Raw genomic sequence first — 57,671 nt, forward strand, 5'->3', positions numbered from 1 at the left:
CTTGCCGGGTAGGTTGCTAAGCCTACATTTACTATATGCCCTTATGGGCGCAGCACCTCGTGGTCGCAAATTCCGCCGCCGTTCTGTTTCAACATCCAGACGCAATCCATCTGTGAGGGATAGACGCTCTTGATACCCCGGCTTGCCAGCCCTTTCAGGTTGAGGTCGGGAAAGGTCTGATGGGAGCCGTCGTAGCGCGGGCGCACGAAACAGTTGAACTTGCGGTTATACATCGTCACAAGCCGCTCCTTGAACTGCGGCGACTGCTCTTCGAGCCATTCGGAGAAGCCGTTTCGTATCTCGTCAATCTTGGCGTTGGCGAGTTGTATTCCCTCGCTGTCGCGCATCTTGATGTCGTTGCCATGCTCGTCCTTGCCGATGGACTTCATCATGTCAGGGCAGGTGTTGTGCAGGGCGTGTTTTAGGAGGTGCATACCGTCATAGTTCCGGTAATACCCCTTCACCAGAAACTCGTCCGTGATTTTCATGGTGCGGTAGCCGCACACCACCGAAAACTCGTCCATGCTTGCGGAATAGGCGATTTTCACCTCCGTGTCGAACAGCCGGCTCATGTAGGCGGCATAGACACCCGTCGGAATCCAGCGTTCCCCGAAATTGAAGTCCAGATCCTCGAAGGCGATGCGCTGCGGCTCGGCATCTTTCAGAGCCTCCAACGCCTGCTTCACCTCCGGCATACGCTCATTTTCGGGATTGTCACCCATCCATGCCTCTATGCGTTCCGCTTTCTCATCCATGACAGCAGCATTCAATACTTTCTATTGTCTGATGAGCAGGGACTTTGCGGAAAAGTCTTTCTATGATATTCCCAATGGTTTTTACGACAGCTTTTATGCCTCGCCTATATTGCAGATGGGCGATACGATGGGCGATTGGATGAAAATACTGGGTGATATTTATACAGACCATGCCAATTTGTATCACCCAAATATCCTTTCAGGTTTGTTGCACGCCTTTGCGCTCGATTACTATGACAAATGGAAACGGTGCAATGGTGACCAGCCAGTGAAAGATAACAGAAATCCGGCAGAAGCACTCTGCATGAAATTCTATAATCTCTTATTCGACCATTTCAGAGAACATCGCACTACGGCTTATTATGCAAACCGGCTTTGTATAACACCTAATTATTTGGCAATGGTTACCCGTCAAGTCTGTGGAGAGACTCCCAAACAGGCAATAGACCGTCAAGTAATTTTGGAAATGAAGTATATGCTACGCAACACTACTATGACAGCAGAGCAGATGGCACTCCACTTACATTTTCCCGATACGTCTTATATGTGCCGTTTCTTCCGCAAACAAACGGGAACATCTTTATCTGAGTATAGGAAGAATAGTGTGATGCCGTAATGATTCAGGAAACAAAAATGCACCGGATTAAGGGTGCTTTTGTTTCCTGAACTACATAACTACACTTAAAACTTTCTGGTTACTTTATAAACATGGTCATTCCTTCCGTTGTTCCCATTTGGCATACATCTCTCTCGAAAGCCCAACAATCTCCCGGCTCAACTTCACAAGGTCGATGGTACACTTCTCCAACTTATAGAGTAGAGCCATTGCCTTCTTCTCCGAGAAATGGCAGCGCAATTCTTTCACGACTTGGTTATAGTTCGTGCCAATGGCGCGGAACTGGGCATGGAAGTCGGAGAGCTTGGTGCTGTATTCAAACATCGCCTTGTCCACCTTCATCACCTTGAATTTCTGCCCGAAGAAATGCGCCTTGAGAAAGACGGCTTTCGCATATACCTGTGATTCCTCGTACATCGTGAGGAACTTATTCCATTCCACATCATCGAAACGCACCATCACGCAGTGTGTCTTCGGATTCAACACGGGATTTCTCCCGTACTTACAGTTCTTTTTCATCCTATCTTCTTTTTTCAATTTAATGGTTCATTCACTATCTAATCTCCGATTAAAAAACTTGGAAATTATCCGACTGCGGAGGATAATTCAGCCCACGGCAGTGCAAGGGTTTTCAGTTACCGGAATCAACCGGAGTAACTGAAAATATATCTTGCTGTGTCTTTGAGGACACACAAATCCTCCGTCTGTCGGATTGGGTTGTGAGTGCAATAACTCACTTGGGGTATCGGTCAAACCGATGGAGTGCATCCACCGGCTTGACCGTTTCCACCACAATCCCCTCAAAGCTTGCGCCACTGCTCGATGTCCTCCCTGTAGGTCTCAAGGTGCAGGCGGACGATGTTCTCGACCATCCCCGATGCGCTCATGCCCCTGCCGCCGAAGTAGCGGACTATCCTGTCCAGACTGTCGCGCACCTTGCCGCTGACGAACACGGGCTTACGGTCGGCAATCTTGGGAACATGGAGATAAGTGGTACGGTACTCGTCCAATGACAGCTTGCGCTGCTTGCTGCTGATACGCCTCTGCGGCATTGCCGCTTTTCCGGGCATGTCACTTACAGCTTCTTCAAGCACTTCATTCGCCGCTTCTTCCGCTGTTTCTTCCGTCACGGAGATTCCCGTTTCAGAGATACCGGGAGCATCGGTATGTTCCGGCTCGTCCGGTTCCAAACCGATACGCTTGTAGAAGTCATTCAAGGATGTCCTGTCACGGGATTCCCTGCGCCCCATTCTTTCCACGATTTCCTGAACTTCTTGTTCACTGATGACTGATTCTTTTTTTGTTGCCATAAAAACAAATAGATTAAGTTATTACTATGGTCTTGGTCAGTACCTCGACCGATTGTCGCCAGCGAAATAAGGTGCTTTAATGCAGTCAGTCAAGCGTTTGGATTCGATTCGGCAATTTTGTGTGGCTTTGCTTAATACCTGTCCGGACATCAGTGCAGACTTCACCGTTTTGCTGGAGTGCTTGGATTAAACGGGATGCGATGCGGAAGAGAAATAAGGGCTTATTTCCAATCCCACCGATGGTTTGTTCTGTCTTGTTAAGAATACGGCAATGGTAGTCCGTTCCTACACTTATTACAATATAGACACTAGACACGACAATCGGGTAGGAAAGGTGTATTTAGCCATTACTACTATGGACAACCGCTACATCGTTGTGCCACAAGCTGCCAGTTTTGAAAAAACCATTGTTTTATAAAGGTTTACCCTTTTCTTTGCGACGAGAAGAAACAATAACAAAAATGAAGTATATGGAAATAGTATCAATCGAAAGAAAGACCTTTGAAGCGATGGTCGCCAAGTTCGACCATTTCGTCCGCCGCATGGAAGCCGTCTGCCAGCGGCACGGAGAGAAGAAAATGGCAGAATGGATGGATAATCAGGACGTGTGCCGGATGTTGAACATCAGTCCGCGCACATTGCAGACCCTACGGGATAACGGCACGCTTGCTTACTCGCAGATAAACCACAAGACGTACTACCGTCCCGAAGACGTGCAGCGTGTCGTTTCCGTTGTGGAAGACAGACGAAAAGAAGCGAGATTCAAGGGAAGGACGATATGAACTTGATTCAATGAGCGAAGTAAAATAACAATACCCACTAAATCCAAAATGTATGAATGAACTGATTGACAAGGACAGCGAGTGGATAATCCACTTCATGGACAGCATTGACCGTCTGCTTGACAGCTTTGAGCGTATGACTGCCAACTACCGCCCGACACTGGGCGGCGAGCGTTTCTTCACGGACAAGGAAGTGTCGGCACGGCTGAAAGTGAGCCGTCGGACACTTCAGGACTACCGTAATGAAGGACGGATACCCTACATCCAGTTGGGTGGCAAAATTCTCTACCGTGAATCCGACATCGAAAGGATGCTTGCAGATGGCTACCGCTCCGCCTATCGGCTGACAGGCACATGATTTTCTTGAAGGAGCGCAGTTTGCCGTCTGCCCTGTGACTGCGCAGCAATGGATTTCCGACAAAAAGAAAAAAGGAACGGCTTACGGATGAAGCGTCAAAATCCTGTTCCGTCTGTAAGCCGTTCTTTTCTATCCTCTGATTTTCCGTCAGTCGCTTGTTTCCGTTACCGGATGCCTTTTAAGCGCATGGCAGGCAGTGGCAAGGTTTTCGGGCTGAATACGCTCCACAGGAGGAAGATTCTGCCCGAAACGGCACAGCCGCCCGACCTTGCCGCTGCCATCAAACCATGCGCTACCTTTGCATCCGTGCATCGGGAACGAGTGGCTGGCGGAATGAATCTCAACTATACCATCGGTTGTTACCCTTGCCACAGGAAACAAACAATGTAATCGGTGTTTCTTTCTTGGTGGCGCAGATATTATTTATTACAAACCGTCTGAACAAGATACACTCTTTACTGCATATCCTGAATGCAATGGCGATAATCATTTCAAGGCTGTAAACGTCATAACTGATTCTATTCGCTTGCCTGACATACTTCATCGTATCAAAGTCGTTCAGTTCCTTGTTCTTGTAGATGGAATGAATCGCCTTGCGGACGTGGCAGGAAAATACGCCGAACAAGTCGGCTATCTCTTGTTGCGTCATCCACACGGGTGCGGTCGGCATGGTGACTGCACCCGTTTCACTGATTGTTATTATTCCTCTTTCCATATTCTTGCGTTGTAAAATGTCCGTCAATCCTGCTTTCAAACTGTGAAATGTCATGATCAAGTTTGGTACAGGTCACTTTTGCATAAATTTGGGTTGTCTTGATATCCGTGTGTCCGAGTATCTTGCTCACACTTTCTATCGGCATTCCGTAGTTGAGAGCCATCACAGCGAAGGAGTGGCGGCTCAGATGGAACGAGATTCGCTTGCTGATACCACACTTCTCCGCCACTTTCTTTATACGGCGGTTTACCATGTCGTATGAACTGATGTTGAAAAGATGATTGTCCTTCCTGAACGGCTCATAACGCTTGATTATCCGCAAGGCTTCGTCTATCAGTTTGACTTGGAACGGAACTTTCGTTTTCTGCCGTCTCGACACAACCCATAAGGAACCGTTCATTTCCACGATGTTCTCTATGGTCATGTTCTTGATGTCAATGAACGAAATGCCTGTCATTGCCCCGAACATGAACAGATCCCTCGCCTGGGCATAGTTGGGATTGGCAAGCTCAACGGAAGCGAATGCCCTCAGTTCCTTTTCCGTCAGATATTCCCGTTCCTTGAAATCAGGATCCACACGGTAGAGGGCAAACGGGTTACGTGGTATCTTACCATTGTAATGCGCTGCCGTGACCACGTGTTTAAGGGGAATAGAGTAAATCCACACGGAAGATTGGGCAAGTCCCACCTCATTGCGGAGATACAGGCAATAGTCGCGGATGAAATCCTCGGTCAGCTCGTTCATTGATATATCACTGCGTTTGTAATGTGACCGGATAAATTCCGCAAGATACCGCCTTACCGTCAGGTATTTGCGATAGGTGCGCACCGCACGGTCTTTGCCCACCCGTTTGGCGAACGCCTCGTTCTCCCTGTCGAAAGCCCGTAGCAATGTCTCGTATTCCGTGCCGAATCCCTGATAGGCATTGCGCACCATTTCTGCCGTCACATAAGCCTCACGGTCTGAAAGCCGCTGGTAATGTTTCGTTATCTGTGCCTTGATGTTGTCCAACGCGAAGTTCACCGCCTGTGCCTCCTTGCTCTTGCCTTTGGCACGGTTGCCCTTTGCATCCCAAAGGCTCTTTAAGATAGTCTGCTTACAACTAAACTGTGCGATGGTTCCGTTGATGGTCACACGTCCCATAATGGGGACAACTCCGTTTTTCTCCTTACTTGCGTTCACATAGAACACGGTCTTGAATGTCGCTCTCATACTTACTTTTTGTTTGGTGCAAAATTAAATTATGAGAGTAGCATGACTGTAAATGAAACTTGTGCAGAATATTGAAATACAAACCGTTATAGTTAAATCAGTTTCTGTAGTCAGGTAATGGTTTGGAAACGCAACCTTTGCTGTATTCCTCTCAAACCCCATATCTCTGCCATCTGCCAATCACTACATTACAGTGCAAATATCACTGGCTATCAGACAAATACTCAAATTCGCTCATTCCTGCATTATCGGAGAGGATTTTTCATTAAAATATGTTAGATTGAAACACAAACGCACCTATGGGAAGTTTCTATTCCCGTAGGTGCGCATTAAAAAAAGAGTTTATAAGGTTGTTGTTGCTTATTTCAGTCGATTACCCACTACATCCCAGTCGATAATACTCCAAAGAGCATTTACATGATCGGCACGACGATTCTGATAATCAAGATAGTAGGAGTGTTCCCACACATCGAATCCTAACAATGGAATAAGTCCTGCACGTACAGGGTTACTGCCATTAGCTTCTTTGGTTATATGAAGTTTTCCGTTCTTATCTACTGATAACCAAGCCCAGCCAGAGCCGAATAATCCTACGGCAGCAGCTGTGAACTCTTTTTTGAAGTTATCGAAGTTTCCAAAATCGCGTTTAATAGCTTCTGCTAATTTACCGGTTGGCTCACTATGAGCAGGTTTGGGGGAAAATTGCAGGAAGTATAAAGTATGGTTCAGAACTTGTCCTGCATTATTGAAGATGGCTCCATCCGGTGCAGTGGCTACTATGGTTACTAAATCTTTATTTTCATACTCTGTACCCGGAACCAGGTTATTGAGGTTATTTACGTATGTTTGTAAGTGCTTACCGTAGTGGTAATCTATAGTTTGCTGACTGATTACAGGTTCCAACGCATTGTTTGCATATGGAAGTTTAGGCATTTCGTATGTCATAATTATAAGCATTAAAGATGTTAATAATGTATTCATAATTTGTCTTGAATTATGTTTTTGTTAATATAACGTTTGATATCCAATAAATGTTCTTCCATATCTATAAAACTTTTTGAAGATGTAGAATGACTTGTTGTGGAAGTGCATAATAAACAGTGACTTATGGACTGTTTTCTGAAATGTAATATGCTATCTTAATTATTTTAGTTCGTATACATTGTATGAATCTGAAAAGAATCCCTTAATTTTGCATACATGAATACGAATTATATCGAAGAACTGAATGAAGGACAGCGCGCAGCAGTGCTCTACAACGAGGGTCCGTCGCTGGTTATAGCCGGTGCTGGTTCCGGGAAGACGCGGGTGCTGACCTATAAAATAGCCTATTTGTTAGAGAATGGTTATCAGCCATGGAATATATTGGCTCTAACTTTTACCAATAAAGCTGCCCGTGAAATGAAAGAGCGTATTGCCCGGCAAGTAGGAGACCAGCGGGCACGTCATTTATGGATGGGCACATTCCATTCCATATTTTTGCGTATTTTGCATGTGGAAGCCGTAAATATAGGTTTTACTTCACAGTTTACCATTTATGATACGGCGGACAGTAAGAGTCTGGTGCGCTCTATTATAAAAGAAATGGGCCTAGATGAGAAAGTGTATAAACCGGGGATCGTGCAGACGCGTATATCCAATGCGAAGAATCACTTGGTTTCTCCTGCGGCGTATGCATCCAATAAAGAAGCGTATGAGGGTGACCGTGCAGCTAAGATGCCTGCAATACGCGATATTTATCACCGTTATTGGGATCGTTGTAGGCAGGCGGATGCAATGGATTTTGATGATTTGCTTTTTTATACTTTTATACTGTTCAGGAATCATCCTGAAGTGTTAGCGCGTTATCAGGAACAGTTTCGCTATATTCTGGTAGATGAGTATCAAGATACTAATTATGCTCAGCATAGTATTGTACTACAGTTGGCAAAAGATCATCAGCATGTATGTGTGGTAGGAGATGATGCCCAGAGTATTTACTCTTTCCGGGGAGCTGATATTGATAATATACTATACTTTACTAAAGTGTATCCCAATACAAAAGTCTTCAAACTGGAACAAAATTATCGGTCTACACAAACTATTGTTTGTGCGGCGAATAGTTTGATTGAGAAGAATGAGAGGCAAATACGTAAGGAGGTTTTTTCGGAGAAAGAGAAAGGGGAAGCCATCGGTGTGTTTCAGGCATACAGTGATGTGGAAGAGGGGGATATTGTAGTCAATAAGATTGCGGAACTTCGTCGCTCGGAGCATTATTCCTATTCAGATTTTGCTATACTTTACCGTACCAATGCACAGAGCCGTGTCTTTGAGGAAGCGATGCGTAAACGGGGTATGCCATATCGTATTTACGGTGGATTATCCTTTTATCAACGTAAGGAGATTAAGGATGTGATAGCCTATTTCCGGTTGGTTGTTAATCCGAATGATGAAGAAGCATTTAAACGTATTATTAACTATCCGGCTCGCGGTATTGGTGATACGACAGTGGGTAAGATCATTGCTGCGGCTACTGAGAATGGTGTCAGTCTTTGGACTGTGTTATGCGAACCGTTGACATATGGGCTGAATTTCAATAAGGGTACACATTCCAAATTACAGATTTTCCGCGATTTGATTTCCGGATTTCTGGAAGGCATAGTGGATAAAAATGCTTATGAAATTGGTACGGAAATTATCCGCCAATCCGGTATAATTAATGATGTCTGCCAGGATAATTCTCCGGAGAACCTTAGCCGTAAGGAGAATATTGAGGAATTGGTAAATGGCATGAGTGATTTCTGCGCGATGCGTATGGAAGAAGGAAATCCTAATATATCGTTGACTGATTTTCTTTCGGAAGTCTCACTATTGACTGATCAGGACTCGGATAAAGATGGAGATGACGAGAAAATCACGCTTATGACTGTCCATTCTGCCAAAGGATTGGAATTTAGGAATGTATTTGTGGTGGGAATGGAAGAAAATCTTTTTCCCAGTGGTATGGTAGGGGATTCACCCCGTGCGTTAGAAGAGGAAAGACGTTTGTTTTATGTGGCCATTACCCGTGCAGAAGAACATTGTTTTCTGTCGTATGCCCGTACTCGTTTTCGTTATGGAAAAATGGAATTTGGCAGTCCCAGTCGCTTCTTGAAAGATATAGATATTCGTTTTCTGCGTTTGCCCCAGGAGGCAGGACTTAGTAGTAAGATTGATGATGAGTCCGGATCATTCCGTCGGGAGAATAGCACTGGTTTTTCTCGTTCACCTCATGTACGTGAATCATTTTATAATAAGGAAACTTCTCAGCGTCCTAAGCAGCAGGTAATTGCTCCGAGCGTTCCACGTAATCTGAAGCGGGTGACTTCGTCAACTCCTGCTTCTTCGTCAGCTCCTGCTTCTGCAATGGCAGTACAACCCGGACAATTGATTGAGCACGAACGTTTTGGTCTGGGAGAAGTTGTGAAAGTGGAAGGTGAGGGTGATAATGCTAAAGCTACCATTCGTTTCAAGAATGCGGGTGACAAGCAACTTTTATTGCGTTTTGCCCGTTTTAAAATAATCGGATAAAAAAGAAAATATGATAGATTTTGATCGTTTCCCTTCCCCATGCTATATCATGGATGAAGAATTATTAAGAAAAAACCTCAAGCTGATAAAAAGTGTTGCCGATCGTGCCGGGGTGGAAATTATTCTGGCCTTTAAATCGTTTGCTATGTGGCGCTCATTTCCCATTTTTAGGGAATATATCGAGCATTCTACGGCGAGTTCCGTATACGAAGCGCGATTGGCATTGGAAGAGTTCGGCAGTAAAGCTCATACCTATTCTCCTGCCTATACGGAGGCTGATTTCCCGGAAATCATGCGCTGTAGTAGCCATGTAACTTTTAATTCTTTGTCACAATTTTGCCGTTTCTATCCTGCGGTGGTAAAGGAAGGAAGTGGAATTTCCTGTGGTATTCGTATCAATCCTGAATATTCAGAAGTAGAAACAGAGTTGTATAATCCTTGTGCTCCCGGAACCCGTTTCGGCATAACGGCAGATTTACTGACTGAAACCTTGCCGCAGGGTATTGAAGGGTTTCATTGCCACTGCCACTGTGAGTCTTCTTCTTACGAACTGGAACGTACGCTTAAGCATTTGGAAGAAAAATTCTCTTATTGGTTCCCGCAGATAAAATGGCTGAATCTGGGTGGTGGTCATTTGATGACACGTAAAGATTATGATGTAGAGCATCTTATTCATTTATTGAATGATTTACGTAGCCGCCATCCTCATTTGCATATTATTTTGGAGCCAGGTTCTGCTTTTACCTGGCAAACTGGTGTTTTGACTTCCGAAGTAGTGGATATTGTAGAAAGTCGCGGCATTCGCACAGCTATTCTCAATGTTAGCTTTACTTGTCACATGCCCGACTGTCTTGAAATGCCTTATCAGCCCGCTGTATGTGGTGCTGAAATGGGGAATAATGGTTGCCATGTATATCGTTTGGGAGGGAATTCATGCCTGAGTGGTGATTATATGGGAGATTGGAGTTTCGATCATGAACTGCAGATCGGAGAACGCATAGTCTTCGAAGATATGATTCATTACACTATGGTAAAAACAAATATGTTCAATGGAATCCATCATCCTGCTATTGCTATGTGGACGAAAGATGGGAAGGCTGAAATATTCAGGCAATTTTCTTACGAAGATTATCGGGACAGAATGAGTTGATAATCAAAAACATGTCTTCAGAGTGGAGGAGATGTATAGTTTTCTTCGCGAAAAAAACGGGCGGAATGTTTGCAGGTTTGGAGAAAATATCTACCTTTGCATCCGCAATCGCGGAAATAGCTCAGTTGGTAGAGCATAACCTTGCCAAGGTTAGGGTCGCGAGTTCGAGTCTCGTTTTCCGCTCAAGTACATAGATTGCAATTACCTAATGCCCAGGTGGCGGAATTGGTAGACGCGCACGTTTCAGGTGCGTGTGTCGAGAGGCATGCAGGTTCGAGTCCTGTTCTGGGCACATTAGGTGAGGCAATTGCTCTTTGAGAATATGAAATGTATGGAGAGGTGGCGGAATTGGTAGACGCGCTACTTTGAGGGGGTAGTGACAGTTATGTCGTGGGAGTTCGAGTCTCCTTCTCTTCACACAGTCATCATAGTTGCGGAAATAGCTCAGTTGGTAGAGCATAACCTTGCCAAGGTTAGGGTCGCGAGTTCGAGTCTCGTTTTCCGCTCAATTCTCATAATAATCTAAGAAATTAATAATTAAAGAGCCCTGTAAACAGTAAGTTTACAGGGCTTTTTAATTTTTGTATTTTGTTATTCTTTCTTTTCGAGTGAGAATCCTAACATCATGCCATCGTAGCTGTTTGCCAGGGAGCTGATGGTTTTTAATGTTGCATTGCTACTTTTGCTGGAAAGGAAAGTAATAAGCTTTAATAGTTTATCAGATTCGAACAGCAAATCCATATTGCTTGATGTGCAATTGACTTTGGCATTCATATTTATCAGTTTAACGAACTTCATGACTACATGTTTTTCGGTAGCATCGTATGTATAGGTACCCTTCAAAGTTTTGGCTCCCAATTTGACGTTGAATGTACTGTCGGCCGCAAAGGTAAAGCTCATTTGTCCGGGTTTGAAGCCTACTTTACTTAATTGTTCGTTGAGTTTGGCTTCGGCCGTAGTAGCGGCTACTGCACCACCGGCTTTCATTAACAAATTATCTGATTCAAACTCAATGGCAGAACCAGTATAAGACCATGTTCCTGTCATATCAACGGTATTTTTACCAGTAACGGCACTAACTACCTTTTCTACGTTTTCTTTATTGAATAAATCTTTTAGCGACTGTGCCTGGCTATTGGCAGACACCAGAAGCAAAGTGACAATAAATGCCACTGAAAATCCACTCTTTTTCATATAACTATTACTTTATTTGGCATTCAATTCCTTATTAATACTCTCTATATAATCTAATAACTCTTTTTTGCCCATTCTGTTCTCAGAAGAGGTCATAAAATATGGGGGAAGTTCTTCCCATTGCTCTTTTAGTTTTTTCAGATATTGTTGGATATTGCTGTTCAATCTGCCTCCTTTCAGTTTGTCACCTTTGGTGAAGACGATGGAGAAGGGGATTCCATGTTCGCCCAACCATCCCATGAATTCGATATCGATGACTTGTGGATCGAGACGTGAGTCAATAAGCACAAAGAGGTTCGTCATTTGTTCACGTTCCAGAATATAATCTTCAATGATACGCTGTATCTGTGATTTTCCTTTTTGTCCGCGTCTGGCGTAGCCGTAACCGGGTAGATCAACTATATACCAGCTTTTATTAATAAGGAAGTGGTTAATAAGCATTGTTTTTCCCGGAGTGGCAGAAGTCATGGCAAGTCCTTTACGTCCTGTCAACATATTGATGAGGCTGGATTTTCCAACGTTGGAACGTCCGATAAAGGCATATTCGGGAAGTATTCCTGGGGGGCATTTTTTAACGTCTGTGTTACTAATGACGAACTCGGCGCTTGTAATATCCATTTTTATTGTCAAATTTAGAAAGTTTTTTATTCTTTTTTCGTGTGGAGAATGCTTTTTTGAAACCCTCCCAACGTTTTAAAAATATGATGGCGTTTTAAAACCTTACCTTGTATATTCTTAAAAACGTTATGCCCCTTCCAAGAGCTGTTATGAACAGTGGTACGTAAATATTTACACTCCTTACAGGCAGCTTTTCTTTATTTATGCGTGCAAAGGTAACACTTATTTCAAAATTTCGTGTTCAGAATGCAGAATTCTGATTATCTTTTGAGAAGATAAGCTGTATTTCGGCAGAACTTTTTCATGCTTGCATGAAAGTTCTGCCCCCAATTTGCATTATCTTTGTTGCCAATAGTTGATTTTTAAATATGAATGGACAATTTTCCTCGATATTATTAGAGAAGGCGGTGAGTGAATTTGCCAAGCTGCCCGGAGTTGGACGAAAGACGGCTATGCGCCTGGTATTGCATCTTTTGCGACAGGATACGGCGGTAGTGGAGGCTTTTGGTAACGCCATTGTTACGCTGAAGCACGAAGTGAAATATTGTAAAGTCTGCCACAATATATCGGATACGGAAACTTGCCGTATCTGTGCTAACCCACAGCGGGATGGTTCTACTGTGTGCGTTGTTGAAAATATCCGTGATGTTATGGCAGTGGAAGCTACGCAGCAATTCCGTGGGCTTTACCATGTGTTGGGTGGTGTTATTTCACCGATGGATGGAGTGGGGCCAGGCGATTTACAAATAGAAAGTCTTGTGCAGCGTGTATCTGCAGGTGGAATAAAGGAAGTTATCCTGGCACTTAGTACTACAATGGAGGGTGATACAACCAATTTTTATATTTACCGTAAATTGGAGAAATTGGGTGTGAAGTTGAGTGTCATAGCTCGTGGTATTTCTGTTGGTGACGAACTGGAATATGCAGATGAGGTGACATTGGGACGTAGTATTGTGAATCGAACTCCTTTTTTCGGAACAAATTGAATTATTAGTTATTAAGTTATTAGCACATGGAAAATCAAATAAAACACGTGGCAGCTCGTTTAAAAGTTATATTTGTCAGCTTTTGGTTGCTGCCGGTTCTGTTAATTGTAGTAGGTGAAACAGGTGGGGAATGGGTAGGCACGTATGCTGCTGATGTACGTGCTACTTATTTTGCTGAAACATTGGTTATTTTGCTGGTGGCTATCTGTGTGCCCGTATCCTTAAAATTATTTGCATGGATGCTTACGCGCAAAATCGATAAGGTTAGTTTGCCCGAAGCCTTGCATTTGTATTCTTTCTGGAGTAAAACTCGTATCGTACTTTTAATGTTACCGGTGTTGGCGGGCTTTGCCGTTTATTATCTCATGTTGAGTAATAAAGGAATTCTTTGTGCTTTTATTGCTCTAACGGCTTCCTTGTTTTGTCTACCCGGTGAAGGACGCTTGCGTAAGGAATTGCATATTAATAAAGAGGAGGAAGCATGAAACTTTCCGTTGTCATAGTCAATTATAATGTTAAGTATTACCTGGAGCAGTGTCTTTGTTCCTTATACAGGGCTATTGATAATCTTTCAGTTGAGATCCTGGTAGTGGATAATGCCTCTATGGACGATTCTGAAGCATATATCACTGAGCGCTTTCCGAATATTACCTATATCTATAATAGAGAAAATCTGGGCTTTGCCTGTGCCAATAACCAAGCAATTCGTGAGTCGAAAGGGGAGTATGTGCTACTGCTGAATCCTGACACTGTATTGTCGGAACAGACATTGGAAGAGGTAATACTTTTTATGGATGCTCATCCTGAAGCCGGGGCTGCCGGTGTGAAAATGATAACGCATGACGGACGCTTTTTGAGGGAATCTAAACGTGGATATCCTACTTTGGCGGCAACTTTTGGTAAATTGTCCGGTTTGGGACGATTGTTTCCGCACTCTAAAAGTTTGGGTGGTTATTATTGTACTGCTTTGGATATGGATGGCGTTCATCAGGTGGAAGTGCTGGCGGGTGCATTTATGTTGCTTCGTCGTTCAGCATTAGATAAAACCGGATTACTGGATGAAAATTTCTTCATGTATGGTGAGGATATTGACCTGTCTTGTCGGATAGAAGAAGCAGGATATCAAAATTATTATTTGCCTTATCCGATATTGCATTATAAGGGAGAAAGTACATCGAAGGATACTTATCGGCATGTGCGTGTATTTTGTGAGGCAATGGATATTTTCTTTTGTAAACATGGAGAACGTTATGGTGTTATAGGGCGTTGGCTGGTGCGTGCAGGTATTCATCTACAGATGTGCGTTCGCTTGTTTGTGCTTTTTGTTCAGCGTTTGTTTAGTTTTCCGGTAAAAGAGATGAAAACCTCTTTTCAGAGAGGAGAACGTTTTCCTCGTTTTCTCGTATTTGGTGAAGAAGCAACCATTCATAGCTTGCGCGTACTTTTAAAGCGTAATGGATTAAGTGAAAAGCATCACTTTGTTGTATCCAATGAAATGTCTGCTGTAGATGGCCATGGAAGTCCATTCATTTCACTGAAAGGTTTCACACATGTAGTATATGATTGTCGTGCCTTTTCTTTTTCAACTATTATTCGCTTGTTGTCCCATCATCGCAAAATGGGATTGAGCCTTGGTATTTATAACCCGGAGAGCCGTGTACTGGTGACTCCTGATAAATGTTACATCTGAATGAAGCACACCTATTTTATAAATGACCGTATTCGTCTTCGTGCTATGGAGCCGGAAGACCTGGAACTTATTTGTGAGATGGAAAATGATCCTCAACAGTGGGATATCAGTAACTTTACAGTACCCTATTCGCGCTATGTTATGAAGCAATACATGGAAAACTCACAGTGTGATATGTTTGCTGATAAGCAACTGCGTATGATGATTGTGCGTCTTGAAGACGGTCTAACAATTGGTACGATTGATATAACGGACTTTTCTCCTATGCACGCGCGTGGAGAAGTGGGTATCGTGATCAGGAAAGAGTTTCGTGGAGCAGGCTATGCAAAGGATGCATTAACATTGCTTTGCGAATATGCTTTTGATTTTCTGCGTATGCGACAATTATTTGTTCACATCGCTACAGATAATGAAGCAAGTATGCGCCTGTTTACTTCATGTGGCTTTGTTTCTTGCGGATTATTAAAAGACTGGCTATGTATTGAAGGATATTTCAAGGATGTTGCATTATTGCAGCGTATCCGGCATGATTAATTTAGTGTAGGAATTTGTGGAAAGCGTGACCATATTTCATACTTGCCTCCCAGCTGTCCCAATACATTTTTCCATAACTCTGCACTTCCTTTTTCATCCATAAGGGAGGAGATGCCTGTTGAGCCTATTAACCAGGTGTTTTCTTCTATTTCCTGGCATAATTGATCATGTTCCCAACCGGAATAGCCCAGGAAGAAACGTATCTTTCCGTCGATATCATTACCTTGCAAAATATAACGGCGGATGGCATCGAAGTCTCCATTCAGATAAACTCCTTTTCCTATTTGCAGCGAATCTTCCACGTCTTTCAGAGTGTGAAGATAAAACAATGTGTCAGTGCTTAATGGACCACCTTTGTAGATTGGTATATTGCTTATATCCTTAAATTCTTTCAATACATCATTTAGGCTTAAAGGAAGTGGTTTGTTGAGTACCAACCCCATTGTGCCATCTGTGGAGTGGTCTACCAACAAAATAACGGAACGTCCAAACATCTCATCATAGAGGAAAGGCTCAGATATCAACACTTTTCCACGTGAGGGTACCACATGGTTTGTTTCTATTTTAAATATGTCCGCATTAGTATCCATGCCCCTAATATACATACAAATCCTTGAAAAACAAATATTATTGTTCTTTTTTCACTGATAGATATTACTTATATGTTATATAACAGGTTTTAATTGAAAAAGAAATTGGTTACATTTGCAGATTGTTATTTCTTTATTGCAAATTATGAAACTTACTATCTATAGTTATATCTGTTTTTTATTTTTTAGTTATTTTTTCTTATACAGTAGTTCTTGTTATGCTTTTGTTGCAAACGACGTAGAAAGTCGTTTGATAGTAATCTCGGCGCAAAAAACTCTTACAGGATGTGTTGTAGATGAGGATGGTGTACCCTTGGCGGGTGCTACAGTGTTAGAAATAGGTACTTCAAACGGTATAGTTACTGATGTGGAGGGGAAGTTTGAATTGGCTGTTGCGGACGATGCTATGTTGCGGTTCTCCTTTATGGGATATAAAACGCAGGAGATAAGTGTGGGTGGAAAGACTTTCCTGAATATAACAATGGTAGAGGATGCTGTGGAACTGGATAAAATAGTTGTGACTGCATTGGGTATTGAGAAGAAAGAACACTCTCTTTCTTATGCCATGAGTCAGATAAAGAATGAAGAACTGACGAGGGTTAAAATGCCGAATTTGATAACATCGTTGACAGGTAAAGCTGCGGGTGTGCAAATCAATCAGGTCTCATCAGGTTTGGGGGCTTCTGCGAAGGTAAGTATTCGTGGAATCCGTTCGGTGGCTGGTGAAAATCAACCTCTTTATGTAATTGACGGTGTTCCTATGCTGAATTCAAGTTCGGAACAAGCTTTCAGTGCCATAGGAGGGACAGCTAATGCAGGAAATCGCGATGGTGGTGATGGCATTTCAAATTTAAATTCAGAAGATATTGAAAGTATAAGTATCCTGAAGGGCGCTCCTGCTGCTGCACTCTATGGAAGCCAGGCAGGTAATGGTGTGATTTTGATTACAACCAAGAAAGGTAAATCACAGGGACAGCGTAGTATTTCATTCTCTACCAGTCTTATGTTTGATAAAGCTGTTTCTTTGCCTGAGATGCAAAACCGTTATGGAGTCAGTGAAGTTATAGATAGTTGGGGTGAGCGACAAAATTTGCCAAAAAATGATAATCTGAAAGATTTCTTTTCTACGGGAATGGCTTCTATTACTTCTGTATCCTTGAGTCATGGTAACGAAAAATTGCAAAACTACTTCTCGTATGCCAATACTACCGGTAAAGGAATTATTGATAAAAACCGTTTGTCGAAACATAATCTTACTTTCAGAGAAACTTCTACTTTGTTTAACGATCGTCTGAGGTTAGATGGTAGTGTAAACCTGATGCGGCAAGTTACTAAGAATAAACCGACGGTGGGCGGATTTTATATGAATCCGTTAGTCGGTCTTTATCGCTTTCCTCGTGGAGAGGATCTGACCTATTACAAGGATAATTTCGAAGTATATGATGAGAGTAGAAATTTGAATATACAAAACTGGCATACTTCTTATGATGACTTTGAACAAAATCCTTATTGGATTGTGAATCGTATACAAAGTAAAGAAGTACGCTTGCATGCTATAGTATCCTTATCGGCAAGTTTCAAAGTAAATGATTGGTTGACAGTACAGACTCGTGGTAATGTTGATTGTATTAATGACAAGCTTCGTCAGAAATTCTATGCTTCCACAGCTCCGGCTTTAGCAGGTACGAACGGACGTTACATAGAAATGGACTATCAGGATATCCAGTTTTATGGTGATCTGATGCTTATGATGAAGAAGCAATGGGGTGACTTCTCTGTGAACGGCGCGCTGGGTACGAGTCTCAATGACAAAACCACCAATTCTACTCGTTATGACTCTAAGACTGCTTCATTATATTATGCCAATGTTTTCAATCTGGCAAATATAATAATGAATGGTTCTGCTGCCCTTGATCAGAAGATAGATGCCCGCCGCCAGCTACAATCCTTGTTTGCCACTGCCCAGGTGGGATACAAGGAAAGTGCTTATATTGATTTGAGTGCCCGTAATGACTGGGCATCCACTCTTTCACATACCAAACATGAGAAACGGGGATATCTTTATCCTTCTATCGGAACATCGCTGATCTTGAGTCGCTTGTTTACATTGCCGGAATGGGTGTCATACGCTAAGGTACGTGGAGCTTATAGTATGGTAGGTAATGATATTCCTCCATTCATGACATACCCTCTGTCTCATATAACTGCCGGTGGTGAGTATTTGGCAAATGATGCGGCTCCTTTTAAAGAAATGGAACCGGAAATGAATTATTCATGGGAGACCGGTGCTGAGGCACGTTTCTTGAATAGTCGTATTGGTTTTAATCTTACTTTTTATAAAACGAATACCCGCAATCAATTCTTCAAATTACCTACATTGGCGGGTGATAAGTATGCTTATCGGTATGTGAATGCTGGTAATATTCTGAATCGTGGATGGGAAGTTGCATTGGATGCAACGCCAGTGCTGACGAAAGATTTCATGTGGAGTACCACTCTTAATTTTGCGACAAATAAGAATAAGATTGTTGCTTTGCACGAAGAATTGAAGGAGTTTGTTTACGGGCCTACCAGTTTCTCTTCCAGTTATGCCATGAAGTTGGTGAAAGGTGGTTCTATCGGTGATATTTATGGAAAGGCTTTTGTTCGGGATGCTTCAGGTAATATTGTATATGAGACAGAAGGAAGTAATGCCGGATTACCTAAAATAGAAGGTGACGGGAATACGGTAAAGATAGGTAACTCTAATCCGAAGTTCCAAATGGGATGGAATCATACACTTTCTTATAAAGACATCTCGCTTTATTTCTTGGTAGATTGCCGTTATGGAGGGAAAGTGCTTTCACAAACGCAGGCAGATATGGACTTGTATGGTGTATCGGAAGTTACAGCGCAAGCTCGTGATGAAGGCTATGTAATGCTCGAAGGACATCAGATAGATAATGTAAAGGGATTTTATAAGATAGTTGGTGGACGTGCGGGAACAACGGAATATTATATGTATGATGCTACAAATATCCGGTTGAGAGAACTTTCGTTGTCATATCAGTTACCTGCCTCCTGGATGGAGAAATCTAAGGTTTTAAAGAAAGTACAACTGTCATTTATAGCCCGTAATTTGTTCTTCTTTTATAAGAAGGCTCCTTTTGATCCTGATTTGGTATTGTCTACCGGCAATGACAATCAAGGTATTGATGTGTATGGAATGCCTACGACGCGTAGTTGGGGCTTTTCATTGAAGTGTGAATTTTAATGGATGAGGAGAAAAGTGGAATGAAAAGATATAGTTGGATATTCGGGGGACTGCTATTATTAGCTTCGTGTACAGGTGACTTTAAAGACATTAATACGGATTTGTCCGGAGTAACGGATGAAGATTTGCAGATTGATTACAATGAACATGGTATTCGTTTAGGCATTATCCAGCAAGGTATTTACTTTAATTATGATTATGGAAAAGGTAAGAACTGGCCTTTTCAGTTGACACAGAATCTGAATGCCGATATGTTCAGTGGATATATGCATGATGGTAAACCGCTGAATGGAGGAAGTCATAATTCGGACTATAATTTGCAGGATGGCTGGAATAGTGCTATGTGGGGACATACTTATTCGTATATTTTTCCGCAGATATACCAGTCGGAAAATGCAACTCGTGACAAGCATTCCGGCTTTTTCGGAATAACAAAGATTCTGAAAGTTGAAGTGATGCATCGCGTTACGGATTATTATGGTTCTATTGTGTATACACACTTTGCCGATCCTGATGCAGAATATGCTCCCGATACACAGGAAGCTGTATACAAAGAATTCTTTTGTGAGTTAGATACGGCTGTGACAGTTCTTACCGATTATGTTGAGTCGAATCCGGAAGCTGCTGAGTTCTCCCGTTTTGATATATTGATGGATGGTAAATATACTTCGTGGATTAAGTTTGCCAATTCATTGAGAATGAGACTTGCCATGCGTATTGCATTGGCGGATAAGGAAAAATCACGTTCAGAGTTCCTCAAAGCATTTAATAATGAATATGGAGTGTTGGAAGCGGAAAATGAACTGGTAGCTGTCTCAACTCAAAGTGGATATACCAATCCGCTGGGTGAACTTAATCTGGTGTGGAATGAGACTTATATGAGTGCTCCTATGGAATCTATTATGAACGGTTACGAAGATCCCCGGAAAGCTGTTTATTTTGCTACTTGTCAGGATAAGGCATATACGGGACAATATCGTGGTATCCGGCAGGGGACCTGTTTCTCTCATACCTCTTACCTTGGTTTATCTAAATTGCAAACCACTCAAAAGACAGATGCTATTCTTATGACTGCAGCTGAGGTTTGGTTCTTGCGAGCAGAAGCTGCTTTACGGGACTGGACAAGTGAAAATGCCGGTACCTGTTACGAGAGAGGGGTTACTGCATCTTTGCGTCAACATGGTATATCGCAAACGGCAGATTATTTGAATAGTGATAAATTGGCTGCTGATTTTGTGGATACATATGATACTGAAAATAATATAAAGGCACGTTGTACAGTGTCTCCAAAGTGGATTGAAACAGCTGACCGGGATACAAAATTAGAAAAGATTATGACTCAAAAGTGGTTGGCGATGTTTCCAGAAGGATGTGAAGCTTGGGCGGAACAGCGTAGAACAGGATACCCACGTCTTTTCCCCGTACGCTTCAACCACAGTAAGGACGGTTGCGTCGATACGGAAATCATGATACGCCGGTTAAATTTTCCCGGAGGCTTACAAACGGAGAATCCAGAGCAGTATCGTGCATTAGTCAATGCTTTGGGTGGGGATGATAATGCCGGTACTCGTTTGTGGTGGGATACCGGCACTAACTGGTAAATTTATTTTTTCTATTTACTTATTTCACCGGATGGTTTTCTGCAAAGATTGCCATCCGTTCTTCTAATTGTGCGTATTGATGATCCTGAATGAAAGAAGTACAAGCGCGTAAACCTTCCTGGTGGCTACCTGTTGTAATCAGTGATATGGCACTGACACCATAATACATCAATTCTTTAGCAAGTTCCCCACTGGTCATACCCGGATAGCCAATGGTAAAGTAGAAACCATCGGCAACTGGATTACCCAAATCATTGTCATATACCAAATGGAAACCATGACGAAGGAAAATTTCTTTTAATTTGTGTGCACGTTCACCATATATCTTTACCTCATCAAGGAAGTTGTATTGCCCTTCGTTAGCAGCTTTCAACATGGCAGCAAGTGCGTATTGTGCAGAGTGACTGGTACCTGAAGAAAGAGCATAAAGTACCCGATGAATGAATACTGTACCAAATGTGCCACCTCCGTATCGTTTGGTGAGTCCAGGGTAGGAGCGATGGTACAATTTGTTTGAGATGCAGCTTACCCCGATGCGTTGTCCGGCATAACTGAATGCTTTAGAGCCGGAAATAAGCAATACATAATTGTCTGTATAATGTGCCACTGATGGTTGGTAAGGTGGTTGGAATGGTTTGCTCAAATCCTGGCGGAAGTCCATTGCAAAGTAAGCCAGATCTTCCAGGACAATTACATCATACTTCGTGGCAAGTTCTCCGATAATACGCAGTTCTTCTTCCTTTAAACATATCCAACTGGGATTGTTAGGGTTTGAGTAAACAATAGCAGAAATATTGCCTTTCTCAAGATAACTTTCCAGCTTTTCTTTTAGTTTGTCACCACGGAAGTCATATACATCAAAGGTTTCAAACTTTTGTCCCATGACCACCAACTGTTGTTTTTGCACAGGAAATCCCGGGTCGATAAACAATATCGTATCTTTCTTTTCATCACATTGACTGCAAGTGAGGAATGAGGCGAAAGTGCCTTGCATAGAACCGGTAACTGGTACACACCCTTCGGGCTTTAAATCTACATTAATGAAAGCTTTGATAAAACGTGAAGCTTCTTCTTTCAGGGCAGGTAATCCGTTGATGTCGGGGTAGAGACTGGCAATTCCTCTTTGTAATGCTTCAATTTCAGCTTTTACACCTACTGTCGAAGGAGGCAGACCTGGTACACCCATTTCCATTTTTATGAATTCTATACCTGACTCAACTTCTGCTTTGGCAGCAATTGCTTTTACTTCGCGGATAGTAGCCTTTCCAAAGTCGGCAATTTGAAATGCTTCGATGGTTTCGTCTATCAACTTACGTTCAATAGGAGTATTTCTCATGATTTTTCTCGCTTTTGGTTCATTTTGATTTGTTATTCGATTTTTTTTCGTCAGACAAAGGTAATATAAATATCTTATAATCAAGCTTAGTTTAAAAAAGATGAAAAATATTTCTTCCAAGCTATTGCAGGTTTCAAAGAAATGCCTACCTTTGCAACCGCAATCGAGAGAGATAGCAATTAAAAATGAAATTATGGTGCGTTAGTTCAGTTGGTTAGAATACATGCCTGTCACGCATGGGGTCACGGGTTCGAGTCCCGTACGCACCGCGAAAGCAAATAGCAAATTAAAGCAAAGCTCTGAAATCCTTGAATTTCAGAGCTTTTTCTTTTTCTCCACTTCGGTCAAAAATGGTGGTCTAAGCAATTCTTGTGTATCTCCATACCCTTCAATGGTGTGTGTTGCTGTCTGCTTTTAAACTACTATTCATGTCGGTTACCTTGTTCTGTATATACTTTAGGGGTAAACAATTTACCTTCTGAGTATGTTTTATATATCAAGACAAATCGTTTGTCGAACTTATTCTTATGTTTTTATTGTTTTTTCATCCTAAGAAATAATTAATATGAAACTAAATTTATTTTTCATTTCAGTAGTAGTAGGCTATATGTTTTGGGGAACATTGTCTGCTATGGCCTGTACAGGTATAACTTTAAAAAGTCAGAATGGTACAGCAGTTGTAGCACGGACAATCGAGTGGGGTGGGAGTAATCTGAATAGTCAGTATGTAATTGTTCCGAGAGGTTATTCTGAGCAATCATTTACACCAGATGGACAGAATGGCATGGTGTTCATCGCTCGTTATGGGTATGTAGGATTGGCTGTTGAGCAAAAAGAATTTATTGCAGAAGGAATTAATGAAGCCGGACTCTCGGCTGGTCTGTTTTATTTTCCACATTATGGAGAATATGAAGATTATGATAAAAAAGTGGCAGATAGTAGTATATCTGATTTTCAGCTCGTTTCTTGGATACTTGGAAAGTGTACTACTCTTGAAGAAGTGAAGGAAGCCGTTGCCAATGTACATATTATAAACATCGATTCGCGTGCATCTACTGTACATTGGCGTTTTGCTGACCAGACTGGACATCAACTTGTATTAGAAATAATCGGCAAAGAAACTCACTTTTATGAAAATAATCTGGGAGTTCTTACGAATTCGCCAGGATTTGAATGGCATTTGACTAATCTGAATAATTACGTCAATCTTTATCCCGGAACCGCACAGACACATGGCTTAGGGAATCTTGAATTATCTTCTTTTGGAGCAGGCAGCGGTTTCTTAGGACTTCCTGGCGATGTAACTCCTCCATCACGTTTTGTACGAGCTGCTTTTTATCAGGCTACGGCTCCGCAAAAGTCTACTGTTCTCGAAACTGTTCTACAGTGTTTTCAAATATTGAATAATTTCGATATTCCTATCGGAATAGAATTTTCGGAGGGAAAAGCTCCTGTTGATATTCCAAGTGCTACACAATGGACGTCAGCTACAGATATGAGGAACCGGGTAATCTATTTTCGTACTATGTATGATAGTACGATTAGGAGCATTGATCTGCGTACAATTAATTTTTCTATAGTTTCTTATCATGCTGAACCTATGGATAACGTGAGACAGCAGAAAATAGAAAGGTTGAAGATTCACTAATTAGGGATATTCCTAAAATAATGAAATTTAAGGCAACTAATTCATTGCGAGTTAGTTGCCTTTTTGTATCTTTAAGCATTCCCCCCAAAAAAAACGGTTTGACGGCCAAAACGGGGGTAATCTAAACTAAAAACACATGGTAAAGATACAAAAAAATTCAGAAATCGAACCTCGTTTAGGTTTTACCGAGTTCGATATGCTAAAAAATATCGTCAAAGTTTTACAACGAGTGAATTAGGTCGCCTCCATGCTCTGTTTCCTTTCTCGGAACTGGCCCGAGAAATGCATTTGAAGTCCTCTGCTTTGGGTCGTAAAAGTTATTTTTCTCCTGAGGGTAAAATAGCCTTGATGGTCCTGAAGTCCTATACTAACTTTTCAGATTCACAACTGATTGAACCTTTAAACGGTAATATTCATTACCAGTTATTTTGTGGTGTTCAGATTGATCCGCTTCATCCACTGACCAATCCTAAAATCGTCAGTGCAATTCGTCAGGAACTAGCGGATCGCCTTGATATTGAGTTCCTCCAGGCTATTCTGGCTGACCATTGGAAACCTTATCTTGAGAATCTTCATGTCTGTATGACGGATGCCACCTGTTATGAAAGTCATCTGCAACAACAACTGACCAAGGTTAGGGTTAAGGCACTTGCAGCGGATTCAATCTATGCTAATAATGCCAATCGGAAATTTTGTACTAAATATCATATAAGTACTTCCTTTAAGCGTAAGGGTAGAGCTGCCAAAGATGAGCCACTTCGGAATATCTTACGGTCGGAACTCAGCCGTGAAAGAGCTACCCGCCTAGAAGGAAGCTTTAGAACGCAGAAACAACATTACTCACTGGCCAGAATAAAAGCTAGAAACAGGAAAACGGAAATGCTTTGGATTTTCTTTGGAATACATACGGCCAATGCAGTATGCATGATAGAAAAGGTCGAAAAGAAAAAAAGAACGGCTGCATAATCAGACTAAAATAACAAGAGGAAAACAGGAGAGGTCTTTAACTTCCCCTAAAAAGACATATACATAATGTACCGTTGGGAAGAAAAAATAAGAATATGTAAATAATATTCTATTAAAAAGATAGAAGACTTGAGACTTTACAGAAAAAAATAAGAGAAAAGCTCACGTAAAGTAAAACTGTTCTCTTAATTTATTAGAAAGAGGGACATTTACTGAATATCTCTAATTAATTCCATAACTTTTATTGCAATAAGGCTCTGTTGATTTGTCTGCAGAGCTTTATTGCAATATCATTTTGCTTATTGCAGTGTCATTCCTATATGTTCTTTTTCCAGTGAATAAATAGGTTTTTGTCAACTTTATTTTTTCCTACTAATTGAAGGTTATAGGAATTTAGACCAGCGTAGCGATAATCGCCATAATTAATGTCGCCTAATAAATCTATATTCATTAGTGCCCGAACAATTTTTGATCCGCATTGTTCTATTTTCTCGACGATACATTTTCCTCCTAAGAGGTTCATAAGCAGATAAGCTGAAACTTCATAAGCACACCAGCCACATTCTTCCAGATACAGATGGATACAACTTTCATTGTTTTGCTCTTTTTTGAGCACTTCAGAAACTTCTTTTTTCATGGTTATCTTTTTATTTACTCGATTTTAGAATCCGGGCAAAGCTAACACCCCTTTATTACAAACAAATATTTTAGTGATACGGTTTTGCAGGGTATTTAAACTATTCAAATAATTAACAGTATAAAAGAGACCGTAACAAAGAAACTTTGAAATTGGGCTGTCAGCTACGTAAATAAACACTATTTTTGCATAATGAGATTCTGAGCATGTACGGACATTATACTTGATATATAAAACACAATGGAAACATCTAACTTTAAAGAGGAGTTTGAGAGAATGTTGATGAGTGAAATTATTCCTCTTAAACGTGGAGAAACTAATTCACCGGAAGGAGGTGAGTTGTTCTCTAAACTCCATGATTTGGTGGCGAAAAATGTACCTTCAAAACTATATAGATATCGGAACTGTCAAGAATATAATTTGGATTCATTTAGAGATGATGAAGTATATGCCGGTAATCCTCGTAATTTTAATGATCCGTTTGATTCTTTGGTTTGCTACAAGAAAGAGGAGATATTAAAGAATTATGAGGAAGCGTTGAATAAAAATTGGTTTCTTTATATGTTGAGCAAGATAAACAGCCTGGTTGAGGAAGAGATGAGAAAACAATATCCTGACGATCCGATAATTGATGAAGTTGTGAAAAAAATGCAATGTTTTAATGTTTGGAAAGGAGAAGGGGACGAGGTGGTGAACCAAAGATTGCGTGAGGCTTATTATGAAGGAACTACATATGGCGATAAGGGCATTTATAGTGATAAAATTAATGAATATCTTGAATTTATCGGGGATTTATTAGATCAATCAGTGGAGAGTGTAAAGGAAAGTTGTAAGATTGCATGTTTTACAGAGAGAAAGGATAATATGCTGATGTGGTCACATTATGCTGATAGACATAGCGGATTTGTGTTGGAATATGATATAAAGCAAGTTGTTTTTCCAACAAGTGATACGCAACCTAGTAGTCACCCGGCAATACTTTTTCCGGTAATCTATTCAGATAAAAGACTTGATGCAACTCATATAGGGAAAAGTTTAATGGATGACTTTCTTATAAGCCTTAAAGGAGAAAATAATAGCAGCATTGTTTTGCCTGACATTTTTATTTATTTGAAAGTGTTTTTGAATAAAGCCAAATGCTGGGGATATGAAAATGAATGGCGATTGATTTGTCCGGATTCTTATGAAAATGAATCTGTCAAAGTTATAATGAAGCCTACAGCTATTTATTATGGCAGTAACATATCTTCTGCTGATAAGGCGAAATTGAGTTTATTGGCTAAAGAGAAGAACATTGCTGAATATCAGATGGCAGTAGAATATTATAATTCAGAATATAAGGTAAATGTCTTATAATTATTTGCCTGCCTATTACCGGAGGTTGATTAGAGTAACTGTCTCGATTTTATCTCCAGATATTTATTAATTACATCAATAGAGAGATTTTCGGGCGTGGTCAATAGAGAATAAATGCCATGCTGTTTTAGGGTAGAGACAATTAATCGTTTTTCAAAGGCAAATTTTTCGGCAATGACATGGCGATAGTATCCTTCCGTATCTGAGGCAGGAGTAGCAATATAGGCTTTCAGGTCAGCATCTTCGAAGAATACTACCAGTAGGCGGTGTTGTCGATTCAGTTGTTGCAGGTATGCTAATTGCCTGTTCATGCTTCCCATACTGGAGAAGTTGGTGTATAAAACCAAAAGGCTACGTTTATTGACATGCTTGTTCAGATGTACGTATAAGGAAGAAAAGTCCGTTTCACTGAAAGTAGTTTCCTGATTATAGAGATTTTCAAGCAATGTCTGCATATGTCCGGGACGGCTTGATGCTGGTACGAAGGTATCGAAATGTTCATCAAAGGTTATGAGTCCGGCTTTGTCTTCTTTCCGCATGGCAACGTACGAAAGAACTAATGAGGCATTTATCGCATAGTCAAGTAAGGTCATTCCACGAAAAGCCTGTTGCATAACTCGTCCCTTGTCTATCACACTATAAATTTGCTGGGAACGTTCGTCTTGATACACATTTACCATAAGTTCGTGCTTGCGGGCACTTGCTTTCCAGTTTATAGTGCGATAATCATCGCCTTTTACATATTCCTTTATCTGCTCAAACTCAGTGTGATGTCCTACGCGACGTATACGTTTTATACCCAATTCCGTAAGATTATCACTTATTGCCAGCAATTCATAACGATGTAACATCAGGTAGGATGGATAGACTTTGACATCTTGGGTATCACCACAGGTATAGCGGCGCGAAAGTAATCCCATCCTACCTTGTACAAATATACGAATCCGTCCAAAATTGTAGATTCCCCGATGGGTGGGTCGTAATTGATAGCTGATTGTTTTACCTTCATTTGCCTGGAGCTTTATCTGGAAATTTATATTTCGCTGCTGGAATATAAAAGGTATTTCATCAATGACTTCCACGGATACTGCATATGGATAACTGCTCTCCACCCGAATGTTCACCGTATTTTCATCTCCGTTGGAAAAACGTGATGAACATTGGCGAAATGCCTGTATACCATGGATGCGATAAAGCATGTATCCTTCCGCTAATACAGCCAGGAGCATGATAAAAAGCATCCATTGCCCGAGAACAAAGAGCGGAGCAAAAGTATACCCGCTACCCAGTAACAGGATAATCAGGCTGAGGGCAATATAAAAGCGTCGGTTTAAAATCATTTCGGTACTTCTACCTTATCAATCAGGCGTTGGGTTACTTTCACCGGTGAATATCCTTCCATTTCGGCCTCCGCAGTCAGAATCAGGCGGTGCTGGAGTACGTATGGAGCAACAAATTTTATATCTTCCGGTGTTATGAAATCACGTCCCTGCAATAGAGCGTATGCTTTAGAGGTCTGCAGCATAGCGACAGATGCACGTGGAGAAGCTCCCAGATATACGGCTTTGCTGGTGCGCGTCTGCTGTACAATCATGGCAATGTATTGAAGCAATGTATGATCAATAAATACCTGGTTCATCAGCTTGCGGAGAGATAAGAACTCTTCTTTGGTAATGGTAGAATCGATGTCCTCCAGTTTTACGAATGTGGCATTTGTATGATGGCGTTTCAGGATGTTTATTTCTTCATCCAGAGTTGGGTAGTCCATTGTTATTTTCATCAGGAAACGGTCGAGTTGCGCCTCGGGTAGTTTATAAGTACCTTCTTGCTCTACAGGATTTTGAGTAGCCAGAATTGTATAAAGCTCTCCCATAGGATAAGTCATTCCGTCAATACTGACCTGACGCTCTTCCATTACTTCGAACAGGGCAGCCTGTGTCTTGGCCGGAGCACGATTGATTTCATCCACCAATACGATGTCGGCAAAGATGGGGCCCCGATGGAAATCAAAATCATTGGTTTTCATATTAAATACAGTTGTACCCAGTACATCGCTTGGCATTAGGTCCGGAGTAAACTGAATACGGCTGAAATCCGCATCAATCAGGCGGGCAACCAGACGGGCCAGCAGTGTTTTTGCTACTCCCGGCACACCTTCTATCAAGACATGCCCATTTGCTAAAATGGCAGTCAATACCAAGTCCACCATTTGCTCCTGACCTACGATGACAGATGCAATCTGGTCTTTCAACTCTTGTATCTTCTCGGAAAAGAGAGTCAAATCTACTCGTCTTTCAATATTCTCTTCCATAAATTTCTTCTTTATATATGATCTATTATTTCATTCATCTTATCAATAAAATACTTCATCTGCTCTACAGAAATAGTGCACCCTCCATAAATCACTGGTCTGACGGAACGGATAAGCTCACTGATCTCTTCTGTATTCATGCCGGTCTTTTGGGCTATTCTGCTGAAAGAGTGTTCGTCATTTGCTACTTCCTCTATATTTACCTGAATTTCTCTTCTCAATTCTTCTGCAAAGTAGATATACTTTTTATGCAACAAGTCGGCATGATCTTTCTTTTGAAAATAAAGAGTTCCTATCAGTTCGGTAAATTCCAGCGATTTGTTTTCCGGTTGGTAGATGATAGGAATTACCCGTTGCCTCCTTCGGGCGGTGAATACCATGAAGAGAATAATGGTGAACATCGTCAAATACAAAGCCCATCTCAGCGGTCTTTGAGAAAGGAAATACCGGAAAGGGGACATCTGTATTTGGGCCGTTTGCTTCATGTAACCTTCGGTGCGGACAATGGGTAAATCTCCCATTTGGGATAATAGGCGGAAAATGTAAGTAGCATTTTTTCCATCTAATACTCCATAATTAGTAAAGAGCAGGGGAGTAGAGATCAGGATTATTTCGCCTTTTCCCCATGGATAGGACAAGGCAACCGGGACACTGACAATAGTATCAGTAGATATGGAGTCCATGTCTATTCCAAAATCATATTTTAGATTATCAAGCGAAATGGCCTTTTCTGCCAGTACCTTAGCCGGAAGCGAGTCGGGCACGAGGTAAGAAGAACACAGTTGAGGATAGAAATTAAAGGATTGCCGGGGATATATGGCAGAATCTCCTACCCAGAGGAGAGTGTCTTTCTCCAATGATGCAGCAGCATATTTCTTTAATAATGCTGGGCTAAAGTAGGAATAACTGCTATTAAAATCCAATGTATCTTCTAAATTTCTGTTGAAAGAGTTACTCACCAGCATAATCTTATTTCCCCGTTTTGCTATCTTTAGTATTGCTTCTACATCCACATCTGTCAGAGACAGGTTATTAGTGGCTACTAATATGCCTCTACGAGAGATTGTGTCTTCCTGTTCCAGTTCATAAAAGGTTTTTCGAGATAAAGAATACCCCTTTGGTAACGACGTAGATAGCAAACTGTCGAAAACGGCACATCCGAAAGGTTGTTTATCGTAGTGGCTGAAACTAGGAGCCCATACAAACTTTTTGGGTAATCTACATTCTATCGCGAACATTAAGAGTAAAAAGATGGCAATACAGATGATAAACAAGTGATTTCCTTTCATACAATGCCTCCTTTCTTGACTTCTCCCTGTAAGGATAGCATGGTCTGGAATAATTCTTCCGTTGCTTCAAAGTTTCCATAGCGCACTCGCAAAAAGTGATGGGTTAACCTCTGAAATGCAGGCATCCGTACTTCATAAATATATTGTGTAGGCGTTTTATAGAGTTGCCAGTCAATACGTTTTTCGTCACTGAGTTGCTTCAATGTTTGCAAATATAGCAGTCGGATTGCTTCCCTGTAATCGTGGCGGGAAAGGGAAGAGGCTATTTTTAGGGCAAAATCAACTCCATAAATGGTATCTTCCCCCACACTGTAAGGTAAAGCATTCTTGCGGGAACGTATGAATATTGCCGGATTTTTTTTATAAATGAACCAGCCGATCAGTAACAGCATGAGGACAGCAACACTTATCAGAATCGTTTTTGAATAATCTTCAGCAAACTGACTGCCAAATATACTCTGCAATATTTCTCCGAACCACCTGTTGAGCCATTCGAATATATTCACTTCGGGGGCTATCAACTCACGGTTGTAGTTGTAGTCTGCGTCAGATTGCCACACAGCAAGTTGCGTAGTATCACAAACCAATGTATCAGTCGGAGAAAGAGTCATTTAGATTGATTTAGAGTTTGTCAAAGTTATCAATGTCACTTTCTATCGTTACACTATCCATCTTTTCGGATGCATGCCCGTATTGATAGGCTAATCCCACAAATGTGAAAATCATTGCTAGATAAGCACCGAATGCTTGCACTACTGCCAGTAGATAGAGCATGAAACTATATCCTACTGATACGGTTGCTTCACTTCCTACGTCACTCATAGTGAAGAGTATTTTTACAATTGTAGCTGCATACCAGGGCACCAAGGTGACTCCCTGTAGTATACCGGCTATGATTCCCATGACTAAAGAAATAAGGAAGACACCTCCCCAGGTAGCAAAGCCTAGACGGAAAGTTTTCTTAAATGCTTCCATTATGGAAATATTTTCGAATAAGTAGATAGGTGCCCAGAGGGCAAGTGGCACGGCAAAAACTATTGCAATGAGAGCAAATAAAAACGTGATAGGGAAGAACATGACGCTTAAAGCGCCTAATATAAAACTAACACATACTGTTAATAGTAATCCGAAAAGTACAATGATGAATAATCTTCTGATGTTATGGAACAACAAAGGTGTCAGCATTTTCAAGGTAATACCTTGCAGGCGCTCTTCGCGTTCATTATAGGTCCGGATCATTGCATATATCAGCGAAGCTTGCAATACAGTTCCTATTATGAGAAGAAGTGCAAACAAGCCATAGTATGAGAGGAATGAGATAAGGAGAGCCGTATCGGAAGAAATATCCATGCCCTCCGCTATACTTTCCATCCCTTTCATCATACCATTTAGACTCAGGGCTTGGATGAGACAGAGTGGTAAAAGCAGATATGTGGTAAACTTTAGCATCAGCTTCCAGTTCTCCCTTATAAAATCAAAAGATGCATTTAACTTCTCTCCGAAAGAGCGTTTCACATACATTGCAATTTTAGGCTTTTGTGATTCCATGTCGTTTCTTATTAGGTAAATAAATATAGTAGAATATAATAAATGCAAGAGAAATGAGGATCAGGCTGAGTCTCAGTATATTCGGTAATTCGGTATGGCGCGTGATGAAACTTTCGATAAATCCTGCCATTATGAATATGGGGATTGTACCTACAACTATTTTCACTCCTCTTTTGGCTCCTCTTTTGAACGATTCCAGTCTTGAATATGTTCCGGGGAAAAGCCATCCATTGCCCAAAGCCAGTCCGGCAGCTCCAGCAACAATAATAGACCAGATTTCAAGTGTCCCATGCAGCCATATGGCAAGCATGGATTCCCAAAGTAAGTCATGCTGGAAAAAGAACATCTGGAATGCGCCGATCATAACTCCATTATTGAAAAGCATATATCCTGTACCAAAGCTTGTTAGGATTCCCATGGCAAAGCAATAGAAAGAAACCATAATATTATTTAGTGTGATTCCCAGGAACATAGGAACTTCGGAAGAGCCGTTATACACTGCCATTGGCTCACCGTTGGCTATGTTATCTAAGGTCATGTCCACATAGCCGTTCCCCAGAATCAAACGGACGAAATCGAGATCACCCGCAGCAGAAACTGCCCCAATCAGCACGCTGACGGTAAAAATGATCAATGAAACCAATAGTTCCCGACGGGCATCATACATGATCTGTGGGATTTCTTGTGTCCAAAAGGTGATGATCCTCGTCCATTTCTCACGCTTGTTCTGGTAAATCTTGTTATGTAGTGCAGAAGCAAGGTTGTTCAGGTAAACGGAAATACGTGAAGTAGGAAAGTGCGTTTGTGCAAACGCCAGATCGGCAGTGAGGTCCGTATATACATCGGCAAGCCGGTCGGGAGACAAGTTTGTTGCTTGTTCCACTACCTTCTCGGCTTCTTTCCATTTATCGATATTCCGACGGATAAACGTTACTTCTTTCATGCTTTTCCAAAGGTTCCAAATAAGTTTTGTCTGAAATCAATAACAAAAGTAAGAGAATAATGATATATTTGCAACGATATACAAAAAATGTTTAATCAAAAATGGCAGAAACTACAATTATTACCGGGCAATTTGTTCGTATCAGCCAAACACCTGCGAGTATTGGCGAACGACTCATTGCGTTGGTGATCGATTTTATTCTGATAGGTTTCTATGTATATGCAACGGCTACCCTGCTTTCTACACTCCGAATCTCGTCGGATTTTATAATGATTCTTATTATGATTGTAGTCTATCTGCCGGTATTAGGCTATTCGTTTCTATGTGAAATGTTCAATCATGGACGAAGTTTTGGGAAAAATCTGATGAACATTCGTGTAGTGAAGGCAGATGGCTCTACGCCCGGCATTAGTTCTTATTTGCTTCGTTGGCTTCTCTTTCCGATTGATAGTCTGCTTACCGGTGGTTTCGGACTATTGGTGGTACTATTAACGAAGAACAGTCAGCGAATGGGGGATCTTGCAGCCGGGACCATGGTTATCAAAGAACAGAACTATCGCAAGATTCATGTCAGCCTTGATGAGTTTGATTATCTGACGAAAGATTATCGTCCCACTTATCCACAAGCAGCCGATTTGTCGCTGGAGCAAATAAATGTTATTACCCGGACATTGCAGGACGGCAAGAAAGACCGTGTGCACCGCATTGCACAATTGGCAAAGAAAGTCCAGGAACTTCTTACCATAACTCCCCGTGATGGTAATCAAGAGCAGTTTCTTCAAACAGTTCTCCGTGATTATCAATATTATGCATTAGAGGAAATCTGATAATTTATAGTCTTTGGAAAGTGTTACCATAGGAAAGAAATTTGTGTCATTCTGTCACAGTATTCTTTATTTTCATGACTTGTTACTTCAAAAATAATCGCATTCCGGCGTATTTTTTGGATAAACGAATAATAATAATGCGCATTTTCTGCATATTTTTCCGGATTTCAGGGGATTTATGCAAAAAAGGTTATTGCTTATGGGTAAAAGGGGTACTACTTACAAGTAAAAGGGTTACTACTTACAGGTAAAAAGGTTACTATTTATAGGTAAAAGGGTTACGGCATCCGGATTATATGCTTATTTGTGCACTTTTCAGGGGATATTTCATTCTAAAAAAAAATGTCATGATTTCGATATTTATCTCAAAATCTGCTTCTTCCCATTTTTTATTGGCGTATTTTCATCTTTGTGGGTATCAACCCGGGAATATGGGATTCTCAATAGATTAAAAATGCAAAGTGTCAGAATGTGAGTTCCCTTGTCAACCCGTTTTGATTTTCTATTGTTGATATATTGCGGTGCCGAATAGTACATCTGTTTGCGGTAACTACCTTGGTATGCAACCCCAATAAGTAATTTTATAGAAATATACTGTAGTTTAAGATAATGTGTTTAATAAATATAATTTTATTAATTTTCTTGATTCTTTATTGTCTCTATTCTTTTTTTATTTAATTTTGTCTGCACTATTTTATGTGGGAATTAAACTCAAACCATAATAAATAACAGATAGCTATGACGCAAATAATAGAATTGCAAGGTACGGAGAAACGGTTGTATCAACTTGTAGCTCCTTTAGTAATGAATCCGGAAGTCTTAAAACAGAACTATAATTATCCTTTCCGTACGTCGGAAAGTTTTGTGTGGTTTGTTGCAGTGGATGGAAAAGAAGTTGTAGGTTTTATACCGCTGGAATATAAAAAGCGGGAAGCAGTTATTAATAACTATTATATAAGGAATAATAATGCAGAAGTATTAAAAGCTCTTTTAGAAAAGGTCATAGCCAAAATGGATAAAGATAAATATTTGAGTTCAGTTACATTTGTAGAGCATCAGGAGATATTTAAGGAATTAGGCTTTTCAGTAGAGAAAGAGTGGAAGCGCTATGTGAAAATGAATAAGGAGAATTAAAAATGGGGGAGGCTCAGAAGAATGTATATGAATTAGCACAAGAACGGCTACATATTATATTTAAGGAGTTCGATAACATCTGCGTGTCTTTTTCCGGAGGGAAAGATAGTGGTGTATTACTGAACTTGTGCATTGACTATATCCGGCGCAATAATCTCAAGCGGAAACTTTGTGTTTACCATATGGATTATGAAATCCAGTATAGCATGACAATTGATTATGTAGACCGTATTCTGGAGGCAAACAAGGATATTTTGGAAGTCTATCGAGTGTGTGTGCCTTTTAAAGTCACTACTTGTACCTCTATGTATCAGAATTACTGGCGTCCCTGGGATCCGGAGATGGAAGAAATATGGGTGCGGCAGATGCCAAAGGGAAGTATGGACGTAAAGAGCTTTCCCTTTTATACCGATGCAATGTGGGACTATGAATTCCAAATGCACTTTGCCAAGTGGTTGCATGAAAAAAGAGATGCGGTTCGTTCTTGTTTTCTAATCGGTATTCGTACACAGGAGAGCTTCAATCGCTGGCGCAGTATTCATCTTGCGCGGAAATATCAAATGTATCACAACTATCGTTGGACTTCTAAGATAGGAAACGATATTTTCAATGCATATCCTATATTCGATTGGAAAACGACAGATATCTGGGTAGCTAATGGAAAATTCGGATGGGATTATAATCATTTATATGATTTATATTATAAAGCTGGCGTTAACATTGAACGTCAACGTGTAGCAAGTCCATTTCTATGTGAAGCTCAGGAAAGTCTCCGGCTTTATAAAGTGATTGATCCTACTACCTGGGGTAAGATGGTGGGGCGTGTGAACGGGGTGAACTTTACTGGAATTTATGGCGGAACACATGCTATGGGATGGCAAACCGTTCGCTTGCCGAAGGGGTATACCTGGAAAGAATTTATGCAGTTCCTGCTTTCTACATTGCCTGAAAATACCCGGCGTAATTACTTGAAGAAATTGACCGTTAGTATTGAATTCTGGCGCACGAAAGGTGGATGTCTTAGTGAAGAGACCATTCAAAAGCTCAGGGATGCTGGTGTGTCGCTAGAGGTAGTGAATACTACTAATTACAAGACACATAAGAAACCTGTGAAGATGGACTATCTGGACGATATTGAAATTTCTGAATTTCGTGAGATTCCAACTTATAAAAGAATGTGTGTCTGTATCCTGAAAAACGATCACGCCTGTAAGTATATGGGGTTTGCCTTAAACAAAGAAGAAGCATACAAACGAGATAAAATAATGGAACAATTCAAAAATATGATGTTATGAGTGTAGAGCAAAGTCCGGTATATGCTGTGAAAGCGGTACCGTTGGAAAAAATAGTGGCGAATGATTATAATCCCAATATTGTAGCGCCTCCTGAAATGAAACTATTGGAACTTTCTATTTGGGAAGATGGTTTTACGATGCCTTGTGTGTGTTACTACGATAGTGAAGCTGACCGTTATATATTGGTTGATGGATATCATCGTTATAGCGTATTGAAAAGTTCCAAACGTATTTATCAACGGGAAAATGGTTTGCTGCCTGTGGTGGTGATTGATAAAGAACTCTCTAATCGCATGGCGTCTACCATTCGGCATAACCGTGCGCGCGGTTCGCATAATATAGAATTGATGTGTCACATTGTGGCTGAGCTGGATAAAGCAGGCATGTCTGATCAATGGATTATGAAAAATATTGGCATGGATCGGGATGAATTACTCCGTTTGAAACAGATTTCTGGTTTGGCGGATCTGTTTTCGGACAAGAGTTTTAGTATTCCAAACCCAGTGGAAACACCGGTTCCCGAAGAATAAAATGCCCATTTTGGGCATTTTTGTTTCTATTATGTTCTTTTGTTATCCTTAACAAGTGAAATATCCTGTTCCAAACTTGCATAAGTTAACCAAATCTCCTACTTTTGCCAACATAAACAAACGAATAGGTTACATGTGTCTTCGGACATTATAAAATTCTTACATGAAAAAAATATTGGTTAGTGGAGGTGCCGGGTTTATAGGGTCGCACTTATGCACAAGGTTAATAAATGAAGGGCATCATGTCATATGCTTGGATAACTTGTTTACTGGTGTAGAATCGAATATAGAGCATCTGAAGAACAATTCTCATTTTGAGTTTGTGAATCATGATGTAGAATTTCCCTATCTCATTGAAGGACTTGATGAAATTTATAACTTGGCTTGTCCGGCATCACCGATACATTACCAATATGATGCGATCAAAACGATTAAGACCTCCGTACTGGGAGCTATTAATATGTTGGGGTTGGCGAAGAAGACAAATGCTAAGATTTTACAAGCTTCAACAAGTGAAGTATATGGTGATCCAGTAGTACATCCTCAGGTAGAAAGTTATTGGGGAAATGTGAATCCGATTGGCATCAGATCTTGTTATGATGAAGGAAAACGTTGTTCTGAGACTTTGTTTATGGATTATCATCGTCAAAACAATATTCGTATTAAAATAATTCGTATCTTTAACACGTATGGTCCACGGATGTTGCCGAATGATGGTAGAGTAGTTTCTAATTTTGTTGTTCAGGCACTGCAAAATCATGATATAACTATCTATGGGACAGGGGATCAGACCCGAAGCTTTCAGTATATTGATGATCTGATAGAAGGAATGGTGCGAATGATGAATACGGAGGACGAATTTATTGGCCCGGTAAACCTTGGAAATCCGAATGAATTTTCTATTCTTGAACTAGCTGAAAAAGTCATCCAATTAACAGGGTCTAAATCGAAATTGGTGTTTAAGCCGCTTCCGCATGATGATCCGAAACAGCGCCAACCAGATATTACGCTGGCAAAAGAGAAACTGAATTGGCAGCCAACAATTGAATTGGGAGATGGTTTGCAGAAGATAGTGGAATATTTTAAGGAATATCGTTATAGAAATTAATAGATAAACGGGAAAACAATATAGTATAAGATGAATATGGAAATAAATCCTTCTGAGTACAAGATTCTCATCGTTGACGATGTGATGTCCAACGTTTTGTTGTTGAAAGTACTCTTAACAAATGAAAAATTTGCTATCGCTACGGCAAGTAACGGTCGGCAAGCATTGGAGCAGGTAGATAAGGAAAACCCGGATTTGGTGTTGCTGGACGTGATGATGCCGGACATGAGTGGTTTTGAAGTGGCACAGCATTTGAAAGCAAACCCTAAGACCGCAGATATTCCTATCATCTTCCTGACTGCGCTAAACAGCACGACGGACATTGTAAAAGGTTTCCAGGTGGGAGCGAATGACTTTATCTCCAAACCTTTCAATAAGGAAGAGCTGATTATTCGTGTAACCCACCAGATTTCGCTGGTAGCTGCCAAACGCATTATTTTGAATAAGACCGAAGAGCTGCAACGTACCATTGCCGGACGTGATAAACTTTATTCGGTGATTGCTCATGATTTGCGTTCTCCTATGGGTTCTATCAAGATGGTGCTGAATATGCTGATACTGAATCTGCCGGCTGAGAAGATCGGTGATGAGATGTATGAGCTGTTGACAATGGCAAACCAGACGACAGAAGATGTATTCTCATTGCTGGATAACTTGCTGAAGTGGACGAAGAGCCAGATTGGTAAGTTGAATGTAGTATATCAGGATATTGATGTGGTAGAAGTTGTGGATGGAGTTATAGATATCTTTAATATGGTAGCTGGTCTGAAGAAGATTACAATCCGTGAAGAGAAACCGGAGAAACTGGCTGTATCCGCAGATATAGATATGCTGAAAACCGTGGTACGCAATTTGATAAGCAATGCTATTAAGTTCAGCAACGAAAATTCTGAAGTATTGGTAAAACTGGAGGAAAAAGATGGTATGGCGGTAGTCTGTGTGCAAGATCACGGTTGTGGTATTGACGAAGAAGGACAAAAGAAACTGCTTCATACAGATACGCACTTCAGTACCTTCGGTACAAACAATGAAGAAGGTTCCGGTTTGGGATTACTCTTGTGTCAGGACTTTGTAGTAAAGAATGGTGGTAAACTGTGGTTTACTTCCAAAAAAGGCGAAGGTTCTATATTCAGCTTCTCACTCCCGTTGAAAAAGTAAATATTGTATTAAAGACAGACCATCTGTTTCATGTAAACAGACGGTCTGTTTTTTTATCGCCTGCATAGCTCTCTGAAATCACAGAACTCACATTTCTTGGTATCTTCAGTTTGGGTGAAAGCTTCTTCCGGATTGTATATTTCTTGTAAAAGAGTTTGCAGGCGTTCACGAAATTCATCTTCATAGAAAGCAAAGTTATTGACCGGCATCTTGGGTTGGCGTGCTTCTCCCATTTCAATAACAGGGGAATACGTCTCTGACGCTGCTCGATGAATATAAAGTAGGGAAGGGGCTACCTTCAATGACTGCTTGCGGCACATAATAGAAGCATACAAGAAAGTCTGAAAAATGTAATTCGGACGTCCGTCGGCAGGTGTGAATAGCTGCTTGATGTTTTCGGGCGTCTTTGGGCTACCTCCTGTTTTATAGTCTACTATACGCAAAGTGTCGTCTTTGCTATCTATACGGTCAATGGTACCACCGATGTTCAATGCTAACTTTCCTTGCGGAGTTTCGATTTCTATAATTTCCGTTACCTTCTTTTCCATGCCTTCCATAAAGAAAGGTGCATATTGCAGATCGTTACGCAGCAGTTGGCGGAGATAAGATGTGATTACTTTGGCATTAATAAGCTGTGTACCGTTAAATTCCGGCTTTTCGGTGAGGGCTACGTGGAAGAACTCCTCTTTGAAAGCGGTATCTACATAGTTCTGTAATTTTATATCATTGCGCAATACTTGCTCCAAATCATCTTTTCGAATTTCTTTTCCGTTTGCAGTCAAATCTTTATAGACTAATTCGGCTGCACGGTGGAAAATTGTACCAAACAGAGCAGAGTCTATTTCAGCGCTTACTTCATCGGGAGCTTTTAGGCCAGCTACATAGCGGTAATAGAATTTCAATCTGCAATCCAGATAAGTATTAAGTGCTGAAGGTGAAAACAGGGATTTCGGATGACGGTTCACATCATACCTTTCGTACATTCTCGTTATGATCTCCGGTGTTTTCTCAACGCGAATTTCTCTACCACTTTGGGGAGATTGTCCGGCTTCAAGGTATTCTCGTGAGATGCTGTGTGGAGATTCAACAAGAAATTGCAACATGAAACGAGACATTTCTCCGCGATTCAATCCTTCTGAAGCAGTATTATATAATAAGGTGACATTTTCGGCACGTTGTATCAGGCGGTAGAAGTAATACGCATATAGGGCATTCTTATGTTCGATAGTAGTCATGCCGAAAGCTTTCCTCAGATTGTATGGAATAAAGGAAGAATCACCACCTGCTTTGGGCAGCTGCCCTTCGTTGAGAGAAAGCATAATAAGATTACGAAAGTCGAGATTACGTGTTTCCAAGACTCCCATCACCTGCATACCAATAGCAGGCTCGCCATGAAAAGGAATGTTTGAAGTGGCAAGTAGTCGGCAGAGCAGACGTCTCAATGTATCAATTTGTATGTTCAATTCTCCATTGTCAATCAGGTTCAGCAGACGGTTGATGAGAGTATAACTTTTAAATAGAGACTCCCGGTAAAGTTGGTTGAAGATATCATCTGTTTCTTGTTCTTGCCGGTAGAGGACAGCAACTTCGCGTAACATCTCCGTGAGGTATTGACAAAGGGCTGAAATACCCGTTTTAGGCGTGAATATTTGTTCTAAAAAAATATCTTGCTTTAGCTCAGAAGGTAAAGGGAAGAATCGATTGTCCCTTGTTAATTGTTTCTCTAAACTTTCTGCAGAAGTGGAGAGCTGACGTGTATAGGGATGCTTCAGTACAGACTGTACAGCTTCGTATTGATAGCGTCCCGTATCTCTGCGATAACCTGTAGTCTGCAATTCGATAAGTGCACTGACGAAACTGTATACGGGTGTTTGTGCCAAAGGAAATCCCATAGTTATATTTACATTCTTTACTTCAGGTGGAATGGAATGAAGTACAGGTAGCAGAAGTGCCTCATTACAAAGAACTACTGCATTTTCTTTCTCTTTCACAGGAGTCTCCTGTAGGTCTCTTTTCGTTACGGAACGTATCCATTCCGGTAGATAACGTGCTTGTGCATTCTCAGTCGGAGCAGAGATGAAACGTACATTTTTAGGTTTCCGCAATGTATCAAAAACTGCTTCCGGCAATTCGTTGGGGAATAATTTCAGATTACGAAGAATGAATTCTCCTGCCTCGTGTGTGTAGGGAGGTGTGTTTTCACGGGGCAGGCGGGTGTAGAAGACATCATAATCCCAATAAAATAATGCTTTTCCGGCCTCGCGCAAGCGTTCAAAGAACTTGGTTTCTACTTTGTTTAATACGTTGAAACCAACAAAAACGTAATGCTCATACTTTAGTTTATCCGACTGTAATTCCTCCATTACATAGCGGTACATCATACCTTCGTAAGCAATGCCAAGTTCTTCAAGATTACGGCGATAATGGTGATAGATATCGCCTAATTTATCCCATAGAGAAATGAATTTCTCCTTAAGCTGTGTCCGGCGCTCGATAGAGAAATTTTGGAAAAACTGACGAATGGCTTCTTCCTGCTCGGAGTCAAGGAAGTCGTAATCGTCCATTATATTTTTCAAATCCTGCAGGTTAGAGAATAACCGGTCGGCATCTACAAGATTTTTGTCCACATCGTCAAAATCACTGATAAGTAATTCGCCCCAGAAGTAGAAATCATCGAGTGTTTCTTCGCTGCGGGTTTCTTCACGGAAGACTTTATAGAGTTCGCATACCAACCGGATAGGGTCTCCGGATTTCCACGGGGAGAGTTGCCGGAACAGTTCGCTGATACTGACATAGGCAGGCGACCATATAGGGCGGTCGCTCTGCATTGCCAGATATTCGTTGAAGAACAGGCTGGCACGTTTATTGGGGAAAACGATGGCTACTCTTGAAAGATCGTTTCCTATCTTTTGGTAAAGGTCTTGGGCTACTAATTGGAGAAATGTTTGCATACTACCGTTGTATCTATACTTTTTCTATTAAATCTTCTTCCACATACCAAAGGTATCCTTTTATGTTTTCTTTCAGATACCCCATGCGAGTGAGCAATTGCATATATCCTTGCACTTGCTTATTATACTTTTTGTTTTGTTTTCCGAATTTGAAATCTATAACGACAATTTCATTGCCGCGCACCATTACACGGTCGGGTCGGCGGGTATGTAGCTCACCCCTTTCCTGCCAGATGATATCACATTCATTGAACAGGTGCCAGTTCCCCGAATACCAGTCTTGAACTTGGAGAAGCGAGAATGCATGATGGGTCAGTTCCCGGATTGACTTTTCCGTTTCGGGTTTGCCGATAATACCTTCAAAGACAAGTTGGTCAATAGCATTATCAATATCTTCCTCTGTTTCAATGGCTGAGAAAAGAGTATGTAAAAGCCGTCCCCGGTTTATGAAGCGATTGTCGGATTCTTCTTCATCAACTCCCTGAATAAAGTCCGCAGAACGGTTCGACTGTCGGAATTCTATATCATGCCTCATGCTTTCCATGTGTACCGGGAGTTTGTCAGGCTTTTGTGCAAGGCGATTGGCAGAAGTCTTAGGGGTTTCGGGCAGGTGCTCATCTGTTCCTGTGTACTTTGATGGACAGAGTTCTCCATTTTCATAAGGTTCTTTTTCATCCCAGTTTTCATCACCTTCCCGGGCGGCTACTTGTGGCAGAGCATTGGCCAATAATTCCGACATGGTACCTTTTTGCCCTTTCTTGCACCAGAAAATTAGATTCTTTCCGGCACGGGTGAAAGCTACATAAAGTAGGTTCAGGTTATCCACCCAGAGTTGCAGGCGTTCATCCAGATAATTTTGCCGATATACAGATTCCGCCATGGTAGAGGAATAATTTACCGGAACGATGTCGAGTGTACTGAATGGTGCTTCAGTAGGCGAACACCATATCAACTGATTATTAGTTTCATTCTCGAGCTTCCAGTCACAGTAAGGAATGAGAACGGTATGAAATTCCAGTCCTTTTGATTTATGAATGGAAAGGATACGGATGCCGTCCATTTCTCCACTGGGGATAGTCTTATTACATAATGTTTCGTTCCAGTAGCGGATAAATGCGTCCAGGTCCGAAGAATTATTTTGAAGGTATTCAGTGACAGCATCGAAGAAGGAAAAAAGATAAGCATCCTGCTCTTCAATCCGTTTCATTTCAAACAGACTGAATAATTCTTCCAACAATTCGTAAAGTGGCATTAACCGGAGAGTTTCCATACCTGTGACGAATGCTTCAGGCAGTGCTTCTTCAGGTTTCGCGGTCAGTAAGCTGTCCCAGTCACCTCCCTGTTTTTTGATTCCTGATTCATAGTTCATCATGAGTGATGCGCACGCCACCTTGTCTTCCGGATTGGATAAGTAGCGTAAGGCATCTATCAACATACAGATGGCCTGTGAAGCATCCAGTCGGAATGCCTCGTCCGAGACGACAGACAGGTGCATGGTCTTGTCAAAATAGTCAGCAATGGGAGGGATGTTTTTATTTTTGCGTACCAGAATGGTGATATCGTTTAGCTTCACGCCTGCTTCCAGCAACCGCTGCACTTCTTCTCCTAACGAGAGAATGGTGAGTTCTGTATAGTCATGCTCTTCGTCCGGTTCCAGAAAGGTTGCTTTGATGTATCCTTTAGCTTCCGTTCGTGGCGATTCCTGGGCAACATCTGCATAAGCCCGTTGCAGGGGGTGGCAGTCTTCTTGCAGCTCTTTCAGGTGGAGCATATTTAGATATTCCACGGCTGCGGTAAATAAGTTATTATTGAAGCGGATGACATTCGTTTCACTTCGACGGTTGGTCTTTAATGTTTCTACACGTACCGGGAAAGGGAAAGAAGCATCTTTGGTACCCAGCGCGTTCAATATCCCCCAGTCGCCGTTTCGCCAGCGATAGATAGATTGTTTCACATCTCCTACGATCAAACTGTCTGCTCCTTGTGAAAGACCTTCAAGTAGTAGAATTTTGAAGTTATCCCATTGCATCCGGCTGGTGTCCTGAAACTCATCGATCATTACGTTTCGTATATTGGCACCGATTTTTTCGAATACGAAAGAAGAATCCCCATCTCGTACCAGATTATGGAGCAGTGCATTCGTATCTGATAATAGGAAGCGGTTATGTTCCCGATTCAGTTCACGCACTTCTTCGTCGATATGGGCAAGTAACTGTAATTTATTCAAATGTTGCAGGGACAGTCGGCAACTATTTACGATCTTGTTGTTTCTTGGTCTGAAAGTTTCAGCATCCTGTAATAACGGGAGTAAGCTTGTTTCGGCCAGCCGAATAATTTCGTTCTTCTGCGCAGATGTTTTGGTAGCCCAGTTTTTGGCATCATCCAGACTGTTCTTTAGTGTGGCATTTACTGTATCTTTGTCTGATAAACGTCCATCCCTCAGTTTGCGAAAATAGCTGCCTATGCCTCGTGCCCCACCTTTCAGATCTTCCGGTGTGAGGGCATGTGCTTCCAGTTCGCCAATGAATTGGTCGTAGAAACCTTTCATTTGTTCCAGAGCTTCCGTTTCCATTTCCCTCAGTTCATTACGGTATAGCTTGATAGTATTGGGATCTTTCAGTTGTTGGCGGAGTCCTTCACCTTGTTCTATATAACCTTCATCGAAGATATTCCAGCCAAAGCGTTTGATTTCATTGGATACATTCCAGCGTTTATCATCGGCAATACGCTCATTGATATAGTCCAGTAGCCAGGCCAGTACCGGAGAGGATGGAGTTAGTTTCTCTATCAGGCTATCCACTGCATCACTCAGAACTTCGGTATTATTCAGTTCGATATTGAGGTTCGGGCTTAGTTCCAGTTCGCGTGCCAGATTACGCATCACGGATTGGAAAAAAGAGTCGATGGTTTCCACCCGGAACCGACTGTAATCATGCAACATGTACTGTAAGGCGGTTCCGGCTGCCAGGCGGATATCGTCTTCAGACAGATTCTTCCATTGTAAGTCTTCTCGGATACGATTCAAGTAGGGTTCGGATGCCGGGTCGCTTACCCAGATTCCGTAGAGTTGTTGCAGGATGCGCTCTTTCATCTCTGCCGTAGCTTTATTGGTGAAGGTTACGGCAAGTATTTGCCGGTAAGCTCTGGGGTTGAGTATCAAGTGCTTGATGTACTCTACAGCGAGGGTAAATGTCTTTCCAGAACCGGCTGAGGCTTTATATACTAATAATTCCATGTAAGTTTGCGAAATTGAACTTTGGTACAAACATACGCAAAAAGCATGAATTAGAGGGTATGTCTATGGCAATTCTATCTATTAATTTTGATTCACTTGAGGGGTATGGACATAAAAAAAGGAGTACCGCTGTACTCCAACCTTTGTTAACCTTAAATCTAATACTATGAAAAACACATTGCAAAGATACGGACTTTTGGAATACTTGCAAATTATCCAAAAGAAAAAGTATGTTTTATAACACTTATTAGCCAAAACGACTTCTTATTCTATTTATTTTAAGGAAAATGACAGTCTCTTTTATCTTCTACCTATCAACTCCGTACCAACACCGTATCAAGTCCGTACCAACACCGTATCAACTCCGTACCAACACCGTATCAAGTCCGTACCAAGTCCAAGCGTATAGATACGGAGCGAATACGGACTTGGCACGGTTCGGATAGTCGGGAAGAGAGAAAGCAACACAGATGTGTTATGTTTTCTCTTTCAACATATCCTCCATTTTCAGCAATTCGTCCCGATATTGTGCTGCTTCGATGAAGTCGAGCTTCTTGGCAGCCTCCTGCATGAGTTTTCGGGTACGTTCGATACTCTTTTCCAGTTGCGGACGGGACATGTATTGCACAATAGGGTCGGCAGCAATGCTGGCGGAACTTTCTTGCTCGACATAGGGACGGGGAGTGGTTGTTCCTTTTTCGGTAAAGCCATTTTCCTGTGCAGTATTGGGCGCAAATACATTGAGGTTCTTCGCCTTTTTGATTTGTTGAGGAGTGATACCATGTTCCTCATTATATTTTAGTTGCTTTTCACGGCGACGGTTGGTTTCGTCAATTGTCAATTGCATGCTTTCTGTGATACGGTCGGCATACATGATAACCATACCGTTTACATTTCGGGCGGCACGTCCGGCAGTCTGCGTCAGTGAGCGGTGTGAGCGTAGGAAACCTTCCTTGTCTGCATCAAGAATTGCCACGAGTGAGACTTCCGGCAGGTCTAATCCTTCACGCAACAGATTGACACCGATAAGTACATCGTATAAACCTTCACGCAAGTCACTCATAATCTTGACGCGTTCCAATGTATCTACATCGCTATGGATATAGTTGCATTTCACATTGTTATTCAGCAGGAATTCTGCCAATTCTTCTGCCATGCGCTTAGTAAGTGTAGTGACCAGCGTACGTTCGTGCTTTTCGATACGAATCTGGATTTCCTCCATGAGATCGTCTATCTGATTGTGGCTGGAACGTACTTCGATAATCGGATCCAGTAAGCCTGTAGGGCGAATAACCTGTTCTACAACAACGCCTTCCGACTGAATCAATTCATAATTGGCAGGTGTGGCACTTACATAAATTACTTGTTTTGCCATCTCCTCAAACTCCTCAAATTTCAATGGACGATTGTCCATGGCAGCCGGAAGGCGGAAACCATATTCTACAAGGTTGATTTTACGGGCACGATCACCACCATACATGGCACGTATCTGAGGTACGCTCACATGGCTTTCATCTATAACGATCAGGAAGTCTTCCGGGAAGAAGTCCAATAAACAATAGGGACGACTACCGGCACTACGGCCGTCAAAGTAGCGCGAATAGTTTTCAATGCCGGAACAATGACCTAATTCGCGTATCATTTCCATATCGTATGTCACCCGTTCCTGGAGGCGCTTTGCTTCAAAGGGACGTCCTTCACTTTCAAACCATTGCACCTGTTTATGCAGGTCATCTTCTATCTCGTGGATAGCCCGCAGAGTGGCCTCTTTGGAAGTCATGAAGAGGTTGGCCGGATAAATTTTGTATGCGTCGAAACGAGCGATGGTCACACCGCTTATCGGATCGACTTCTTCGATACTGTCTATTTCATCTCCCCAGAAAATAATGCGCAGCAGATTATCTGCATAAGCCAGATAGATGTCTACTGTATCTCCTTTCACACGGAAGTTTCCGCGGTTCAGATCAATATCATTGCGTACATAGAGGCTGTCTACCAGACGACGTAGGAAAACATTCCGGCTGAATGCCTTTCCTTGTTGTACTTCTATCACATTCTCATAGAAATCTGACGGATTTCCCATACCGTATATACAAGATACAGAAGACACCACTACCACATCTTTCCGGCCTGAGAGTAGGGAAGAGGTGGCTGCAAGTCGCAGTTTGTCTATCTCATCATTGATGGCAAGGTCCTTTTCTATATAGGTATCCGAAGACGGCAAATAAGCTTCGGGTTGGTAATAATCATAATAAGAAACGTAATACTCTACAGCATTATTGGGGAAGAAAGCTTTAAACTCACTGTAAAGCTGCGCTGCCAATGTTTTGTTATGGCTCAATATTAACGTTGGTTTATTGATATTGGCAATCACATTGGCTATGGTGAACGTCTTTCCCGAACCGGTGACACCAAGTAATGTTTGTGCAGGAACCCCCTGAAGTACGCCCTCAGTGAGCTCTGCAATAGCTTCCGGCTGATCTCCGGTTGGCTTATAGGCAGATGTTAATTCAAATTTATTCATTTTCTCTCCTTATGGACGGCAATATTCGGGAAAATACTTGAGATAAACAAAATTTTTTTATTCCTTTGCAGGAAATAAGAATTAATAATAACCATCAATGTAATACAACAAAGACATGATTTGGAATGAAAGCATCGAATGTATGGATCGTGAAAGCCTTCGCAAAATCCAGAGCATTCGCCTCAAAAAGATTGTGGAGCATGTTTATCACAACACTCCTTTCTACCGTAAAAAAATGCAGGAACTGGGAATTACCCCGGACGATATTAACAGTATAGACGATATCGTAAAACTTCCTTTTACTACAAAATACGACTTGCGCGATAATTATCCTTTCGGACTTTGTGCTGTACCTATGAGCCAGATCGTACGTATCCATGCCTCGTCCGGTACCACAGGAAAACCTACTGTAGTGGGATACACCCGTAAGGACTTGTCTTCTTGGGCAGAATGCCTTTCACGTGCATTTACAGCATACGGTGCAGATAGTTCCGACTTTTTTCATGTGGCTTACGGATATGGCTTGTTTACCGGTGGTCTGGGTGCACATGCAGGTGCGGAGAACATAGGTGCTTCTGTTATTCCGATGTCAAGTGGTAACACAGAGAAGCAGATTACTTTAATGCATGATTTTGGTTCTACGGTGCTTTGCTGTACGCCTTCGTATGCTCTTTATCTAGCGGATGCCATTAAAGACTCCGGTCTTCCACGCGAAGAGTTCAGGTTGAAGATTGGTGCTTTTGGTGCAGAACCCTGGACAGAGAATATGCGTAATGAAATTGAAGAAAAATTAGGTATAAAAGCCTATGACATATATGGATTGAGTGAAATAGCCGGTCCTGGTGTGGGGTATGAGTGTGAATGTCAGCATGGTACTCACCTCAATGAAGATCATTATTTTCCTGAAATTATCAATCCGAATACATTGGAACCTGTGGCTCCGGGTGAAACGGGTGAACTGGTCTTTACGCATCTGACTAAAGAGGGGATGCCTTTGTTGCGTTATCGCACCAAGGACCTAACCGCTCTGCATTATGACAAATGTACTTGTGGACGTACGCTTGTTCGTATGGATCGCATCCTCGGTCGTAGTGATGATATGCTTATTATTCGTGGAGTCAATGTATTCCCGACTCAGATAGAATCCGTTATCCTTGAAATGCCGGAATTTGAGCCGCATTACCTTCTGATTGTAGACCGTAAGAACAATACTGATACTATGGAGTTGCAGGTTGAAGTACGCCCGGAATACTATTCGGATGAAATAAACAAGATGCTAGCGTTAAAGAAGAAATTAGCAGCTCGCCTGCAGAGCGTACTTGGGCTGGGAGTAGATGTACGTCTGGTAGAACCTCGCAGCATTGAACGCAGTGTTGGTAAAGCTAAACGGGTGATTGATAATCGGAAACTTTAATTAATTATAAATTATGAATTATAAATTATTAATTTCCTGTGGGATGTCCGTAATTTATCATTCATCATTCATCATTCATCATTAATAATTAAGATCATGGTAGCAAAACAACTTTCTATTTTCCTTGAAAACAAGTCTGGCCGTCTGACCGAAGTGACTGAAGTGCTTGCGAAAGAAGGTGTCAATCTTTCCGCTCTCTGTATTGCCGAGAATGCTGATTTTGGTATTCTTCGTGGCATTGTATCTGAACCGGATAAGGCATATAAAGCTTTGAAAGATAATCATTTTGCAGTGAATGTAACGGATGTGGTAGGCATTAGTTGTCCCAATATTCCGGGATCATTGTCAAAGGTTCTGCGTTTCTTGTCCGATGAAGGTGTTTTCATCGAATACATGTATTCGTTTGCTAATGGTAACACTGCTAATGTTATCATCCGTCCCAATGACATGGAGAACTGCATCCGTGTGCTGACTGAAAAGAAAGTGGACCTGCTTGCAGCAAGTGATTTGTATAAATTATAATGACCGTTATTTTCGACCGTTCATTATTCCGTTTTGTCGTGAATAGACGGGCGTTTGTCGGTCAATGTCTGGTTTTTGAAAAATTAAGGTTCGTATCGTTGCTTTATTCGATGCGAACCTTTATCTTTGCACATTATTTGAAAAGCTAAGAATGAAGAAGAACATCTTAATAACTTTGCTTGCAGCAATATTGCTCTCCTCGTGTGGAGAGTACAATAAACTGTTAAAAAGCACCGACTATGAATATAAGTATGAGGCGGCAAAGAACTACTTCGCAAAAGGGCAGTACAACCGTGCTGCAACGTTGCTTAATGAGTTAATTGCTATCCTCAAGGGTACAGACAAAGCAGAGGAATCCCTCTACATGCTGGGTATGAGCTATTATAACCAGAAAGACTACCAAACGGCAGCTCAGAGTTTTATCCAATATTATAATGTATATCCTCGCGGTACGTTTGCTGAATTGGCACGTTTCCATGCAGGTAAGGCATTGTATCTGGATACTCCGGAACCTCGTCTCGACCAGTCTGGTACTTACAGTGCTATTCAGCAGTTGCAGATGTTCATGGAATACTTCCCGCAGAGTTCAAAGAAAGATGAAGCTCAGGATATGATATTCAAATTGCAGGATAAGTTGGTAATGAAAGAGTATCTTTCAGCCAGAATGTATTACAATTTGGGTAACTATTTGGGAAATAACTATCAGTCTTGTGTGATTACTGCACAAAATGCTTTGAAGGATTATCCTTATACGAATCTTCGCGAAGATCTGTCTATCCTTATTTTGCGTGCCAAATATGAAATGGCCATTTATAGTGTGGAAGATAAGAGAGCAGAGCGTTATCGTGAAACGGTGGATGAATATTATGCTTTCAAGAATGAGTTTCCTGAAAGTAAATATATGAAGGAGGCCGAGAAGATATTTAAGGATTCCGAGAAGATGTTGGATGGGGATAAGCAAACAGATATAGGATAATATTAATTTAGATATTTATGGATTATAAGAAGACAAATGCTCCTGGTACCACGGTTACCCGTGACATGATGGAGTTGTGTGCAGATACCGGTAACGTGTATGAAACCGTAGCTATTATAGGTAAGCGTGCAAATCAGATCAGTGTAGAGATCAAGAATGATCTTTCTAAGAAGCTGGCAGAGTTTGCTTCCTATAATGACAATCTGGAAGAAGTGTTCGAGAATCGGGAGCAGATTGAAATTTCACGCTACTATGAGAAGTTGCCGAAACCGACGTTGATTGCAACGCAAGAGTACGTTGAAGGTAAGATCTATTATCGTAACCCGGCTAAGGAAAAAGAAAAATTACAGTAAATGAAATTACTACGGAGGTGTGTTCAAGTAAATTTTGCTTGGACACACCTCTGTTGTTTTAATCAAGGAAAATAACAATGATACAACGTATTCAATCTATTTATTTATTAATAGTGACAGGTTTGCTAATAGCTACCATGTGTTTGCCTGTAGGACAGTTTATTGCTTCTGACGGAGTGACTGCATATATTTTTAAGCCGTTGGGGGTGACGCTGACGGAAGACACCTTTCAATCTACATGGGGGTTATTCGGAATTTTGTTTTTAAGTGCAGTCGTGGCATTTTGTACTATCTTTCTCTTCCGTAACCGAATGTTGCAGGTTCGTATGACGGTATTCAATAGTATTTTATTGATCGGATATTATGCAGCATTTTTTGTATTTATGTTTATGCTGAAAGATGATTTGGATGCAATGACTTTCCAATTAGGCTGGGCACTTTGCCTTCCTGCTATTTCTATCATTTTAAATTATCTGTCTTTCCGTGCTATCTATCGTGATGAGGTAATGGTGAAAGCGGCTGACCGATTGAGATAAAAGAGATCAAATAAAAAAAAGCGCCCCAGGACTTCTATATAAAAGTTCCGGGGCGCCTTCTTTTATCTATCTTAGAATTATTTTTTGAGATCGAACAGGTAAGTTATCTTAGCCACTATAGTACCATGTGCCGAACGTGAGAAATAGTCTTTCTTGGTACTCTTATAAAAGTCGGATAAGGCATAATAGTATCTTCCTTCTATGAGGAAATTTCCGGCTTTAGTACGTAGCTCCAGTCCTGCTCCTCCCGTAATACCATAATCGAATTTATTTTCCACATCCTTATCATGCTGTTCCGGAGTTGTAAAATTTTCCCATGCATCGTTTTTCTTTCTGGTATCGCTAATAAAGAAACCTATTTGTGGACCTGCATGGATAAAAAATTGTACTCCACGGTCTTTACCAAAAGCCAAATGTGCCAGAAGCGGAATTTCCACATAATTCATTGTACGTGTATATTCCAGTTCGGGGTGATCTTCATCAAATTCGCTCCAACCATGCTGTGAGAAATTTAATTCCACTTGTGCGCCGCAAATCATACTGAAATACTTTTCGGAGATATAGCGCATTGTCAGACCACCATTGATACCCATCAAGCTTTTTTGCCGGACAGTAGGAGAGAAGCTGACGCTATTGATATTGATACCGCCGTTAAAACCTACTGCTAAGTTATGGCGTTGTTCGCCTATCTGTGCATGGCCGGGCAAAGCCCATACGGTAAGTAGCAGGACGGATCCTATAATATTTTTTATCTTCATTGTCTTTGAGTTTAAAACCTTCTGTTATCAATCATAATCCAGTTTCACCAACTCATAATTTTTGGTGAAGCGTACAAAGAATACTTTCTTGTTGATAAAGCCACCCCAATTGTTTACACGTTGGAACTTGAATCCGGTTTGAATAGGTACCAGATCCATGAGTTGCATATTTTTCTCTAACTCAGATCCATAGCGTGACAAGCCTTTCAGAAAGAAATAACCGGTATCAAAGCCTAACATACCATATTTTGGGTAGCGTTCATCCATCTCTTTGCCATACCATCTGCGGTAATTCTTAGTGAAGCTGATAGCCGCAGGTAACAAATTGTTGGTATAGAATGATGAATAGAAGTAAGTATCCAGTTCAAAGAAGGTTTCCAAATGATCCTTGGTGTAAGTTTGCCATTCTGGATAACCGAACAAATGGATGTTACTTTCCGGATTTTCACGCACCAATAAGGTTAGTTGAGGAAGTATTTTTATCAGAGTCACATTGCTTCCCGATGTAGGGATGAATATATTTTCCCGGTCGGAGCGTAATACTGTTTTCAGGGATTCTACTGTTGCATCCTCTTTCAGGGATTTCATTGGAATGGAACGGTTTTTCAGTTCGTCTTTTAATCCTTTGATAAATTCAGCTTTATCTTTTGTGCCTGTACTGGCCTCTATGAAGATAACATTAGCATTGGGGAATTGGCGAACAAAGTGGTCGTATACTTCTGAGTAAAGATATGACTGAGGAGTATTAATCTGATAGATGGCGGGGTTGCGGAATACACTGTTGTCTTTTGATGAGAACGGTACCACGAGACGAATATCATTTTTCTGGGCGAAATCAGCCACTGGCTTGATTTGTTGTGGATATAACGGACCGAAAATAATATCCATATCCTTCATCTCCTTTTTGGAGAGGATTGGATTCAGAGAAGCACTCTCAGGACCGGAATTGTAAGCGTACAAATCAATGGAAACTCCACTGCGTTTCAAACTATCTACTGCCATGAGGAAGCCTTCATAATATTCTATCATACGGGCAGCCTCACTCTTGGAAACATCCAGGAAAGGAAGAATCAAGGCAGCTTTAATCGTACTGAAACGTTCTGTTGTTTTCTTATTTTCACTGAATAATTGGGTGTCACTGGGCACTACCTGTGGCTGGGTAGGCTTCTCTACTTGCGCAGTAGGATAAGGAATACAGAGGAAAGTACCTTTCTTTATTTTGTTTTCACCTTTCAATTCCGGGTTGGCTGCTATCAGTTCTGCTTCGGAAATACCATACTCACGACTGATACTGTAAACAGTTTCTTTCCGCTTAACTTTGTGCATATCCCGGCAACGAGATTGTACAGGTCCCTGAATTAAGGGAATTGCAGGCTCATTAACGGTTTCCGTAGTAATTATACCTGCTTCGCTGGCGGAAGGTATGCGTATTACCTGTCCGATGCGAAAATTCTCGGCACTCAGTCCGGGGTTGGCATCACAAATAGCTTTGGCGGATATACCATATTTAACGGTCAACCGATACAGGGTTTCGCCCTGGGCTATAGTATGGAAAGTTTCTGTCTGAGTATTGGCAGCGGTGCGTGGAATGCGTAAAGTGCGTCCTACAAATATTTTTTCATCGCTTCCTGGATTCAACTTCACGATGTCCGACTGTGTGACACCATACATACTGGATATGGAATAAAGGCTTTGCCCTTTTTCAATGGTATGCAGAAAATATGACTGGTTCTCTTGTGCAATTGCTCCGAGACTGCATGCACCGGCGAGCAGCAAGGAGCAGAAAATCCGGTTAATCGTTCTCATTCGATATCGTTGGTTTACGTTTACAATTTCCCAAAGTAGCCGCAAAGGTAAGGATTTTGCCTAAATTTAACGAAAGGAATGCGTTAAGAAATAATATTGTGCATTTTAAAACTGAAAAATCTTATGTATCCGCTGATATTCGCTGGGAAACCGTTATTTTTGCAGGTATTATGCGATGCGGATTGTTTTCATATATCGGTTGTGTGGCGATACTGTTGCTCGGGTATTTACCGGTGTGGGCTGACGGGGGAAGGATAGGACTCTTAGAAGTGTCTCCCGTGGCTATTTTGCTTTCCGAAAACGGAGCAGCTCCGGAAGGGAATGTTTCTATCTTTCCGGATGATACCTATACGGGTGCCGCTCCTCTTGAATTTCGTTTTATGTGGAGAGATGAAGACTCCGGGGAGTCGTCGGATGAGACTGCAAACTTTCGTTATGAATGGAACTTCTCTCGCGACGCAGCTTTCAATGATATTTTCCTGACGCGCTTTGATGCTGAAACTATTTATAGTTTTCAGGAATCCGGTATGTTTTATGTCCGTCTGACTATGACGGATATTGAGACGGAAGAAACGAATACTTCTGGCACTTTTATGATTCGTATTACTGAATCGGAACTTAAAGTACCGAATGCTTTTTCACCTAATGGCGACGGAGTGAATGATGTGTTCCGTGTAAAGCATAAGTCGCTGGTTCGCTTCAATGCGTATGTTTTCAATCGTTGGGGACAGGAACTTTACCGCTGGGGATTACAGAATATTGATGCAGGATGGGATGGTACTGCGCATGGAAAGAATGTTCCCGAAGGTGTTTATTTTATAGTGGTAGAAGCGGAGGGAGCAGATGGAGTTAATTATAAGATTAAAAGTGATATTAATATGTTAAGATAAATGACAGAAGAAACAGAATACATCAATGTATATGGTGCGCGCGTGCACAATCTAAAAAATATCGATGCGGAAATTCCCCGTAACAGTCTTACCGTTATTACGGGACTAAGCGGAAGCGGCAAGTCGTCGTTGGCATTCGACACGATTTTTGCCGAAGGACAGCGTCGGTATATCGAAACATTTTCTGCGTATGCCCGCAATTTCCTGGGAAATCTGGAGCGTCCCGATGTCGATAAGATTACGGGATTGAGTCCGGTTATTTCTATTGAACAAAAAACGACGAATAAGAATCCCCGCTCTACAGTCGGCACTACAACGGAAATTTATGATTATTTACGTTTGCTTTATGCACGTGCCGGTATAGCCTATTCTTATCTTTCGGGTGAAAGAATGGTGAAATACACTGAAGAGCAAATTCTTGATTTAATTCTGAATGATTATAAAGGCAAGAAAATTTATATTCTGGCTCCATTAGTTCGTACTCGTAAGGGACATTATAAGGAACTGTTCGAACAGGTGCGTAAGAAAGGTTATCTCTATGTTCGTGTAGACGGTGAAATCAAGGAGGCATTGCCCGGTATGAAGTTGGACCGCTATAAGAATCATGATATAGAAGTAGTTATTGATAAGCTGGTTGTGACGGATAAAGATGACGTTCGTCTGAAAAACAGTGTGGCTACCGCGATGCAGCAAGGTGACGGCTTGTTGATGATACTTGATTTGCAATCCGAAAATGTTCGTCACTATAGTAAGCGGTTAATGTGTCCTGTTACCGGGTTGTCCTACCGTGAGCCGGCACCCCACAATTTTTCATTCAACTCTCCGCAAGGTGCTTGCCCTAAATGTAAGGGATTGGGAGTTGTGAATCAGATTGATGTGGAAAAAGTGATTCCCGATCGGGAACTTTCTATATACGAAGGAGCTGTCATTCCATTAGGTAAGTACAAGAATAGCATGATTTTCTGGCAGATTGCCGCTTTATTGGAGAAATATGAAGCTACCTTAAAAACTCCTGTTAAGGAATTGCCGGATGAAGCCATTGATGAAATCCTCTACGGTTCGGATGAACGTATTAAGATTAAAAGCTCTCTTATCGGTACTTCTTCCGATTACTTTGTAACGTTTGAGGGGGTGGTGAAGTATATTCAGATGTTACAGGAAAAAGATGCTTCTGCTACTGCACAAAAGTGGGCGGAGCAATTTGCTAAAACTACTGTATGTCCTGAATGTAAAGGGGCAAGATTGAATAAAGAAGCTCTTCATTTCCGTATCCATGATAAGAATATCTATGAACTGTCTTGTATGGATATCAATGAGCTTTATGACTGGCTGATGAATGTCGATCAGTATCTGGATAATAAGCAGAAACAAATTGCTGTTGAGATATTGAAAGAAATCCGTACCCGTCTGAAATTCCTGTTGGATGTGGGACTGGATTACCTTGCCCTTGACCGTGGTTCTGTAACTCTTTCTGGTGGTGAGAGTCAGCGTATTCGTTTGGCTACTCAAATCGGTTCGCAATTGGTGAATGTACTTTATATTCTTGATGAGCCGAGTATTGGCTTGCATCAGCGGGATAACCAGCGGCTAATTCATTCTCTGAAAGAGCTGAGGGATATCGGTAACTCCGTCATTGTTGTGGAGCATGATAAGGATATGATGATGGCTGCTGATTATGTGATTGATATGGGGCCGAAAGCCGGACGCTTGGGTGGTGAGGTTGTTTTTGCAGGAACTCCCAAGGAAATGTTGGAGACGCATACGTTGACATCACAATATCTTAATGGGGAACGTGAGATAGAAATACCCCAAAAACGTCGTGAAGGTAATGGGCATAGCCTTTGGCTGCGTGGTGCACGGGGGAATAACCTGAAAGGGGTAGATGTGGAATTTCCTCTTGGTAAGTTGATCTGTGTCACTGGTGTATCCGGCAGCGGAAAATCTACGCTGATCAACGAAACATTGCAACCTATTCTTTCGCAGAAGTTCTATCGCTCGCTTCAGGATCCTCTGAAATACGATAGTATTGAAGGATTGGAAAACATCGATAAGGTGGTAAATGTGGATCAGTCTCCGTTGGGGCGTACACCGCGTTCTAATCCAGCCACTTATACGGGAGTCTTTTCTGATATTCGTAATTTGTTTGTAGGATTACCGGAAGCCAAGATACGCGGTTATAAACCGGGGCGCTTCTCTTTTAATGTGAGTGGCGGACGTTGTGAAGCGTGCCAGGGAAATGGTTACAAAACAATTGAAATGAACTTCCTGCCCGATGTATATGTACCCTGTGAAGTCTGTCATGGCAAACGCTATAATCGTGAGACATTGGAAGTGCGCTTCAAGGGAAAATCTATTGCTGATGTACTGGATATGACCATTAACCGTGCGGTGGAGTTCTTTGAAAATGTGCCACAGATTTTGAATAAGATTAAGGTAATACAGGAAGTCGGTCTGGGATATATAAAGTTGGGACAATCTTCCACCACCCTTTCCGGTGGTGAAAGCCAACGTGTGAAATTGGCTACGGAACTTTCCAAGCGAGATACGGGGAAAACCCTTTATATTCTGGATGAGCCTACTACCGGACTTCATTTCGAAGACATTCGCGTACTGATGAATGTGCTTAATAAATTGGTGGACAAAGGTAACACAGTGATTGTCATCGAGCATAATCTGGATGTTATCAAGATGGCTGATTATATCATC

Annotated in this window: 48 protein-coding genes, 5 tRNA genes and 2 pseudogenes (1 of these 55 running past the window's edge); 33 read left to right on the forward strand and 22 right to left on the reverse strand. The window is 41.5% G+C overall.

The genetic code is table 11. The features are described 5' to 3' along the window. Positions 1 to 53 precede the first annotated feature (53 nt). Positions 54 to 749 (reverse strand): annotated as a pseudogene (locus DW182_RS02355) (DNA methylase); the annotation flags it as partial. 4 nt (positions 750 to 753) lie between these two features. On the opposite strand from DW182_RS02355, the gene DW182_RS02360 reads away from it, so the two are divergent. Continuing rightward, positions 754 to 1,371, forward strand: a complete 618-nt coding sequence (locus tag DW182_RS02360) for an AraC family transcriptional regulator (RefSeq protein WP_158573925.1) — start codon at positions 754 to 756, stop codon at positions 1,369 to 1,371. Between the two features lie 96 nt (positions 1,372 to 1,467). Here DW182_RS02360 and mobA read toward each other — a convergent pair whose 3' ends face one another. After that, positions 1,468 to 1,890 carry a conjugal transfer protein MobA gene (mobA, locus tag DW182_RS02365; protein WP_118294543.1) on the reverse strand — a complete coding sequence of 141 codons (423 nt, stop codon included), beginning with the start codon at positions 1,888 to 1,890 and terminating at the stop codon, positions 1,468 to 1,470. Between the two features lie 281 nt (positions 1,891 to 2,171). Further along, positions 2,172 to 2,681, reverse strand: coding sequence for a DUF3408 domain-containing protein (locus DW182_RS02375; RefSeq protein ID WP_118294544.1), 510 nt, complete (start codon positions 2,679 to 2,681; stop codon positions 2,172 to 2,174). A gap of 470 nt (positions 2,682 to 3,151) precedes the next feature. Between DW182_RS02375 and DW182_RS02380 the strand changes: the two genes are divergently transcribed. From DW182_RS02380 to DW182_RS02390, 3 genes are all read left to right on the forward strand, one after another. Next, positions 3,152 to 3,463 carry a helix-turn-helix domain-containing protein gene (locus DW182_RS02380; protein ID WP_118294793.1) on the forward strand — a complete coding sequence of 104 codons (312 nt, stop codon included), beginning with the start codon at positions 3,152 to 3,154 and terminating at the stop codon, positions 3,461 to 3,463. A gap of 52 nt (positions 3,464 to 3,515) precedes the next feature. Further along, a complete protein-coding gene (locus tag DW182_RS02385; protein WP_118294545.1) occupies positions 3,516 to 3,821 on the forward strand; it encodes a helix-turn-helix domain-containing protein in 306 nt (101 codons plus the stop codon). A gap of 87 nt (positions 3,822 to 3,908) precedes the next feature. After that, complete coding sequence (locus DW182_RS02390) at positions 3,909 to 4,211, forward strand: hypothetical protein (protein ID WP_118294546.1); 303 nt, start codon at positions 3,909 to 3,911, stop codon at positions 4,209 to 4,211. Here DW182_RS02390 and DW182_RS02395 read toward each other — a convergent pair. From DW182_RS02395 to DW182_RS02405, 3 genes are all read right to left on the reverse strand, one after another. Next, the gene (locus DW182_RS02395; protein WP_118294547.1) at positions 4,162 to 4,536 is read right to left on the reverse strand and encodes a hypothetical protein; all 375 of its coding nucleotides are present in this window, start codon (positions 4,534 to 4,536) and stop codon (positions 4,162 to 4,164) included. The two genes, DW182_RS02390 and DW182_RS02395, sit on opposite strands and share 50 nt — an antisense overlap. Further along, complete coding sequence (locus tag DW182_RS02400) at positions 4,508 to 5,749, reverse strand: site-specific integrase (RefSeq protein WP_118294548.1); 1,242 nt, start codon at positions 5,747 to 5,749, stop codon at positions 4,508 to 4,510. The genes DW182_RS02395 and DW182_RS02400 overlap by 29 nt, the downstream gene beginning before the upstream one ends. A 360-nt stretch (positions 5,750 to 6,109) precedes the next feature. Next, positions 6,110 to 6,706, reverse strand: coding sequence for a superoxide dismutase (locus tag DW182_RS02405; protein WP_117692042.1), 597 nt, complete (start codon positions 6,704 to 6,706; stop codon positions 6,110 to 6,112). Positions 6,707 to 6,949: 243 nt separating this feature from the next. Here DW182_RS02405 and DW182_RS02410 point away from each other — a divergent pair, with 243 nt between their 5' ends. The 6 genes from DW182_RS02410 to DW182_RS02440 all read left to right on the forward strand — a co-directional run bounded on the left by DW182_RS02410 (position 6,950) and on the right by DW182_RS02440 (position 10,954). Further along, positions 6,950 to 9,298 carry an ATP-dependent helicase gene (locus tag DW182_RS02410; RefSeq protein ID WP_118294549.1) on the forward strand — a complete coding sequence of 783 codons (2,349 nt, stop codon included), beginning with the start codon at positions 6,950 to 6,952 and terminating at the stop codon, positions 9,296 to 9,298. A 10-nt stretch (positions 9,299 to 9,308) separates the two neighbouring features. Next, positions 9,309 to 10,448, forward strand: coding sequence for a carboxynorspermidine decarboxylase (gene nspC, locus DW182_RS02415; protein WP_118294550.1), 1,140 nt, complete (start codon positions 9,309 to 9,311; stop codon positions 10,446 to 10,448). A gap of 110 nt (positions 10,449 to 10,558) precedes the next feature. Then, positions 10,559 to 10,631: transfer RNA gene (locus DW182_RS02425), tRNA-Gly, on the forward strand. Positions 10,632 to 10,658: 27 nt separating this feature from the next. Next, a tRNA-Leu gene (locus DW182_RS02430) sits at positions 10,659 to 10,740 on the forward strand. Between the two features lie 41 nt (positions 10,741 to 10,781). Next, a tRNA-Leu gene (locus tag DW182_RS02435) sits at positions 10,782 to 10,865 on the forward strand. Positions 10,866 to 10,881: 16 nt separating this feature from the next. Further along, a tRNA-Gly gene (locus DW182_RS02440) sits at positions 10,882 to 10,954 on the forward strand. Positions 10,955 to 11,039: 85 nt separating this feature from the next. Here the strand turns inward: DW182_RS02440 and DW182_RS02445 are convergent. Together DW182_RS02445 and yihA are read right to left on the reverse strand one after the other, a co-directional pair. Continuing rightward, entirely contained in the window at positions 11,040 to 11,642 is a 603-nt protein-coding gene (locus tag DW182_RS02445) for a DUF4923 family protein (protein ID WP_118294551.1), read from the reverse strand. 12 nt (positions 11,643 to 11,654) lie between these two features. Further along, positions 11,655 to 12,260 carry a ribosome biogenesis GTP-binding protein YihA/YsxC gene (gene yihA, locus DW182_RS02450; RefSeq protein ID WP_118294552.1) on the reverse strand — a complete coding sequence of 202 codons (606 nt, stop codon included), beginning with the start codon at positions 12,258 to 12,260 and terminating at the stop codon, positions 11,655 to 11,657. A 368-nt stretch (positions 12,261 to 12,628) separates the two neighbouring features. Between yihA and recR the strand changes: the two genes are divergently transcribed. Genes recR through DW182_RS02470 form a run of 4 tightly spaced genes read left to right on the forward strand, consistent with a single transcriptional unit; the run spans position 12,629 to position 15,470 of the window. Then, complete coding sequence (gene recR, locus DW182_RS02455) at positions 12,629 to 13,246, forward strand: recombination mediator RecR (protein WP_118294553.1); 618 nt, start codon at positions 12,629 to 12,631, stop codon at positions 13,244 to 13,246. 26 nt (positions 13,247 to 13,272) lie between these two features. Beyond that, positions 13,273 to 13,731 (forward strand): hypothetical protein, encoded by a 459-nt coding sequence (locus DW182_RS02460; protein ID WP_118294554.1) that lies wholly within the window; start codon positions 13,273 to 13,275, stop codon positions 13,729 to 13,731. Further along, positions 13,728 to 14,936, forward strand: coding sequence for a glycosyltransferase family 2 protein (locus DW182_RS02465; RefSeq protein ID WP_118294555.1), 1,209 nt, complete (start codon positions 13,728 to 13,730; stop codon positions 14,934 to 14,936). The genes DW182_RS02460 and DW182_RS02465 overlap by 4 nt, the downstream gene beginning before the upstream one ends. Further along, positions 14,937 to 15,470 (forward strand): GNAT family N-acetyltransferase, encoded by a 534-nt coding sequence (locus DW182_RS02470; RefSeq protein WP_118294556.1) that lies wholly within the window; start codon positions 14,937 to 14,939, stop codon positions 15,468 to 15,470. Here the strand turns inward: DW182_RS02470 and DW182_RS02475 are convergent. Beyond that, positions 15,467 to 16,060, reverse strand: coding sequence for a YqgE/AlgH family protein (locus tag DW182_RS02475; protein WP_118294794.1), 594 nt, complete (start codon positions 16,058 to 16,060; stop codon positions 15,467 to 15,469). The two genes, DW182_RS02470 and DW182_RS02475, sit on opposite strands and share 4 nt — an antisense overlap. 145 nt (positions 16,061 to 16,205) lie before the next feature. Here DW182_RS02475 and DW182_RS02480 point away from each other — a divergent pair, with 145 nt between their 5' ends. Next, positions 16,206 to 19,313, forward strand: coding sequence for a SusC/RagA family TonB-linked outer membrane protein (locus DW182_RS02480; RefSeq protein WP_199678537.1), 3,108 nt, complete (start codon positions 16,206 to 16,208; stop codon positions 19,311 to 19,313). Between the two features lie 20 nt (positions 19,314 to 19,333). Next, positions 19,334 to 20,914: a SusD/RagB family nutrient-binding outer membrane lipoprotein gene (locus DW182_RS02485; RefSeq protein ID WP_044532046.1), complete on the forward strand. Its 1,581-nt coding sequence runs from the start codon at positions 19,334 to 19,336 to the stop codon at positions 20,912 to 20,914. A gap of 19 nt (positions 20,915 to 20,933) precedes the next feature. Here the strand turns inward: DW182_RS02485 and DW182_RS02490 are convergent, their stop codons facing one another. Continuing rightward, positions 20,934 to 22,250: a pyridoxal phosphate-dependent aminotransferase gene (locus tag DW182_RS02490; RefSeq protein WP_118294557.1), complete on the reverse strand. Its 1,317-nt coding sequence runs from the start codon at positions 22,248 to 22,250 to the stop codon at positions 20,934 to 20,936. Between the two features lie 195 nt (positions 22,251 to 22,445). Here DW182_RS02490 and DW182_RS02495 point away from each other — a divergent pair. The 3 genes and pseudogenes from DW182_RS02495 to DW182_RS02505 all read left to right on the forward strand — a co-directional run bounded on the left by DW182_RS02495 (position 22,446) and on the right by DW182_RS02505 (position 24,864). Further along, positions 22,446 to 22,519 (forward strand) — tRNA-Asp (locus DW182_RS02495). A gap of 296 nt (positions 22,520 to 22,815) precedes the next feature. Further along, a complete protein-coding gene (locus DW182_RS02500; protein ID WP_118294558.1) occupies positions 22,816 to 23,898 on the forward strand; it encodes a linear amide C-N hydrolase in 1,083 nt (360 codons plus the stop codon). Between the two features lie 136 nt (positions 23,899 to 24,034). Further along, positions 24,035 to 24,864, forward strand: a pseudogene (locus tag DW182_RS02505) (transposase). A gap of 316 nt (positions 24,865 to 25,180) precedes the next feature. Here DW182_RS02505 and DW182_RS02510 read toward each other — a convergent pair. Beyond that, entirely contained in the window at positions 25,181 to 25,501 is a 321-nt protein-coding gene (locus DW182_RS02510; RefSeq protein WP_007663067.1) for a hypothetical protein, read from the reverse strand. Between the two features lie 240 nt (positions 25,502 to 25,741). On the opposite strand from DW182_RS02510, the gene DW182_RS02515 reads away from it, so the two are divergent. Then, complete coding sequence (locus tag DW182_RS02515) at positions 25,742 to 26,857, forward strand: DUF2971 domain-containing protein (protein ID WP_007663066.1); 1,116 nt, start codon at positions 25,742 to 25,744, stop codon at positions 26,855 to 26,857. Between the two features lie 29 nt (positions 26,858 to 26,886). Here the strand turns inward: DW182_RS02515 and DW182_RS02520 are convergent, their stop codons facing one another. From DW182_RS02520 to DW182_RS02545, 6 genes are read right to left on the reverse strand one after another with little or no spacing between them, the layout of a single operon-like run. Then, the gene (locus DW182_RS02520; protein WP_118294559.1) at positions 26,887 to 28,197 is read right to left on the reverse strand and encodes a DUF58 domain-containing protein; all 1,311 of its coding nucleotides are present in this window, start codon (positions 28,195 to 28,197) and stop codon (positions 26,887 to 26,889) included. After that, on the reverse strand, positions 28,194 to 29,168 hold the full coding sequence (locus DW182_RS02525) for a MoxR family ATPase (protein ID WP_117707468.1): 975 nt from the start codon (positions 29,166 to 29,168) through the stop codon (positions 28,194 to 28,196). The genes DW182_RS02520 and DW182_RS02525 overlap by 4 nt, the downstream gene beginning before the upstream one ends. Positions 29,169 to 29,179: 11 nt before the next feature. Continuing rightward, positions 29,180 to 30,457, reverse strand: a complete 1,278-nt coding sequence (locus DW182_RS02530) for a DUF4350 domain-containing protein (protein ID WP_118294560.1) — start codon at positions 30,455 to 30,457, stop codon at positions 29,180 to 29,182. Further along, positions 30,454 to 31,068, reverse strand: coding sequence for a DUF4129 domain-containing protein (locus DW182_RS02535; RefSeq protein ID WP_007663061.1), 615 nt, complete (start codon positions 31,066 to 31,068; stop codon positions 30,454 to 30,456). Before DW182_RS02535 ends, DW182_RS02530 begins: the two co-directional genes overlap by 4 nt. Positions 31,069 to 31,078: 10 nt before the next feature. After that, a complete protein-coding gene (locus tag DW182_RS02540) occupies positions 31,079 to 32,005 on the reverse strand; it encodes a hypothetical protein (protein ID WP_115501855.1) in 927 nt (308 codons plus the stop codon). Further along, positions 31,986 to 32,948: a stage II sporulation protein M gene (locus DW182_RS02545; protein WP_118294561.1), complete on the reverse strand. Its 963-nt coding sequence runs from the start codon at positions 32,946 to 32,948 to the stop codon at positions 31,986 to 31,988. Before DW182_RS02545 ends, DW182_RS02540 begins: the two co-directional genes overlap by 20 nt. 101 nt (positions 32,949 to 33,049) lie before the next feature. On the opposite strand from DW182_RS02545, the gene DW182_RS02550 reads away from it, so the two are divergent. The 6 genes from DW182_RS02550 (at position 33,050) to DW182_RS02575 (ending at position 39,000) form a co-directional block, all read left to right on the forward strand. Continuing rightward, the gene (locus tag DW182_RS02550; protein ID WP_007663057.1) at positions 33,050 to 33,775 is read left to right on the forward strand and encodes an RDD family protein; all 726 of its coding nucleotides are present in this window, start codon (positions 33,050 to 33,052) and stop codon (positions 33,773 to 33,775) included. Positions 33,776 to 34,513: 738 nt separating this feature from the next. Continuing rightward, positions 34,514 to 34,909 carry a hypothetical protein gene (locus DW182_RS02555; RefSeq protein WP_007663056.1) on the forward strand — a complete coding sequence of 132 codons (396 nt, stop codon included), beginning with the start codon at positions 34,514 to 34,516 and terminating at the stop codon, positions 34,907 to 34,909. 2 nt (positions 34,910 to 34,911) lie between these two features. Then, positions 34,912 to 36,204 (forward strand): DUF3440 domain-containing protein, encoded by a 1,293-nt coding sequence (locus DW182_RS02560; RefSeq protein WP_118294562.1) that lies wholly within the window; start codon positions 34,912 to 34,914, stop codon positions 36,202 to 36,204. Further along, complete coding sequence (locus DW182_RS02565; protein ID WP_118294563.1) at positions 36,201 to 36,734, forward strand: ParB/RepB/Spo0J family partition protein; 534 nt, start codon at positions 36,201 to 36,203, stop codon at positions 36,732 to 36,734. Before DW182_RS02560 ends, DW182_RS02565 begins: the two co-directional genes overlap by 4 nt. A gap of 163 nt (positions 36,735 to 36,897) precedes the next feature. Beyond that, positions 36,898 to 37,842, forward strand: coding sequence for a UDP-glucuronic acid decarboxylase family protein (locus tag DW182_RS02570; RefSeq protein ID WP_118294564.1), 945 nt, complete (start codon positions 36,898 to 36,900; stop codon positions 37,840 to 37,842). 30 nt (positions 37,843 to 37,872) lie between these two features. Continuing rightward, positions 37,873 to 39,000 (forward strand): response regulator, encoded by a 1,128-nt coding sequence (locus DW182_RS02575; protein WP_118294565.1) that lies wholly within the window; start codon positions 37,873 to 37,875, stop codon positions 38,998 to 39,000. A gap of 53 nt (positions 39,001 to 39,053) precedes the next feature. Here DW182_RS02575 and DW182_RS02580 read toward each other — a convergent pair whose 3' ends face one another. From DW182_RS02580 to uvrB, 3 genes are all read right to left on the reverse strand, one after another. Further along, entirely contained in the window at positions 39,054 to 41,951 is a 2,898-nt protein-coding gene (locus tag DW182_RS02580) for a PD-(D/E)XK nuclease family protein (protein WP_118294566.1), read from the reverse strand. Between the two features lie 13 nt (positions 41,952 to 41,964). Next, entirely contained in the window at positions 41,965 to 45,186 is a 3,222-nt protein-coding gene (locus DW182_RS02585) for an exodeoxyribonuclease V subunit beta (RefSeq protein WP_118294567.1), read from the reverse strand. Between the two features lie 475 nt (positions 45,187 to 45,661). Next, positions 45,662 to 47,710 carry an excinuclease ABC subunit UvrB gene (gene uvrB, locus DW182_RS02595; RefSeq protein ID WP_118294568.1) on the reverse strand — a complete coding sequence of 683 codons (2,049 nt, stop codon included), beginning with the start codon at positions 47,708 to 47,710 and terminating at the stop codon, positions 45,662 to 45,664. A gap of 115 nt (positions 47,711 to 47,825) precedes the next feature. On the opposite strand from uvrB, the gene DW182_RS02605 reads away from it, so the two are divergent. The 5 genes from DW182_RS02605 to DW182_RS02625 all read left to right on the forward strand — a co-directional run bounded on the left by DW182_RS02605 (position 47,826) and on the right by DW182_RS02625 (position 51,511). Beyond that, a complete protein-coding gene (locus tag DW182_RS02605; protein ID WP_118294796.1) occupies positions 47,826 to 49,124 on the forward strand; it encodes a phenylacetate--CoA ligase family protein in 1,299 nt (432 codons plus the stop codon). Positions 49,125 to 49,220: 96 nt separating this feature from the next. After that, positions 49,221 to 49,646, forward strand: a complete 426-nt coding sequence (locus tag DW182_RS02610; protein ID WP_007663046.1) for an amino acid-binding protein — start codon at positions 49,221 to 49,223, stop codon at positions 49,644 to 49,646. A 151-nt stretch (positions 49,647 to 49,797) separates the two neighbouring features. Next, positions 49,798 to 50,622, forward strand: coding sequence for an outer membrane protein assembly factor BamD (locus tag DW182_RS02615; protein ID WP_118294569.1), 825 nt, complete (start codon positions 49,798 to 49,800; stop codon positions 50,620 to 50,622). Positions 50,623 to 50,639: 17 nt separating this feature from the next. Further along, the gene (locus tag DW182_RS02620; RefSeq protein WP_007663044.1) at positions 50,640 to 50,975 is read left to right on the forward strand and encodes a DNA-directed RNA polymerase subunit omega; all 336 of its coding nucleotides are present in this window, start codon (positions 50,640 to 50,642) and stop codon (positions 50,973 to 50,975) included. A 77-nt stretch (positions 50,976 to 51,052) separates the two neighbouring features. Next, positions 51,053 to 51,511, forward strand: coding sequence for a DUF4293 domain-containing protein (locus tag DW182_RS02625; protein ID WP_118294570.1), 459 nt, complete (start codon positions 51,053 to 51,055; stop codon positions 51,509 to 51,511). Positions 51,512 to 51,588: 77 nt separating this feature from the next. On the opposite strand, the gene DW182_RS02630 is transcribed toward DW182_RS02625, so the two are convergent. Together DW182_RS02630 and DW182_RS02635 are read right to left on the reverse strand one after the other, a co-directional pair. After that, entirely contained in the window at positions 51,589 to 52,269 is a 681-nt protein-coding gene (locus tag DW182_RS02630) for a porin family protein (RefSeq protein WP_118294571.1), read from the reverse strand. A gap of 27 nt (positions 52,270 to 52,296) precedes the next feature. Further along, positions 52,297 to 54,075, reverse strand: coding sequence for a LysM peptidoglycan-binding domain-containing protein (locus DW182_RS02635; protein ID WP_118294572.1), 1,779 nt, complete (start codon positions 54,073 to 54,075; stop codon positions 52,297 to 52,299). 98 nt (positions 54,076 to 54,173) lie between these two features. On the opposite strand from DW182_RS02635, the gene DW182_RS02640 reads away from it, so the two are divergent. After that, entirely contained in the window at positions 54,174 to 54,965 is a 792-nt protein-coding gene (locus DW182_RS02640) for a gliding motility-associated C-terminal domain-containing protein (protein WP_233564066.1), read from the forward strand. Continuing rightward, positions 54,966 to 57,671: the 5' portion of an excinuclease ABC subunit UvrA gene (gene uvrA / locus DW182_RS02645; RefSeq protein WP_118294574.1), read on the forward strand. The gene runs 123 nt beyond the window's last position; the window shows 2,706 of its 2,829 coding nt (coding positions 1-2,706); its start codon is at positions 54,966 to 54,968; the stop codon falls past the right edge of the window.

This window comes from Bacteroides sp. AM16-24 (assembly GCF_003471885.1).
Lineage (GTDB): Bacteria > Bacteroidota > Bacteroidia > Bacteroidales > Bacteroidaceae > Bacteroides.

Coding starts and splice junctions, on each gene's coding strand:
- DW182_RS02605 (WP_118294796.1), top strand. CDS start 47,826: ATGATTTGGAATGAAAGCATCGAATGTATGGATCGTGAAAGCCTTCGC.
- DW182_RS02520 (WP_118294559.1), bottom strand. CDS start 28,197: ATGATTTTAAACCGACGCTTTTATATTGCCCTCAGCCTGATTATCCTG.
- DW182_RS02620 (WP_007663044.1), top strand. CDS start 50,640: ATGGATTATAAGAAGACAAATGCTCCTGGTACCACGGTTACCCGTGAC.
- uvrB (WP_118294568.1), bottom strand. CDS start 47,710: ATGAATAAATTTGAATTAACATCTGCCTATAAGCCAACCGGAGATCAG.
- DW182_RS02480 (WP_199678537.1), top strand. CDS start 16,206: ATGAAACTTACTATCTATAGTTATATCTGTTTTTTATTTTTTAGTTAT.
- DW182_RS02545 (WP_118294561.1), bottom strand. CDS start 32,948: ATGAAAGAAGTAACGTTTATCCGTCGGAATATCGATAAATGGAAAGAA.
- DW182_RS02410 (WP_118294549.1), top strand. CDS start 6,950: ATGAATACGAATTATATCGAAGAACTGAATGAAGGACAGCGCGCAGCA.
- DW182_RS02485 (WP_044532046.1), top strand. CDS start 19,334: ATGAAAAGATATAGTTGGATATTCGGGGGACTGCTATTATTAGCTTCG.
- DW182_RS02470 (WP_118294556.1), top strand. CDS start 14,937: ATGAAGCACACCTATTTTATAAATGACCGTATTCGTCTTCGTGCTATG.
- nspC (WP_118294550.1), top strand. CDS start 9,309: ATGATAGATTTTGATCGTTTCCCTTCCCCATGCTATATCATGGATGAA.
- DW182_RS02510 (WP_007663067.1), bottom strand. CDS start 25,501: ATGAAAAAAGAAGTTTCTGAAGTGCTCAAAAAAGAGCAAAACAATGAA.
- DW182_RS02585 (WP_118294567.1), bottom strand. CDS start 45,186: ATGGAATTATTAGTATATAAAGCCTCAGCCGGTTCTGGAAAGACATTT.
- DW182_RS02610 (WP_007663046.1), top strand. CDS start 49,221: ATGGTAGCAAAACAACTTTCTATTTTCCTTGAAAACAAGTCTGGCCGT.
- DW182_RS02635 (WP_118294572.1), bottom strand. CDS start 54,075: ATGAGAACGATTAACCGGATTTTCTGCTCCTTGCTGCTCGCCGGTGCA.
- DW182_RS02560 (WP_118294562.1), top strand. CDS start 34,912: ATGGGGGAGGCTCAGAAGAATGTATATGAATTAGCACAAGAACGGCTA.
- DW182_RS02445 (WP_118294551.1), bottom strand. CDS start 11,642: ATGAAAAAGAGTGGATTTTCAGTGGCATTTATTGTCACTTTGCTTCTG.
- DW182_RS02535 (WP_007663061.1), bottom strand. CDS start 31,068: ATGACTCTTTCTCCGACTGATACATTGGTTTGTGATACTACGCAACTT.
- DW182_RS02625 (WP_118294570.1), top strand. CDS start 51,053: ATGATACAACGTATTCAATCTATTTATTTATTAATAGTGACAGGTTTG.
- DW182_RS02630 (WP_118294571.1), bottom strand. CDS start 52,269: ATGAAGATAAAAAATATTATAGGATCCGTCCTGCTACTTACCGTATGG.
- DW182_RS02400 (WP_118294548.1), bottom strand. CDS start 5,749: ATGAGAGCGACATTCAAGACCGTGTTCTATGTGAACGCAAGTAAGGAG.
- DW182_RS02530 (WP_118294560.1), bottom strand. CDS start 30,457: ATGAAAGGAAATCACTTGTTTATCATCTGTATTGCCATCTTTTTACTC.
- DW182_RS02575 (WP_118294565.1), top strand. CDS start 37,873: ATGAATATGGAAATAAATCCTTCTGAGTACAAGATTCTCATCGTTGAC.
- DW182_RS02385 (WP_118294545.1), top strand. CDS start 3,516: ATGAATGAACTGATTGACAAGGACAGCGAGTGGATAATCCACTTCATG.
- yihA (WP_118294552.1), bottom strand. CDS start 12,260: ATGGATATTACAAGCGCCGAGTTCGTCATTAGTAACACAGACGTTAAA.
- DW182_RS02360 (WP_158573925.1), top strand. CDS start 754: ATGACAGCAGCATTCAATACTTTCTATTGTCTGATGAGCAGGGACTTT.
- DW182_RS02465 (WP_118294555.1), top strand. CDS start 13,728: ATGAAACTTTCCGTTGTCATAGTCAATTATAATGTTAAGTATTACCTG.
- DW182_RS02500 (WP_118294558.1), top strand. CDS start 22,816: ATGAAACTAAATTTATTTTTCATTTCAGTAGTAGTAGGCTATATGTTT.
- DW182_RS02375 (WP_118294544.1), bottom strand. CDS start 2,681: ATGGCAACAAAAAAAGAATCAGTCATCAGTGAACAAGAAGTTCAGGAA.
- DW182_RS02540 (WP_115501855.1), bottom strand. CDS start 32,005: ATGGAATCACAAAAGCCTAAAATTGCAATGTATGTGAAACGCTCTTTC.
- DW182_RS02525 (WP_117707468.1), bottom strand. CDS start 29,168: ATGGAAGAGAATATTGAAAGACGAGTAGATTTGACTCTCTTTTCCGAG.
- DW182_RS02515 (WP_007663066.1), top strand. CDS start 25,742: ATGGAAACATCTAACTTTAAAGAGGAGTTTGAGAGAATGTTGATGAGT.
- DW182_RS02615 (WP_118294569.1), top strand. CDS start 49,798: ATGAAGAAGAACATCTTAATAACTTTGCTTGCAGCAATATTGCTCTCC.
- DW182_RS02565 (WP_118294563.1), top strand. CDS start 36,201: ATGAGTGTAGAGCAAAGTCCGGTATATGCTGTGAAAGCGGTACCGTTG.
- DW182_RS02380 (WP_118294793.1), top strand. CDS start 3,152: ATGGAAATAGTATCAATCGAAAGAAAGACCTTTGAAGCGATGGTCGCC.
- DW182_RS02460 (WP_118294554.1), top strand. CDS start 13,273: ATGGAAAATCAAATAAAACACGTGGCAGCTCGTTTAAAAGTTATATTT.
- mobA (WP_118294543.1), bottom strand. CDS start 1,890: ATGAAAAAGAACTGTAAGTACGGGAGAAATCCCGTGTTGAATCCGAAG.
- DW182_RS02405 (WP_117692042.1), bottom strand. CDS start 6,706: ATGCTTATAATTATGACATACGAAATGCCTAAACTTCCATATGCAAAC.
- DW182_RS02550 (WP_007663057.1), top strand. CDS start 33,050: ATGGCAGAAACTACAATTATTACCGGGCAATTTGTTCGTATCAGCCAA.
- recR (WP_118294553.1), top strand. CDS start 12,629: ATGAATGGACAATTTTCCTCGATATTATTAGAGAAGGCGGTGAGTGAA.
- DW182_RS02570 (WP_118294564.1), top strand. CDS start 36,898: ATGAAAAAAATATTGGTTAGTGGAGGTGCCGGGTTTATAGGGTCGCAC.
- DW182_RS02390 (WP_118294546.1), top strand. CDS start 3,909: ATGAAGCGTCAAAATCCTGTTCCGTCTGTAAGCCGTTCTTTTCTATCC.
- DW182_RS02555 (WP_007663056.1), top strand. CDS start 34,514: ATGACGCAAATAATAGAATTGCAAGGTACGGAGAAACGGTTGTATCAA.
- DW182_RS02490 (WP_118294557.1), bottom strand. CDS start 22,250: ATGAGAAATACTCCTATTGAACGTAAGTTGATAGACGAAACCATCGAA.
- DW182_RS02475 (WP_118294794.1), bottom strand. CDS start 16,060: ATGGATACTAATGCGGACATATTTAAAATAGAAACAAACCATGTGGTA.
- DW182_RS02395 (WP_118294547.1), bottom strand. CDS start 4,536: ATGGAAAGAGGAATAATAACAATCAGTGAAACGGGTGCAGTCACCATG.
- DW182_RS02580 (WP_118294566.1), bottom strand. CDS start 41,951: ATGCAAACATTTCTCCAATTAGTAGCCCAAGACCTTTACCAAAAGATA.